This is a genomic window from Flintibacter faecis, assembly GCF_014287875.1.
Classification (GTDB): Bacteria; Bacillota; Clostridia; order Oscillospirales; family Oscillospiraceae; genus Lawsonibacter; species Lawsonibacter faecis_A.
In genome coordinates, this window is sequence record NZ_JACOPN010000004.1 from 57238 (window position 1) to 113706 (window position 56469).

Genomic DNA, 56469 nt, shown 5'->3' on the forward strand with positions numbered 1-56469 from the left:
TCACCGACGAGGAGGTCCAGGCTGAGATCGACCGTCTGGCCAAGCAGTATAACATTGATGTCGAGCAGGTGAAGGCCGCTGTGCCTGTCGAGGACCTGAAGAAGGACCTGCGCCTGAGAAAGGCCAGCGATCTGGTCATCGCCGAGGCCAAGGTGGGCAAGGCCAAGAAGAAGGCCGCCGCCAAGAAGACCGAGAAGGCTGAGGGGACCGAGGGCGAGGAGAAGCCCAAGCGCACCCGCAAGAAGAAGACTGAGGAGACCGAGGAGCCCAAGGCTGAGTAAACGGCCCTGAAAGGTCCGATGTAACATCTCAATCACGTCCCGGGGCGGCCCTGCACCGCCCCGGGCGCGTCCGTATCTTCATATTGACGGGCACAGAGAGGAATCAACTTCTCTCACCGGGGGTATACTTTGGTATCACGACCCAAAAAGGAGTAAAATTTATGAGCTTAGTTCCCTATGTAGTAGAGCAGACCAACCGGGGCGAGCGGTCCTATGACATCTTTTCCCGGCTGCTGAACGACCGGATCGTCATGCTGTCTGAGGAAGTCAACGACACCACCGCCTCTCTCATCGTGGCCCAGCTGCTGTATCTGGAGGCCCAGGACCCGGACAAGGACATCCAGTTCTACATCAACAGTCCCGGCGGCTCCGTCACCGCCGGTATGGCCATCTACGACACCATGCAGTATATCAAGTGCGACGTGTCCACCATCTGCATCGGCATGGCCGCCTCTATGGGCGCGTTCCTGCTGTCCTCCGGGACGAAGGGCAAGCGCCTGGCCCTGCCCAATGCAGAGATCATGATCCACCAGCCCTCCGCCGGGACCCAGGGCCAGATCACGGATATGGCCATCCACCTGAAACGGCTGGAGATCGTCAAGACCCGTCTGACCGGCATCCTGGCCGCCAACACCGGCAAGCCCCTGGACGTGGTGCGGGCCGACTGCGAGCGGGACAACTTTATGACCGCCCAGGAGGCCATGGAGTACGGTCTCATCGACAAGGTGATCGACCACCGCTAAGGGCGGTGTGCCGCAGCGCGCCGGAGCGGAGGAGAGGAGTGCCTTCTCCTGCCCGGTCCGGCGCAGATTTCCATAGGAATTTTAAGAGGTGTATCCATGGCGCGTAACGACGAGAAGAAAAATATCCGCTGCTCCTTTTGCGGCAAGCATCAGGATCAGGTCCGGCGGCTCATCGCCGGGCCGGGTGTTTATATCTGCAACGAGTGTGTGCAGCTGTGCATGGGCATTCTGGACGACAACTATGAGCCGGTGGACGAGCCCGGCAGCAGCGGCATGCCCGATGTGATCCCCACGCCCCAAGAGATCCACACCGTGCTGGATCAATATATCATCGGCCAGGAGCAGGCCAAGATCGCCCTGTCCGTGGCCGTATATAACCACTATAAGCGCATCTACTTCGGGGATGCCGAGGGAGTGGAGCTGCAAAAGAGCAACATCCTGCTCATGGGCCCCACCGGCTGCGGCAAGACCCTGTTTGCCCAGACGCTGGCCCGGGTGCTGAAGGTGCCCTTCGCCATCGCCGATGCCACCACCCTCACCGAGGCGGGCTATGTGGGCGACGATGTGGAGAACATTCTGCTGCGTCTGGTCCAGGCCGCCGACTATGACATCGAGCTGGCCGAGCGGGGCATCATCTACATCGACGAGATGGACAAGATCGCCCGGAAGAGCGAGAATACCTCCATCACCCGGGATGTGTCCGGCGAGGGCGTACAGCAGGCCCTGCTGAAGATCCTGGAGGGCACCGTGGCCAATGTGCCCCCTCAGGGCGGGCGGAAGCACCCCCACCAGGAGTTCATTCAGATCGACACCAAGAACATCCTGTTCATCTGCGGCGGCGCCTTCGACGGCATCGACAAGATCATCGAAAACCGTTTGGACAAGCGGTCCATGGGCTTCGGCGCCGAGATCCAGAGCAAGAAGGAGCGGAATGTGGGTCAGCTGATGAAGGAGATCCAGCCCCAGGACCTGCTGAAATTCGGCATCATCCCCGAGCTGGTGGGCCGTCTGCCTGTCATCACCACCCTGGACTCCCTGGACCGGGACATGATGGTCCAGATCCTCACCGAGCCCAAAAACGCCCTGGTGAAACAGTATCAGAAGCTGATGGAGTATGACCAGGTGGAGCTGGACTTCGACGGCGAGGCTCTAAAGGCCGCGGCGGACCGGGCGGTGGACCGGGGCATCGGAGCCCGCGGCCTGCGGGCGGTGCTGGAGGAGGTCATGACCAGGGTGATGTATAACGTGCCCTCTGACCCCACCATTACCAAGGTGACCGTCCACGCCGACTGCTTTACCGAAGGCGCTGCCCCGGAGCTCACCCACGACCCGGAGCGTACCCAGCGTCCCCGGCTGGGCCGTGCAGCCCTGATGGCTAAGAACGGCGGGACCGGTATCCCCGGCTCCAACGTGGGCTGACAGACGAAAACATGCAGAGAAGACATCCCGCAGCGCCCCCGGTCCGGCGGGCACGGGATGTCTTTTTGCCATACCCCTGAAGGGAAGTGAATCGACTATGAGTCAAGAGTTTGAATTATCCAATGTGTCCACCATGCCGGTCATCGCGCTGCGGGGCATCACTGTGTTCCCCAACGTGATGATCCACTTCGAGGTGGCTCGGGCGATCTCCGTCAAGGCCCTGGAGGATGCTATGTCCGCCGGGCAGCCGGTGTTTCTGGTGGCCCAGAAGGATATCTCGGTGGAGGAGCCCTCCGGCCGGGACCTGTACACCGTGGGCACCATCTCCAACATCCGGCAGATCCTGCGGATGCCCGGGGACAACATGCGGGTGATGGTGGAGGGGCACAGCCGCGGGCGGCTCATCCAGCTCACCGCCTCCGCCCCCTATTTGAAGGCCCAGGTGCAGGAAATTCCCGAGGAGGAGGCCCCGGACCGGCCCACCCCCCGTCAGGAGGCCCTGATGCGGGCCACCTATGACCTGTTCCAGGAGTACAGCGAGCTGGCTCCGAAAGTTTCTCCAGACCTGATCGTCCACCTGCTGGCCAGTCAGGAGCCGGGCTATATCGCCGACTATATCGCCCAGAACATCGCCATGCGCAGCGCCGACAAGCAGAAGATCTTGGAGGAGCTGCACCCGGTCCGTCGGCTGGAAAAGCTGTATAAGCTGCTCCAGCGGGAGGTGGACATCCTCTCTCTGGATGCAGAGATCCAGAGCAAGGCCCGGGAGCAGATGGCCGACCAGCAGCGGGACTATTTCCTGCGGGAGCAGATGAAGGCCATCCAGAACGAGCTGGGTGAGGGGGAGGGCGGCGACGAGATCGCCGAATACCGGGAGAAGATCGCCAAGGCCAAGCTCCCCGACCAGGTGCGGGAGAAGCTGAACAAGGAGCTGGGCCGGCTGGCCAAGCAGCCCTTCGGCAGCTCGGAGTCCAGCGTGCTCCACAGCTATCTGGACGTGTGTCTGGAGCTGCCCTGGGGCAAGACCACCAAGGAGAAGGTCAGCGTGGCCGCCGTGAAAAAGGCCCTGGACCGGGATCACTACGGCCTGGACAAGGTGAAGGAGCGGATTCTGGAGTTCGTAGCCGTCAAGCAGCTGGCCCCGGAGCTGAAGGGCCAGGTGCTGTGTCTGGTGGGCCCCCCCGGCGTGGGCAAGACCTCCATCGCCATGTCCATGGCAAAGGCGATGAACCGCAAGCTGGCCCGCATCTCCCTGGGCGGCGTCAGTGACGAGGCGGAGATCCGGGGCCACCGCAAGACCTATGTGGGGGCCATGCCCGGCCGGATCATCAACGCCGTCAGCCAGGCGGGCAGCTGCAATCCCCTGATCCTGCTGGACGAGATCGACAAGCTGGGCCACGACCACCGGGGCGACCCGGCCTCGGCCCTGCTGGAGGTGCTGGACGGGGAGCAGAACGCCACCTTCCGGGACCACTTCCTGGAGGTGCCCTTCGACCTGTCCGATGTGCTGTTCATCACCACGGCCAACACCCTGGACACCATCCCCCGGCCCCTGCTGGACCGGATGGAGGTCATCGAGCTGCCCAGCTATACCGACGAGGAGAAGCTGCAGATCGCCAAGCACCACCTGCTGCCCAAGGAACTCAAGCGCCACGGGCTGACCCATGCCCAGGTGAAGGTGTCTGACGGGGCGGTGCGGGAGATCGTGGCCGCCTATACCCGGGAATCGGGCGTCCGTGTGCTGGAGCGCAAGCTGGCCGCCATCTGCCGCAAGGCTGCCATGAAGATCGTGGACGGGGAAAAGACCGTAAAAATCACGGAGAAGGACCTGCACGAGTATCTGGGTGCGCCCCGGTATTTCCCGGAGCGCCAGGCTCTGGAGGAGCGGGTAGGCGTGGTCAACGGCCTGGCCTGGACCTCCGTGGGCGGCGAGCTGCTGGAGGTGGAGGTGAACGTGGTCCCCGGCTCCGGCAAGGTGGAGCTGACGGGCAACCTGGGCGACGTGATGAAGGAGTCCGCCCATGCGGCCCTAAGCTTTATCCGCAGCCAGGCCGAGCGGCTGGGCATCGCTCAGAATTTCTATAAGGAGAAGGACATCCATGTCCACTTCCCGGAGGGGGCCGTGCCAAAGGATGGGCCCTCCGCCGGTATCGCCATCACCACCGCCATCGTCTCCGCCCTCACCGGGGTCCCGGTGCGCCGGGGTCTGGCCATGACGGGGGAGGTGACCCTACGGGGCCGTGTGCTGCCCATCGGCGGCCTGAAGGAAAAGACCATGGCCGCCTTCCGAAACGGCATCCGCACGGTCATCATCCCGGCGGACAACGAAAAGGACCTGGAGGAGATCGACCAGACGGTGCGGGGTGCCCTGCAGTTCCATCTGGTGGAGCAGGCCGACCAGGTGCTGGCCATCGCCCTGCCTGCCCTGAACGCAGGGGAGAAGGAGAACACGCCCAAGGCGGAGCCGGAGACCATGCTGCCCCCGGAGCGGGGGAGTGCGGCCTCCCGCCTGCGCCAGTAAGGAGGAGCTATGGCTGTCAATTTACAAAAAACGGAGTTTATCCTCTCCGCCGCCTCCCCCAAGGACTTCCTGCGGGACGGACTGCCCCAGGTCGCCTTTGCCGGGCGGTCCAACGTGGGCAAGTCGTCGGTAATCAACCGGCTGCTGAACCGGAAGAACTTCGCCCGGGTGGGGGCCGCCCCCGGCAAGACCATCCACATCAACTATTTCAAGATCGACGGGACCTTCTACCTGGTGGACCTGCCCGGCTATGGCTATGCCAAGGTGTCCAAAAGCGAACGGGACCGGTGGGGCAAGCTGATGGAGACCTATTTCGCCCACCCGGAGCTGATGACCCTGGGCGTGATGATCGTGGACGCCCGGCACAAGCCCACGGCGGACGACTGCACCATGGCCCAGTGGTTTAAAGACACGGGCCGCCCCATGGTGGTGGTGGCAAACAAGCTGGACAAGCTGAAAAAGAGCGAGGTCCAGCCCAGCCTGGATCGGGTGCGCCTGACCCTGGAGCTGGAGGAGGACGTGCCCGTCATCCCCTTCTCCGCCGAGAAGGGGGACGGGCGGCAGGAGCTGCTCAATGTCATCTTTGCCGCCGTCCAGCCGAACTGAACAGAGGTTTTTTGCCGCCCCGCATCTGGGAACAGGTGTTGGGGCGGCAAATGATTCTTGTGTTTAAGAAGCGATTCTGGTATACTGTTGACAAAACAAGCCGATGTTTTGTGGGAGGTGAGCCGTTGGACGGACCGGTCTACCACCTGGAAGGGGTGGTAAAGGCAAAGGAAGCCGGGATGGAGGACTTTGTGGGTCCCCTGGACCTGATCCTCCACCTGCTGGCCAAGAACAAGATGGAGATACAGGACATTCAGCTCTCCCTGATCCTGGACCAATATCTGGCCTGGATGGACCGGCGGCGGGAGCTGGATCTGGAGGTGGCCAGCGAGTTTGTAGCCATGGCCTCCCACCTGGTGTATATCAAGACCCGGATGCTGCTGTCCATCCACGACGAGGAGGCACTGTCCGAGCTGGAACAGCTCATTGCGACCCTGCAGGCCCACCAGCGGCAGGAGGACTATTTCCGTTTGCGAAAAGTCCTGCCCCAGCTGGAGGAGGACTTTCAGCGGGGCCGGGACTATCTGACCAAGACACCGGAGGTGCTGACACCGGACCGGAACGTGCGCTATGGGCACTCAGGGCAGGACCTGTATCGAATTATGGTAGACATCCTCCGCCGGGGCGGGGATAAGGTGCCACCCATAAACGCCTTTCATGGCATTGTGGGCCGGGAGCCCTATCCCGTGGCCCAAAAGGCGGGGGAGGTGCTCCGTCGGCTGCTGGAGCTGGGCTCGGCTGGCCTGCGGGCCCTGTTTCGCCCCGCCCGCAGCCGTACAGAGGTGGTGGCCACCTTTTTGGCGGTGCTGGAGCTGTGCAAGAACCACCGGCTCCGCCTGTCCGGGGACGGGGAGAACTGTACCGTGACCTATGTAGAAAACCCGCCGCCGAGCGGGCCAGAGAACAACGGCTGACAGAAGAGAGGAGGCCCCTGGATGGAATACGGAAAACTGAAACGGGCCCTGGAGGGCGTCCTCTTTGCCGCCGGAGAGCCGGTGACCGCCCAGCGGCTGTGCCTGGGGCTGGAGACTGACAGGGCCACCCTGGACCGGGCCGCCTGTGATCTGGCGGAGGAGTATGAGAGGGAGAAGCGGGGTATCCGGCTGCTGCGGCTGGAGGGCAGCTATCAGCTCTGCTCCGCCCCGGAGCAGGCCAACCTCATCCGCCGCACCCTGGAGAGCCGAAAGCCCCCTAAGCTGTCTCAGCCTGCCCTGGAGGTGTTGGCGGTGGTGGCCTATTTCCAGCCGGTGACCCGGGCCTATATCGACCAGATCCGGGGCGTGGACAGCGCCTATACCGTGGGCCTGCTGCTGGAACGGGAGCTGATCGAAGAGGCGGGGCGGCTGTCCGTCCCGGGGCGGCCCGTGCTGCTGCGCACCACCAAGACGTTTCTGCGCTCCTTTGGACTGAGCGATCTGGACGGACTGCCGCCGCTGCCCGATCTCTCTGAGGAGGGGGAGCAGACCACCCTGGACCTGAAGGCGGCCATCCACCGCCTGGAGGAGGAACAGGAATTGGAGGCGGGGACGCTCCCTGAACAGATGCCGTGAGGGGCCTGATCATCGCCGCTGCCATCCTGGCGCTGCTGTTTCTGTTGGGGTACATCCCCCTGAGCGGCGGCGGGGAGTATAGCAGAACCGGGGCTTCGCTGTGGCTGCGGCTTGGGCCGGTGCGGATCACACTGCTGCCCCGAAAGCAGAAAACGCAAAAACAAAGAAAAGAAAAATCCCCCCAAAAACCGGAGCGGCCCCAGAAGGCTAAGCCGGAAAGACAAAAGCCAACCCTGGGCGGCAGCCTGGCCTATGCCAAGGTTCTGCTGCCCACGGTGCTGGATTGCGCCCGGCGGGTGTGGGGGGCCATCTATCTGAACACCCTGTATCTGGAGCTTCAGGTGGGGACGGAGGACCCGGGAGAGGCCGCCATGGCCTATGGCCGGGCCAACGCCGTTCTGGGTGCCCTCTGGACACCCCTGGTCCGGGCCTTCCGGGTGAAGGACGGCCGCGCCCGGGTGGATCTGGACTTTGACCGGAAGGAACCCGCCCTGTACGCCAGGGCGGAGCTGTCCATCCGGCTGGGTCAGGCCCTGTGGCTGGGACTGTTCTTCGGCCTGAAAGTTCTGAACCAGATCCTGCAGGTGAAAAATGAGAAAAAACAGCAGCAGAGAAAGGCGGCTTAAACATGGAAAACAACCATCCTCTCAGCGAACTGATGCGCACCACCCTGGACAGTGTCCGGGCCATGGCCGATGCCAACACCATTGTGGGCGCGCCCATCCAGGCGGACGGGGTGACGCTGATCCCCGTGTCTAAGCTGTCCTTCGGCGTGGCCGGGGGCGGCACGGAGTTCACCACCAAAAAGCAGCCCGCCGGAGACAACGCCTTCGGCGGCGGCAGCGGAGCCAGCGCCAAGCTGGAGCCGGTGGCCTTTCTGGTGGTGCGGGAGGGCGGCGTGAAGCTGCTGCCCGTGGCTCCGCCCCCCGCCACCACGGCGGACCGGGTCATCGAAGCGGTGCCCGAGGTGGTGGACAAGGTGACCAACTTCATCAAGGACCAGCAGGACCGCAAGGAGAAAACGGCGGACCTGGCCGACTGAAACTGCCTGCAATAGAAAGACCGCCGCCCCGCCATACTAACCACATCTGAATGGCTCCCGAAAGAGAACCGGGAGCGGAAGAAAAAGGATGTGACCGCATTGAAGCGATATGTGTGGGCTGCGGCGGCTCTTTTGCTGCTGTGGACCGGGGCACCCCGGGCGGGGGCGGTGGACTGCTCCGCCGCCAGCGCCGTGGTGATGGAGGCGGAGACCGGCCGGGTGCTGTATGAAAAGCAGGCCCGCCAGCGGCGGCCCATCGCCAGCATCACCAAACTGATGACCGCCCTGGTGGCCCTGGAGTCGGGGCATGACCTGGAGGAGAACGTGACCATCCGGCCGGAATGGACGGGGATCGAGGGCTCCTCCCTCTACTTGACCCCGGGGGAAAACATACGCCTGGAGACCCTGCTGTACGGCCTGCTGCTCCGCTCGGGCAACGACGGGGCGGAGGCCATCGCCGGGTGGTGCGGCGGCAGCCGGGAAAAGTTTATCGCCCGGATGAATGAGAGGGCCGCCCGGCTGGGCATGACAGACAGCCATTTTTCCGACCCCAGCGGCCTGTCGGACGAGGGGCACTGGTCCAGCGCCTATGACATGGCCCTGCTGGCCAGGGCCTGTTTGGCCCAGCCGGAGCTTGCCAAAATCGTCTCCACCAGGGCCATCACCTTAGAGGGGCGGGCCCTGGTGAACCACAACAAGCTGCTGTGGCGCTGTCCCGGCTGCCTTGGGATGAAGACGGGCTACACCAAAAAGGCCGGGCGCACCCTGGTCTCCGCCGCAGAGCGGGAGGGGATGACCCTCATCTGCGTCACCCTGAACGACCCGGACGACTGGGCCGACCACATCGCTCTGCTGGACTGGGCCTTTGGGCGCTTTGCTATGGAGCAGGTGGTCCGGGCGGGGGAGACTCTGTGCCGTCTGCCCGTGGGCGGCAGCCTGCTGCCCTTCTGCCCCGCCGTGGCGGGGGAGGGGGCCGCCTTGTGTCTGGCACAGGGGGAGCAGCCCCGGCTGCGGCTGGAGCTGGACCGGACCGCCCTGACCGCCCCGGTGGCGGCGGGGGAAATTCTGGGGCGAGCCGTATATGAGTTAGAAGGCGCAGCGCTTGCCGCCGTCCCACTGGAGACGGGAGCGGCTCTGCCCGACCTGGCCCCGCCCAGACGGGGGCCGCTGGCCTGGCTGCAAGAGCGGCTGGGCGGCGCTGCCAAAACGATGACCGGAGGATGAACCATGGAAGAGCGGCTGCAAAAATTGATCTCGGCCAGCGGACTGACCTCCCGCCGGGGGGCGGAGGACTGGATCACGGCGGGCCGGGTCACGGTGAACGGCCGGGTAGCCGCCTTGGGGGACAAGGCCGACTTATCCCGCGACCAGGTGCTGGTGGACGGCCGCCCGCTACCCCAAGAAGAGGACAAACAGCGGACTTATCTCATGCTGAACAAGCCGAGGGGCTATGTGTCCACCCTGTCCGATGAGAAGGGCCGAAAGACAGTGGCCCAGCTGGTGTCCGGCTGCGGCTGCCGGGTATGGCCCGTGGGGCGGCTGGACATGGATTCGGAGGGGCTGCTGCTGCTCACCGACGACGGGGCGCTGACCCACCGGCTCATCCACCCCAGCCACCAGGTGGAGAAGGAATATCTGGTGTGGGTGACGGGGGACGTGGACCGGGCCCTGCCCATCCTGTCCGGGCCCATGGAGCTGGACGGAGAGCCCCTGGCCCCCGCCCAGGTACGCCGGGGCCGGACCAGCGGCGGCGTGAGCCAGCTGTCCATCATCATCCACCAGGGAAAGAACCGCCAGGTGCGGCGAATGTGCGCCCAGGCGGGGCTGACGGTAAAGCGGCTCAAGCGGGTGCGGGAGGGCCAGGTGACCCTGGACCGGGCCCTGGCCCCCGGGGCCTGGCGCAGGCTGACGGAGGCGGAGCTCGCCCTGCTGCGCTGACTGCGGACGAAATTTTACCGGATGCCATGAACAAAACAGCGGCCTATTTTGGCCCAAACCGGTGCTTTTTGCAGAGAAGATGGAATTCCTGCAAAAAGCACTTGCATTTTTTCTGGGAACACGGTAAGATAACAATGAGCACTTTTTTGTTTTGTTTTGGAGAAAGTCTGGAGATGATGAAATATGAATCAAGATATTCTTGCGTTGATTCAGGAAAATATGAATACCTTTTCCAAGGGCCAAAAGCGCATTGCCGCGTTTATTCTGGAGTCCTATGACAAGGCCGCCTTTATGACGGCCAGCCGCCTGGGAAAGAAAGTGGGCGTGAGCGAATCCACCGTGGTGCGCTTCGCCGCTGAGCTGGGCTATGACGGTTACCCGGATATGCAGAAGTCCTTGCAAAAAATGATCCGCAACCGCCTGACCTCCGTCCAGCGCATCGAGGTGACCAACGACCGCATCGGCGACCAGGACCTGGTGTCCATGGTCCTGCAGTCGGACATGGAGAAGATCCGCCTGACCCTGGAGGAGCTGGACCGGGACGCCTTTGACCATGCGGTGAAGGCCATTGTGTCCGCCAAGCGCATCTACATCATCGGCGTGCGCTCCTCCGCCGCCATCGCCTCTTTCCTGGGCTTTTATTTCAACCTGATTTTTGACAACGTGGTCAACGTCACCGCCGGCACTGCCAGCGAAATGTTCGAGCATCTGCTGCGGGTGGGGGAGGACGATGTGGTCATCGGGGTCAGCTTCCCCCGGTACTCCAGCCGCACCGTCCAGGCCATGAGCTTTGCCCGGGACCGGAAGGCCACCACCGTGGCCATCACCGACAGCGAGGCATCCCCCCTGGCACCCATCTGTAAGTATACCCTGAAGGCCCGCAGCGACATGGCCTCCTTCGGCGACTCCCTTGTAGCGCCTCTTTCCCTGGTAAACGCCCTGCTGGTGGCGGTGAGCCGGGCGAAGAACGACGACCTGGCCAACACCTTCCAGACCCTGGAGCGCATCTGGGAGGACTACGGCGTGTATGAGAAGGTGCAGGAGTGACGGGCGGACATGATCTGATCGTGGTGGGCGGCGGGGCCGCCGGAATGATGGCCGCCATCTCCGCCGCCCGCATGGGGGCGGACGCGTGCGTGGTGGAGCGCAACCAAAAGGTTGGGCGTAAGCTGTATATCACCGGAAAGGGCCGCTGCAACGTGACCAACCACTGTACCCCGGAGGAGGCCCTGGCCTCCACCCCCCGGAACAGCCGCTTTCTGTTCAGCGCCATGAGCCGCACCACCCCCGCCGACGTGGAGCGCTTTTTCACCGACCTGGGGGTGAAGCTGAAGGTGGAGCGGGGCAACCGGGTGTTCCCCGCCTCGGACAAGGCCGCTGACATCATCGACGCGCTGTTTTTCGAGCTGCGGCGGCTGAAGGTCCCCGTGATCCAGGCTCGGGCCACCGGCCTGAACATAGAAGAGGGAAAAGTGACCGCCCTTGTCACCGACCAGGGGGAGTTTCCCTGCCGCGCCCTGATTTTGGCCACTGGCGGGGCGTCCTATCCCGCCACCGGCTCCACGGGGGACGGCTATGACCTGGCCCGCCGGGCGGGACACACCATCGTCCAGCCCGCCCCGTCTCTGGTGCCGCTGGAATCTTCCGACCCCTGCTGCGGACAGATGCAGGGCCTGGCCCTGAAAAACGTGGTCTTGACGGTGAAGAACCGGAAAGGTAAAATAGTATACCGTGAGCTGGGCGAGCTGCTGTTCACCCACTTCGGGCTGTCCGGCCCCCTGGTCCTGTCCGCCAGCGCCCACATGCGCAGCTTTGACAAAGACCAGTATACCTGTGTCATCGATTTAAAGCCCGCCCTGGAGGAGTCCGCCCTGGATGCCCGCCTGGTGCGGGAACTGACGGCCAACGCCAACCGGGACATGGCCAACGTCATGGGGACGCTGCTGCCCCGGCTGATGATCCCCGTGGTGCTTCAGCGGGCGGAGATCCCCCCGGACCGCAAGGCCCACGACCTGACGAAGGGGGAGCGCCGCCGCCTGCTGGAGACCCTGAAGGGCTTCCGCATCCCCGTGTCCGGCCCCCGTCCCATTGCCGAGGCCATCATCACCGCCGGCGGCGTGAAGGTGGGAGAGGTGGACCCCAAGACCATGGCATCCAAAAAGACGGATGGGCTGTACTTCGCCGGGGAACTGCTGGACGTGGACGCTTACACCGGCGGCTTTAACCTGCAGATCGCCTGGGCCACCGGCCGGGCGGCGGGGGAGAGCGCCGCAGAGCGGCTGCAGGACGGCCTGTAAACACAATAAAAGTTTTGGAGCGAAAAGGCATGAAGCATATCAGCATCGCCATCGACGGTCCCGCGGGCGCGGGAAAGAGCACCCTGGCCCGCCAGGCGGCCCAGCGGCTGGGATTTTTATATGTAGACACCGGGGCTATCTACCGCACGGTGGCCTTAAAGGCGCTGGAGTCGTCCGCTGATCCCGCAGACCCGGAGCAGGTGGTCCCCCTGCTGGATGGCCTGAACGTGAAGATGGACCACGGCCCCGACGGAGGACAGCGGATGTTCCTGGACGGGAAGGACGTATCTGATGCCATCCGGCAGCACCGGGTGTCCGGCGCTGCCTCCCAGGTGGCGGCCATTCCCCAGGTGCGGGAATTTCTGCTGGACTTTCAGCGCCGCCAGGCCCGGGAGCATGACGTGCTCATGGACGGGCGGGACATCGGGACGGTGGTCCTGCCCGATGCCGACGTGAAGATATTCCTCACCGCCGCGCCGGAGGCCCGCGCCCACCGACGGGCCCGGGAGCTGGAGCTGCGGGGGGAGAAGGCCGACTATGAGACCATTCTCCACGACATCATCCGCCGGGACGAGCAGGACCGGAACCGGCCTGTGGCCCCCCTGCGTCAGGCGGAGGATGCGGTGCTGGTGGATACCACCCGACTGAACCTGGAGGAGAGCCTGGAGGCCCTGCTGGCCGCCATTAAGGAGCGGACGGACCGATGAACGAGATGGAAAAAAATCCTCAGGACAAGGTCACTGACCGCTGGTTCCACTTCCTCTATGCGGTGATCTGGCCCTTCTTCAACCTGTTCCGGCCCCTGAAAGTCATCGGCCGGGAGAATATCCCGGATGGTGCGGCGGTGCTGTGCCCTAACCACACCACCATCGGCGACCCCTTCTATGTGGTGTTCGCCTTTGGCCGCCGGTATCCCATGCGGGCCATGGCCAAGATACAGATCATGCGGGTGCCCTTCATCGGCTGGATCTTGGGCAAGGGCGGCGTGTTCGGCGTAGACCGGGGACACGCGGATATGCACGCGGTAAAGACCGCCCTGAAGCTGCTCAAGGACGGAAACAAGCTGCTCATGTTCCCCGAGGGGACCCGGGTCCGGGAGGGGGAGGATGTGGCGGCCAAAACGGGGGCGGCCATGTTTGCCACCCGCACCGGCGTACCCCTGGTGCCCATCTATATCCAGCGAAAAAAGCGGCTGTTCGCCCGGAACGCAGTGGTCATCGGCCAGCCCTATCACCCCCAGTACGCCGGGCGCAAGCCCACGCCGGAGGAGTTGGATGCCATCACCGGGGACCTGATGGACCGGGTCCGCGCCCTGGGGGAGGGACAGTCGTGAGCGTCGTGTTAGCCAAATCTGCCGGCTTCTGCTACGGTGTACGCCGGGCGGTGGAGCTGGCGGAGCGGACGGCAGAGGAGGGGCGGCCCTGCGTGATGCTGGGTTCCATCATCCACAACAAGGATGTCATCGCCCGTCTGGCCGAAAAGGGCCTGACGGCGGTGGAGCGGCCTGAGGACGTGCCCGAGGGCAGTGCCGTGATCATCCGCTCCCACGGGGAGGGAAGAACGGTCTATGACCAGCTCCGGGCCCGTGGGGTGGAGATACTGGATGCCACCTGCCCCAACGTCACCCGCATCCATCAGATCGTGGCCCAGGCCGAAGAAACGGGCCGTCAGCCGGTGATCGTGGGCACGCCGGACCACCCGGAGGTGACGGCCATCGCCGGATGGTGCAGTCACCCAGTTGTGGTTTCTGGGGCGGAAGAGTTGGAAAAATGGCTGGTTCAGGACGAAAAACGCCGGAATTTGCCCCTTACTTTTGTCTCCCAAACTACGTCCACCCGGAAAATTTGGGATGACTGCGTGAAAAAAGCAAAAAAAGAGTGTACAAACGCAGAATTTTTTGATACAATATGTGGAGCGACATCCAAACGCCAGGAAGAGGCCCATCGGCTGGCCCAACAATGTAGCCTGATGGTGGTCATTGGCGACGGAAAGAGCTCTAACACCAAACGTCTGGCAGAGATCTGCAGAGAGAGCTGCCCGGACGTGCGCCTGATCGAGCGGGCGGCGGATTTAGAGCCATCCGCCTTGTCCCAGGCGAATGTGGTCGGCATCACGGCGGGTGCCTCAACGCCCGCGTGGATAATAAAGGAGGTCTATGACAAAATGAGCGAAGAAAACATGGAGATCGAAAAGTCCTTTGCTGAGATGCTGGAGGAGTCGATCAAAACTTTAAATACGGGGGATAAGGTCAAGGGCAAAGTCGTTGCGATCACTCCCACGGAGATCGAGGTGGAGCTGGGCGTGAAGTACCCCGGCTACATCCCCCTGTCCGAGCTGAGCGACGATCCCAGCGTGAAGCCTGAGGACGTGGTGAAGGTCGGCGACGAGATCGAGACCTACGTCATGCTGGTCAGCGACCGTGACTGCATGGTCAAGCTGTCCAAGAAGCGTCTGGACATGGTCAAGGGCTGGGAAGAGATCGAGGCCGCCAAGGAGAACGAGACCGTGATGGAAGGTTTCGTCACCGAGGACAACAAGGGCGGCGTGGTCGTCTCTGTCAAGGGCGTGCGCGTGTTCGTCCCCGCCTCTCAGACCGGTCTGCCCCGCGAGACTCCTATGAGCGAGCTGGTCAAGCAGAAGGTCCGCCTGATCATCACCGAGGTCAACCGTGCCCGCCGCCGTGTGGTGGGCTCCATCAGCCGTGTCACCCGTGCCGAGCGGGCCGCCGCCGCTGAGAAGGTCTGGGCCGAGATCGAAGAGGGCAAGCACTACACCGGCACCGTGAAGTCCCTGACTTCCTACGGCGCTTTTGTGGACATCGGCGGCGTGGACGGCATGGTCCACATCTCCGAGCTGTCCTGGAGCCGCATCAAGCACCCCTCCGAGGTGGTCAAGGTGGGCGACACCGTGGACGTGTATGTCATCTCTGCCGACAAGGAGAAGAAGAAGATCTCTCTGGGCATGAAGGACCACAGCCAGGACCCCTGGAGCGTGTTCACCTCCACCTACCAGGTGGGCGACGTGGCCAACGTCCGCATCGTCAAGCTGATGACCTTCGGCGCCTTTGCCGAGGTCGTGCCCGGCGTGGACGGCCTGATCCACATCTCCCAGATCGCCGATCACCGCATCGACAAGCCCAGCGACGTGCTGGCCGAGGGCGATAAGGTGGACGTGAAGATCACCGACGTGGATATGGAGAACAAGAAGATCTCCCTGTCCATCCGCGCTCTGCTGGAGGAGCAGGGCCAGGACGAGGAGTGATCCTCTCCCGGTTTTTCCGACAAAACACCAAATATCCCGGCTGTTGTCGCAACGGCCGGGATATTTTTTCGTTTTTCTGCCGAAATTTCGTCCGTTCATGTAAAATTTTTAGTTTTGCTTGCAAAAATCGGTTTAAATTGCTATAATAAAGGAGAAAATTCAGGTAGTTTAGGCTGTTGGACGAAGTGGAGGTGCAAAATGTCGTTCCAAATTGGGGACAAGGTCGCGCATCCGATGTACGGTGCCGGCGTGCTGGAGAGCGTGGTGCAGAAGAAAGTAGGCGGCGTGGTGCAGGAGTACTACATTATGAAGCTGGCGAAGAGCTCCATGATCGTGATGATCCCCACCCAGGGCAGCGAGGAGATTGGCGTGCGTCCGGTAGTAGACCCGGACCAGGCTGACCGGGTACTGGCTGCCATTCCGTCGATCCAGGTGGAGATGACCGCCAACTGGAATCACCGCTATCGGGAGAATATGGAGCGGCTGAAAAGCGGTGACCTGCTGGAGGTGGCCCGGGTAGTCAAGGGCCTCACCCTGCGGGATGCCAAGCGGAGCCTGTCCACGGGGGAGCGGAAGATGCTCCATTCCGCCCGGCAGATTTTGATCTCCGAGCTGGTACTGTCCAAAAGCCTGAGCTATGAGACGGTGGAGGCCCAGCTGGACACCGCCCTGGCATAATGCGGGGCTGTGGTACATACCGTGATACGAAGGAAAGGAGCCGACGGCTCCTTTTCTACTGTTCGCACCGAAATTTGGAGGAAAACGATATGGCAGGACTGAGGTCCATCTTTGCAAAAAAACAGCCAGCCCAGACCTGCGCCGCGGTGATCGTAGCGGCGGGCTCCGCCCGCCGTATGGGCGGCATCGACAAGGTGCTGGCCCCCCTGGGGGAGCTACCTGTGCTGGCGCACACCCTGTATGTCTTTCAAGACAGCCCCGCCGTGGACGAGATCGTGGTGGTCACCCGGCCCGATCTGCTGGTGGAGGTAGGCCGTCTCTGTAAGGAGTACGGCCTGGACAAGGTGAAAAAGGTGGTGGCCGGGGGCAGCGAGCGGACCAACTCCGTGCTGGCCGGCCTGCGGGAGGTGTCGCCCCAGGCGGAGCTCATCGCCATCCATGATGGGGCCCGGCCCCTGCTGCCGCCCCAGATCCTGGAGGAGACAGTGGCCCAGGCCGCCCGGACAGGGGCGGCGGCCCCGGCTCTGCCTGTGACGGACACCATCAAGCGCATAAAGGACGGCGTGTCCACCGGCACAGTGGACCGGGAGGACCTGCGGGCGGTGCAGACCCCCCAGATATTTGAGGCCGGACTCATCCGGGCCGCTTTGGAGAAGGCCATTGCCGACGGGGAGAATCTCACCGACGACTGCGCCGCCGTAGAGCGGCTGGGGATGCCCGTGACCCTGACCCAGGGCAGCCGGGAAAATATCAAGATCACCACCCCCTTTGACCTGCTGCTGGGGCAGGCCATTTTAGAAAACCGAGTGAAAGGAAGCTGAACATGCGCATCGGACACGGCTATGACGTACACAAGCTGACGGAGGGCCGAAAGCTCATCCTGGGCGGGGTGGACATCCCCTTTGAAAAGGGATTGCTGGGCCACTCTGACGCGGACGTGCTCACCCATGCGGTGATGGATGCCCTGCTGGGGGCCGCCGGGCTGGGGGACATCGGCCGCCACTTCCCGGACAGCGACCCAGCCTATGCCGGGGCGGATAGCCTGGCCCTGCTGGACCATGTGATGGCCCTGCTGCACGAAAAGGGCTGGCAGGTGGGCAACGTGGATGCCACAATTTTGGCCCAGCGGCCCAAGCTGGCCCCCCATATCGGTCAGATGCGGGACAACCTGGCCCGGCATATGGATGTGCCGGCGGAGCAGGTGAACGTGAAGGCCACCACGGAGGAGGGCCTGGGCTTCACCGGCCTGGGTCAGGGTATGGCCGCCCACGCAGTGGCTCTGCTGGAGCCAATACAAAAGTAGATCCTTCAGGCTGTCTTTCGGGTTTGTACCCGGGGGACAGCCTGTTTTTTCTCCCCGGCGGCACGGGACGGAACCGGACGGCATAGCATGAGAGCGGAGAGGAAACTCTTCCGCGCAGCCCCTTCCACAAAAGGGCGGCACAGGCCGCCCCGCAGAAAGGAACCAGAGTTATGCTCTATTATCTCATTGTATGCCGCTCCCTGACCTATGCCCAGCGGACCGCAGCCGCTTTGGAGCGGACGGGAATCACGGCCCGGGTCCTGCGTTCGCCAAAGAGCATTGCGGGGGAGGGGTGCAGCCATTCCGTGAAAATTTCCCAGCGCAGTCTGCCGGAGGCCCTCCTGGTGCTCCAGCGGGCGGACCTGACCCCCAAACGCATTTTCATCACCGCCGGAGCGGGCAGCTATCAGGAGGTGGAGCTGTGATCTATCTGGACAGCGCAGCCACCACCCTGCAAAAGCCGCCGGAAGTGGCCGTCGCCGCCGCCCGGGCCATCCGCCGGCTGGCCAGTCCCGGACGGGGCGGACACCGGCCGGCCATGGAGGCAGCCCGCTTAGCCTTTTCCTGCCGGGAGGAGGCCGCCGCTCTGTTTCGCGTGCCCACCCCGGAGCAGGTGGTTTTCACCGCCAGCGCCACCCATGGCCTGAATCTGGCCATCCAGACCCTGGTGCGGCCCGGGGCCAGGGTGGCCCTGTCCGGCTATGAGCACAACGCCGTCACCCGGCCCCTCCATGCCCTGGGGGCGCAGCTGTTGGTGGCCCGGGCTCCGCTGTTTCAGCCGGAGGCCATGGCTGCCGCTTTTCGGGCGCAGCTGGACCAGGGGGCGGAGGCGGCGGTGTGTACCCATGTGTCCAACGTGTTCGGTCATATTCTGCCCATGGAAGAGATCGCCCGCCTGTGCAGGGAGCGTGGGGTGCCCCTGATTATCGACGCGTCCCAGTCGGCGGGAGTGCTGCCCCTGGACTTTCAGACTCTGGGGGCGGACTTTATCGCCATGCCCGGACACAAGGGACTGTATGGGCCCCAGGGGACGGGCCTTCTGCTGTGCGGCCGAATGCCGGAGCCTCTGCTCCAGGGGGGCACGGGCAGCGAGTCTGTCCGCCAGGAGATGCCCGACTTTCTCCCGGACCGGGCCGAGCCGGGTACCCATAACATCCCCGGCATCGCCGGACTGCGGGAGGGCCTGCGCTTTGTTCGCCGCCTGGGGCCGGAGACCATCGCCCGGCGGGAGCATCATCTGCTCCGACAGCTGGGGGAGGGCCTGAGGGAGATGCCGGGGGTGCAGACCTTCTATGCCACCGGCGGGGTAAATCAGACGGGGGTGCTGTCCTTCCGGCTGTCGGGCCGGGACTGCGAGGAGGTGGGAGAGGCCCTGGCAGACCGGGGCTTTGCCCTGCGGGCCGGGCTCCACTGCGCGCCTCTGGCCCACCGGACGGCGGGGACCCTGGACACCGGCACCGTCCGGGCCAGCCTGTCCGCCTTCAGCCGGGAGTGGGAGGTGGAGCGCTTTCTTCAGACAGTGCGGGCCATGACCCGGTGACAGAGAGAGGAGTTAGGAGGGATGAGTGAGGAGTTGCTCGTCCCTCCTTGCTTTTTGCATAGAAACGAAAAGTTTAAGAAATTTTCATCTTCCTGTCCCGGTTTCGTGTTGCCAAGCGGGGCGGAATATCGTATAATACAATTTATGAATAAAATCTCCCCGTATGGCTATTTGGTCCCGGGGAGAGGAGAATGGTCACGAGAGGGGGAGAGGGGCGTGTTGGACAGCGTACAGATGTTTCTGCAATCCAGTCTGCCCGTGATCCGGGTGGGCGTGGCGGATATTCTGGACATCGCCATCTTGTCCCTGGCGATCCACCGCCTGCTGTGGATACTGCGCAAGACCAGCTCCGGGCGGGTGCTGCGGGGCATCCTGATTTTGATGTTTTCCATGTGGGTGTCCTCCGCCATGCATCTGACGGCCACCAGTTTCCTGCTGAATAAGCTGGTGGAATGGGGCTTTTTGGTGCTGGTCATCCTGTTCCAGCCGGAGATCCGGCGCTTTTTGGAGCGGATGGGCAGCAGCAGCCTGGGCCAGGTATTCGCCGCCTCCCGCACCTCTCCCATGGATTTAGAGTCTGCCATCGACCAGACCGTGGAGGCCTATACCGACATGTCCCGGGACAAGGTGGGGGCCCTGATGGTTTTTGAACGGCAGAACCTGCTGGACGATGTGATCAAAACGGGCACCGCCCTGGACTGCGCCGTGTCCAGCGAGCTGCTGAAAAACCTGTTCTGGAACAAAGCGCCTCTCCACGACGGGGCGGTCATCGTCCGCAACGGGCGCATCGTGGGGGCGGGCTGTATGCTGCCCCTGTCCGGCAATGTGAACCTCAGCCGGGACTTAGGGATGCGCCACCGGGCGGGCATCGGCATGAGCGAGCACTCTGACGCAGTGGTGGTCATTGTGTCGGAGGAGACGGGCTCCATCTCCGCCGCCGTGGGCGGGATGCTCAAGCGGCATCTGGCCCCGGAGACGCTGAAACGCCTGCTGCATAACGAGCTGATGTCCGATGCCCAGGAGGAGAAGAAGCCCTCCCAGATCACCCTGTTCAATCAGCTGTTTGGCTGGGGCCGGAAGGAGGGGGACCAGCAATGATGGAGCACATCCGAGAGAGCAAGTGGCTGAACATCCTCATGTCCGTGCTGCTGGCCGTGCTGTTCTGGCTGTATGTCCGGGCGGAACTGGACCCGTCGCAGACCAGCTGGTTCTACCACGTCCCCGTGGAGATCACCGGCAGCACCGTCCTCACCCGCCAGGGACTCACCGTGGCCAACCTGTCCCAGAGCACGGTGGACCTGCGTATAGAGGGTCCGGCCAGCGTGCTGGACAGTCTGTCCCGCAGCCGAAAGGACCTGTCGGTAACGCTGGACGTGTCTAAATGCACCGAGGGGGAAAATAAACTGGTATATACCCCCAACTGGCCGGTAAATATCAATACAGACAGCATCGTCACCATCGACCGGGACCCGGAGACCATTACAGTGACGGTGGAGAAGCTATATACCAGTTCCTTTAACGTAGAATTCCAGCTCAAGGGCACGGTGGCCGACGGCTATCAGGCCGGGACCCCCGCCATCAACCCGGAGACCGTTGTGGTCAGCGGACCTGCCGAGCAGGTCAGCCGGGTGAAAAAGGTAGTGGCCGTGCTGGAGACGGAAGACCTGGACCAGCGTTTTGCCGGGGACCTGCCCCTGATCCTGCTGGATGAAAATGGGGAACAGATCACTGACGCAGAGGTCGCCCTGGACTCTCCCACCGCCTATGTAGTCCTGCCGGTGGTCGTTGTAAAGGATGTCCCCTTGACAGTGAATTTCCAGCCCGGCGGGGGAGCCACTATTGACGACATCACCTATGAGATCAATCCCAAGTCTCTGATGGTCTCCGGCGCAGAGAGCGACATGGAGAGCCTGAGCGAGATATCCCTGGGCAGCGTGGACCTGTCCAAGGTGGTGGGCACCAACACCTTCACCTTCCCCATCGACCTGGATGCCAGTCTGGAGAACGTCACCGGCAGCACCAGCGCCACCGTCACCGTCACGGTAAACGGCCTGGATACCCGCAGCTTTGATGTGGACAACATCCAGATGGTGAATATCCCCGACGGCTACCAGGTGACCCTGGCCACCCAGGTGCGCACCGTGAAGGTGCGGGGGAAGCAGGAGGATCTGAACAATATCGATGCCAGCCAGCTGAGTATTGTGGCCGACCTGTCTGACGTGGATTTTACGGGGCTTTACTCCGTGCCTGCGTCCAAAGTAAAGGTCTATCTCAATGCCGACAGCTCAGTGGGTGTGATCGGCGATTATACCGTAGTCGTCAACGTCAGCCGGTAAGGCGGCGTATCTTAGCGGTAATTCTCATTGGAGGCAAACCATGGTTCAAAATGCGATCGTAAAAAAAATCATCAGCGACGGTGTGGCAGAGGTCTCTCTGCTGCGGCAGATGGAGTGCGGCCTGCACTGCGACGGGGCCTGCGCCGGATGCGGCCAGAAGCCAAAGGAAGAGATCCTGGCCCTGGCCAGTAATTCGGTGGGAGCCAAGCAGGGGGACGTGGTGGAGGTGACCCCCGCCGACGGGCGGAATATCAGCACCTCGATCATCGTGTTCCTGCTGCCCTGTGTGGGCCTGGGCCTGGGCTATGTCCTGGGGCAAAGTCTGCTGAAGCTGGGGGATATGGCCGCCATGCTCACGGCAGCTGTGGGGCTGGTGGTGGGCTTTCTCCCCGCCGTGCTGCTCAATCGGGCTATGACCCGCAGCCAAAAGCCGGAGTTTCAAATCTTGAAGCGGCTTACCCGCAGCTAAGGGCGTGTTTGGCTATGTTCGCCCAGTGCGGCCGGAGCTAAAGTGCAGGGACTTTGATCTCTACCGGGCCACCTACTGTGGCCTGTGCCGCTGCCTGCGGCGGCGCTTCGGCCTGATCGCCCCCATGCTGCTGAATTTTGATTTCACCTTTCTGGCCCTGCTGCTGTGGCAGCCGGAGGAGACGTTTGCCCCCTGCCGGGGCCGGTGTCACGCCAACCTGCTGGTGAAAAAGCCCATGTGCCCGGACAGCCCCGCCCTGGAGCTGGCAGCGGACGAGAGCGTGATCCTGGCCTGGTGGCAGCTGCAGGATGCGGCGAAGGACGGGGACAAGCTGGGCGGACTGCCTGCCCGACTCCTGGGAGGACTTTTGACCCCGGCCTACCGCAAGGCGGCCCGGTCAAGGCCGGAGTTTGACCGGACGGTGAAGACCTGCCTGGAGGAGCTGGACACCCTGGAACGGGAAAACTGCCCCTCTATGGACCGGGCGGCGGACACCTTTGCCAGGCTGCTGCAAAGCGCCGCTCCGGCGGAGGACCCCCGATACCGGGTGCTGGAGCAGCTGCTCTATCACCTGGGCCGCTGGATCTATTTGATCGACGCCCGGGACGACCTGGCGGAGGACCTGGCTGACAGGCGGTACAACCCCGTGGCGGCCCGGTTCGGCCCGAAGGGGAACGACGGACTGTTGAAGCAGACGCTGGATGCCTCGTTGGACCGCATCGGCGCGGCCTTTCAGCTGGGGGACTTCGGCTGCCGGACGGCCCTGCTGGAGAATCTGATCTATCTGGGGCTCCCCCTGGTGCAGCGGGCCGTATTTGATGGCAGCTGGACCGAGATAAAAAAACAAAAGATATGGAGTAGAGGCCAATGAAAGACCCGTACAGCGTCCTGGGCGTGAGCCAGAGCGCCAGCGACGACGAGATCAAAAAGGCATATCGGGAGCTGGCGCGGAAGTATCACCCGGACAACTATCAGAATAACCCCCTGGCCGACCTGGCTGAGGAGAAAATGAAAGAGATCAACGAGGCCTATGATGCCATCACCAAGCAGCGCGCCGGGGGCGGCGGCTATCAGCAGCAGCCCGCCGGCGGCAGCTACGGCGGGGCCTATCAGACCGGCTATTCTGCCGGCGGGGCGGGCAGCAATCCCACCTATGCCCGGGTGCGGAACCTGATCAACGCCGGGGACCTGTCCGGGGCGGAGCGCCTGCTGTATGAGGTGCCCCAGAAGAGCGGCGAGTGGTATTTTCTCAGCGGCAGCATCGCCTATCGCAAGGGTTGGCTGGACGAGGCGGCCCAGAATTTCACCCTGGCCGTGCAGATGGAGCCGGGAAATATGGAGTATCGCCAGGCCCTGGCCATGCTCCAGCAGCGGAGCGGGGGCTATCGGCCCTACGGCACCGGCACCACAGTGGACGGCCTGGACTGCTGCACCACCATGCTGTGTCTGAACTGCCTGTGCGGCGGAGGTTCCTGCTGAATGCGCACGAAAATGTCCCGGGGCAGAAGCGGCCGCACCGCCCTGGGCGGAGTGTTGGCGGCGGTAAGTCTGGCCCTGCTGTGGGTGGCGGGGATGGCCCCCTCGGGCCGGCTGGGTCTGGCCGCACTGGCGGGTCTGGGCCCAGTGGCGGCGGTACTGACGGCGGGGAGAGCGGCGGGCTATCTGTGCTGGGCCGCCTCCGGCACACTGGGACTGCTGCTGACCCCAGACAAGGGGGTCGCCGCCCTGTATCTGGCCTTTTTCGGACTGTATCCCGTGGTAAAGGCCCGGCTGGAGTCCATGGACCGCCGGTGGGCGGAGTGGGCCCTGAAGCTGATTTATTTCAACGGGGTGCTTACGGGGTTCGTGGCGCTGTTCCAGCAGCTGATCTTCCCCGTCCTGCCTAATTGGATGACCGGCCTGCCCGTGCTGTACGGGCTGGGAAATCTGGTCTTCGTTTTATATGACGTGGGCCTGTCCCGGCTGATCGCTTTATTGCTGCGCCGTCTGCCCTGACAGAGGACGCAGCCCTTCATATACACACAAAAGGAGAGTGACCGATGTGGTCAAGAGCATGACCGGCTATGGCCGGGCAGAGGAGACGGTAAACGGCTGCACCATCACGGTGGAGCTGCGTTCGGTGAATAACCGCTATCTGGACTGCAACATCCGCCTGCCCCGCCTCTACCTGTTCGCAGAGGAGGCCATGAAGGCCCGCATTCAAAATGCTATTTCCCGGGGAAAGGTGGACGTGTTCGTCACCCTGGACAACGCCGGGGCGGAGAAGGTCCAGGTGTCGGTGAACAAGCCGGTGGCCGATGGATACTATGCAGCCCTGAAGCAGCTGGCGGCGGACTATGACTTAGAAGGGGACATCTCCGTGTCCCTGCTGTCCCGCTTCCCCGACGTGCTGCTGGCGGAGAAGGCGGAGGAGGACGTGGAGCAGATGGCAAAAGACATCTGTTCGGTATTGGACCGGGCTCTGGCCGACTTTGACCAGATGCGCAGCCGGGAGGGCCAGCGGCTGAAGGACGATGTGCTCAGCCGGGCCAGGACCATCGAGGACAAGGTGGCCCTGGTGGAGAAGCGCTCCCCCCAGACGGTGGCGGAGTACCGCACCAAGCTGGAGGCCCGGATGACCGAGGTGCTGTCCAACACCCAGCTGGACCCCGCCCGCATCCTCACCGAGGCGGCCATTTTCGCCGACAAGGTGGCCGTGGACGAGGAGACCGTCCGTCTCCGCAGCCACATCGGCCAGCTGCGGGAGATGCTGGATAAGGGCGGCGCCACCGGGCGGAAGCTGGACTTTTTGATCCAGGAGTTCAACCGGGAGGCCAACACCATCGGCTCTAAGTGCAGCGACATTGACATTGCCCGCCATGTGGTGGACATCAAGGCCGAGATCGAGAAGATCCGGGAGCAGGTCCAGAACATCGAGTAAGGAGGCGGGCGGATGAAGCTCATCAACATCGGGTTTGGAAACATGGTGGCCGCAGGGCGGCTCATCGCCATCGTCAGCCCGGACTCCGCCCCCATCAAGCGCATGGTGCAGGAGGCCCGGGACCGGGGCGTGCTCATTGACGCCACCTATGGCCGCCGCACCAGGGCGGTGCTCATTATGGACAACGACCATCTGGTGCTGTCCGCCCTCCAGCCGGAGACGGTGTCCAACCGTCTGGCCGGGGAGAAGGACGGCGGAGAAGAGGAGGAAGCGGAATGGGAGTAAAAAAGAAGATCAAAGGACAGCTGATCGTGCTGTCCGGCCCCTCTGGCGTGGGCAAAAGCACGGTGATCGCCGAGCTGATGGGCCAGCGGGACAACATCTATTTCTCCGTGTCCTACACCACCCGGCAGCCCCGGGTGGGGGAGCAGGACGGCGTGAACTATAACTTTGTGGACCGGGCCGAATTTGAGCGGATGATCGCCGACAACGAGCTGTTGGAGTATGCCGAGTATGTAAATAATTACTACGGCACCTCTTTAAAGGCCATCCGGGATCAGCTGGACGCAGGCCACGACGTGCTGCTGGACATCGAGGTCCAGGGTGCGGCCAAGGTGCGGGAGCGCTGCCCCGATGCCCTGTTCATCTTCATCATCCCGCCCTCCTTCGAGGAGCTGTCCCGCCGTCTCCATGGCCGGAACACCGACAGCGAGGACGTGATCGCCGGGCGGCTGGAGAAGGCCAGGATCGAGTTCCGGGAGATCCCCAAGTATGACTATCTGGTCATCAACGACAAGGTCTCCAACGCCGTGGGTGAGATCGAGGCCATCATGACCGCAGCGGAGTGCCGCGTGGACAACAGAAGTCAGATCCTGTCCCAGTTCGCCTGACACAGGATTTTTCAAAGACCGTTTTGGAAAAGAAGAAAGGAAGTTTTGCACTATGATGCTCTATCCCGCAATGAAGGACCTGCTGGAGAAGATCCCCAGCCGCTATGAACTGGTAAACGTGGTGGCCCACCGGGCCCGGGAGATCGCCGCCGAGGCCGAGGCCGCCGGAGAGCCCTTGGACGAAAAGCCCGTCAGCATCGCCATTCAGGAGGTGGCCGACGGCAAGCTGGAGGCCCCCGAGGACCAGGAAAACGAGACGACAGAAGAAGAGACCCACGACTAAGACCTACAAAAGCAAGCGGAGGGGTCCCCCTGCGCTTGCTTTTGTGCTGTTCCTGGACGGGTCCGTCCCCATAAAGACGAGAAGGGAGTGACCGGGATGGGACGCAGCGTTGCCAAAGTGGCGGTGGCCAAGGCCATCTATGCCATCGACAAGCCCTATGACTATCTGGTTCCCCCGGAGCTGGAGGGGACGCTGGAGCCCGGGATGCGGGTGCTGGTGCCCTTCGGCGGTGGAAACCGGGGGTCGGACGGCGTGGTCCTGTCCCTGGAGCAGGCCCCCGAGGGGGGGCAGGCTCTGAAGGCCATCCTGGCCCGGCTGGACGACACCCCGGTACTGGATCACCACGCCATTCAGCTCTCCCTGTGGATGCGGGAGCGGTATTTCTGTACGGTGTACGACTGCGTCAAGGCCATGCTCCCGGCGGGGCTGTACTACGCCCTGCGGGACTGCGTGACGCTGACGCCGGAGCACAGCCGGGAGGATATCCGTGCTGCCGTCCGGGGCCACGCCGGGGCAGAGCGCCTGCTGTCCCTGCTGGAGGACTGGGGGGGCAGCGGGGATATGGAACAGATCCGCCTGGCCTTTGGAGCCAAGGACCCCAACCCCTCCATCCGGCAGCTCATCGATGCCGGGGCGGCCGCCCTGGAGACCAGCACCCAGCGGGGGGTGGGGGACAAGACGGAGAAGCTGGCCCAGCTGGCCATCCCGGCGGAGGATGCCATGGCCATGGTCACCTCCCGGAGAAAGTCCGCCCCCCTGCGCTATTCGGTGACCGAGCTGCTGTGTACCCTGGGCAGCGCCTCGGCCAAGGAGCTGTGCTACTTCACCGGGGCATCCATGCCCACCATCAAGTCTTTGGAAAAGAGCGGCATCCTCACCCTGTCCAGCCGGGAGGTGATGCGCCGGGCCCCCCTGGACGACGTGGCCCCGGCCCAGCCCCCGCAGCTCAACGGCGAGCAGCAGCGGGCGGTGGACGGCCTGGACGCCCTCTCCCGCAGCGGAAAACCGGCGGCGGCCCTGCTGTACGGCGTGACGGGCAGCGGCAAGACCCAGGTGTATATCCAGCTCATCCGACAGGTGCTCGCCCGGGGGAAAAAGGCCCTGGTATTGGTGCCTGAGATCGTGCTCACGCCGCAGCTGTTAAGGATATTCGCTTCACACTTTGGAAAGCGGGTGGCCGTCCTCCACAGCTCCTTGCGGGCGGGGGAGCGGTATGACGAGTGGAAGCGGGCCAGGCGGGGAGATGCCGACGTGGTAGTCGGCACCCGCTCGGCGGTGTTCGCCCCCTTGCCCGACCTGGGGCTCATCATTCTGGACGAGGAGCAGGAGAGCAGCTACAAGTCGGAAAACGTCCCCCGGTACCACGCCCGGGATGTGGCCAAATACCGCTGCGTCCAGCACAACGCCCTGCTGGTGCTGGGCTCGGCCACCCCGTCTCTGGAGACCATGCACCAGGCCAGGTCCGGGCAGATATCCCTGTTTCAGCTGCGGGAGCGCTTCAATCAAAAGCCCCTGCCGGAGGTCATCCTGGTGGACCTGAAACAGGAGCTGCGCCAGGGCAACGCCGGGACCATCAGCGCCAGACTCCGCCGGGAGCTGGAGGACAACCTGATGCGGGGGGAGCAGTCCATTCTGTTTCTCAACCGCCGGGGGGCCAGCCGCATGGTCTCCTGCGGGGAGTGCGGCCAGGTGCCCGAGTGCCCCCGGTGCTCGGTGAAGCTGACCTACCACTCCGCCAACGGGCGGCTGATGTGCCACCACTGCGGCTTTTCCCAGCCCCTGCCCAGGGCCTGTCCCGAATGCGGGGGCCAGCTGAACTTCATCGGCTTTGGTACCCAGCGGGTGCAGGAGGAGCTGGAGGAGCAGTTCCCCGGGGTGGAGGTGCTGCGCATGGATACCGACTGCATCTCCGCCGCCCACCCCCACGAGGAGCTCTTAGAGCGCTTCCGCAAACGGAACGTGCCCATCTTAGTGGGCACCCAGATGGTAGCCAAGGGGCTGGACTTTGAAAACGTCACCCTGGTGGGGGTGGTGGCCCCCGACCTGTCCTTATATGTGGACGACATCCGGGCGGGGGAGCGGACCTTCTCCCTGCTCACCCAGGTGGTGGGCCGGGCCGGACGGGGGGAGAAGCAGGGCCGGGCGGTGATCCAGACCTTCACCCCGGACAACGACGTGATCCGCTTTGCCGCCAAGCAGGACTATGACAATTTTTACGCCACGGAGATCGAGATGCGCCGCCTGCGGGGCCTGCCCCCCTTCCGGGACGTGATCGTACTCACCGCCTCCGGCCTGGATGAGGGGGCGGTGCTCCGGTGCTGTATGCGCCTGCGCCAGGCCATGGATCAGGCCCTGCGGGGGAGCGAGGCCCAGATATTCGGACCGGCCCCGGCGGCGGTGGCCAAGGTGAACAACCGCTATCGCTATCGCCTGACCCTGACGGGAAGGAACGACCGCTCCACCCGGGAGCTCATCGCCCATCTGCTGCGGGCGGCCCACCGGGATAAGGAAAACCGAGGGGTGTCGGTGTATGCCGACCTGGACCCCTACTATAGCTGATTTTTTGATTTCAACTGATTTTAACACACGAAGGAGAGTCATTATGTCGATTCGTACCATTCTCACCGGCGAGGACGAGCCGGTGCTGCACAAAGCCTGTCACCCCGTGACCAACTTTGATCAGAAGCTGGCCGATCTGCTGGACGATATGAGAGAGACCCTGACCAAGGCGGGCGGTGTGGGGCTGGCCGCCCCCCAGGTGGGTATCCTCCGCCGGGCGGTGCTCGTGGTCAACGACCAGGACCAGATGCTGGAGCTGGTAAACCCGGAGATTTTGGACCAAAAGGGGGAGCAGGATGGCCTGGAGGGCTGCCTGTCCCTGCCCGGCAAGTGGGGCTATGTCAAGCGCCCGGAGTGGGTGAAGGTAAAGGCCCAGGACCGCACCGGCACCTGGTTCGAGGTGGAGGGCACCGGCCTCACCGCCCGCTGCTTCTGCCACGAGCTGAGCCATCTGGACGGCCACCTGTACAGCGAGCTGTGCGACCGGCTGTATACCAGCGACGAGCTGGACGAGCTCATGGAAGCTCAGGAGACGGAAGAATGAGAATTGTATTTATGGGCACCCCGGACTTCGCCGTCCCCTCCCTGGAGGCCCTGGTGGCCGCCGGACATGAGGTGTGCGGCGTGTTCAGCCAGCCGGACAAGCCGGTGGGCCGCCACCAGAATAAGACGAAGCCTACGCCGGTAAAAACCAGCGCTCTGGCCCACGGCATCCCCGTGTTCCAGCCCGAGACTCTGCGGGACGGCACCGCCCTGGCGCAGCTGAAGGAGCTGGCCCCGGAGCTGGTGGTGGTGGCCGCCTATGGCCGGGTGCTGCCCGATGAGATGCTTTCGCTGCCCCCCAAGGGCTGCATCAACGTCCACTCGTCCCTGCTGCCCAAGTATCGTGGCTCCGCCCCCATCCACTGGGCGGTGGTGAACGGGGACAAGGAGACGGGCGTGACCATCATGCACATGGCCCACGAGCTGGATGCCGGGGACATCATCGCCCAGGTGCGCACCCCCATCGGCCCGGATGAGACGGTGGGGCAGGTCCACGACCGGCTGGCCCGGTTGGGCGGGGAACTGCTGGTGCAGGTGACGGCGGACATTGCCGCCGGAACGGCCCGGCGCACCCCTCAGGACCCGGAGCAGGTGACCTATGCCCCCATGCTGTCCCGGGCCCTTTCGCCCATCGACTGGAACATGAGCGCCAAGGCCATCCACGATAAAATTCGGGGTCTGGACCCCTGGCCCGCCACCTCCACAGATATTCTGACGGGCCAGCCGGTAAAGGTTTTTGCCTCCCGGCTGACGGGACAGAACACAGCAAGAACTCCCGGTACCGTGCTGGCCGCCGGGAAGGAGGGCATCGACGTGGCCTGCGGCGACGGAGCCGTGCTGCGGATCTTAGAACTGCAGGCCCCGGGCAGCCGACGGATGGCAGCGGCGGACTATCTCCGGGGCCACCCCATTTCCATCGACTGATGTGGATGTGAGAGAAGAGAAACGCGAGGAGGAACCACTATGGATGCACGGGAAGCGGCCATGCTGGCTTTGAACGCCTGTCAGCGGCAGGGGGGATGGTCCGACGGAGCGCTGAAGAAACAGCTCTCGGCGGCGGAGCTCTCCGGCCGGGATGCGGCGCTTGCCACCCAGCTCTGCTTTGGCGTACTGCAAAATCAGATGCTGCTGGACTTTTATCTGGCTAAATTCTCCAATATCCCCTTGAAGCGGATGGAGGGAAAGGTGGTCCAGACCCTGCGCCTGGGGGCCTATCAGATGCTGTTCCTCACCCGTATTCCCCACAGTGCTGCGGTGAACAGCGCCGTGGCGCTGGTAAAGGCCCACTGCAAGAACCCCCGGGCCGCCGGTATGGTCAATGGGATCCTGCGCAGTATGGAGCGCAGTCTGCAGAACATGCCTGTCATCCCTCAGGGGGACCCGGTGGCCTATCTCTCCACGCTATACTCCCACCCAGAGTGGCTTGTAAAGGAGTTTATCCTGTCACTCGGCGAGGAGGAGACCGCCCAGCTCCTGGCCGCCGACAACAGCCAGCCCCCCACCGCCGTGATGGTGAACACCACCCGGACCACGGCAGAAACCCTGAAAGCGATGCTGGAGGCCGACCATGTGGAGGCGGAACTCCACCCCTGGCTGGAGAACTGCCTGCTGCTCTCCCGAACCGGCGATCTGGAGCGGATGGAGGCTTTTCAGCAGGGTCTGTTCTATGTGCAGGACCCGGCCTCCCGCCTGTCTGTGCTGGCTGCCGGAGCCAAGCCGGGGATGCGGGTGCTGGACTGCTGCGCCGCCCCGGGAGGGAAGTCCTTCGCTGCGGCCATCGCCATGGAGAATCAGGGGGAGATCGTCTCCTGCGACCTGCACCCCCACAAAAAGAAGCTCATCCAGGCCGGGGCGGACCGGCTGGGCCTGACCATCATCACGCCCAAGACCGCCGACGGCAAGGTGTTCCGCCCGGAGTGGGAGCGCGCCTTTGACCTGGTGCTGGTGGATGCCCCCTGTTCCGGTCTGGGTGTCATCCGAAAAAAGCCGGACATCCGCTATAAGGACCCGGCCCCCCTGGCCGACCTGCCCGCCGTGCAGCTGGACATCCTGCGCAACGCCGCCCGCTATGTGAGGCCGGGCGGGACGCTGATGTACTCCACCTGTACCCTGCTGTACCGGGAAAACGGAGAGGTAGTTGAGACCTTTTTGGCGGAGAACAAGTCTTACAAGGCAGAAACCTTTACATTGACTGGGCCCGTTGGACCAATCCAAAGTGGAAGCGTGACCCTGTGGCCCCACCGCCACGGGACGGACGGCTTCTTCATCAGCAAAATGAGAAGGGAGGAGGCGTGACGTGATCGACCTGAGATCCATGACACTGGAAGAGCTGACCGCCTGGCTGAAGGAGCAGGGGGAGCCCGCCTTTCGGGCCAAGCAGATCTTCCACTGGCTCTATCGGGGCGTGACCTCCTTCGACGAGATGAGCGACCTTTCCAAGGCCCTGCGGCAAAAGCTGGCCGGGCAGTGCTTTCTCACTGTGCCGAAGGTGGTTCGCAAGCAGGTGTCCAAGCTGGACGGGACCATCAAATATCTGTGGGAGCTCTCTGACGGCAACTGCATCGAGACGGTGCTCATGCGCTATCAGCACGGGAATACCGTGTGCATCTCCTGCCAGGTGGGCTGCCGCATGGGCTGCGCCTTCTGTGCCTCCACCCTGGCGGGCAAGGTCCGGGACCTGACCCCGGCGGAGATGATCGCCCAGGTGCTGTTCACCCAGCTGGACAGCGGGGAGCCCATCTCCAACATCGTCCTGATGGGCATCGGGGAGCCGCTGGACAACTTCGATACGGTGATGAAGTTCCTCACCCTGGTCAACCACCCGGAGGGGCTGAACATTGGCATGCGGCACATCTCCCTGTCCACCTGCGGATTGACAGACAAAATTGACAAACTGGCCCAATATGGGTTACAATTAACATTGTCCGTATCTCTCCACGCCCCGGATGACGAGACCCGGTCCAAAATCATGCCGGTAAACCGCTCTGTAGGGGTGGAGAAGCTGATGGAAACATGCCGCCGGTATTTCCAGACCACCGGACGGCGCATCTCCTATGAATATGCCATGATCGACGGGGTGAACGACAGCGACTGGCAGGCCGACCTGCTGGCCAGCCTCTTAAAGGGGACCCCCGGTCATGTGAATCTGATCCCCCTCAACGACGTGGAGGAGAGCCCGTTAAAGCCCAGCCGCCGGGTGGCCGCCTTTCAGAAGCGGCTGGAGCGCCACGGCGTTACCGTGACAGTGCGGCGGAAGCTGGGCGGGGACATTGACGCATCCTGCGGCCAGCTGCGGCGCAAGGCCATGAAAGAGGACAAGTCTCAGCCCTGACGGGCCGATCAGAAGCCGGGACCCCGGCGGAAAAGAGGAAGAAGTTCCATGAAACTATGGGGAATCACCCACCGAGGTGCGGTGCGCCAGCAGAACCAGGATGCCTATGCCGTCCGGGAGCTGGAGGATGGCCGGGGCCTTGCGGTGGTCTGTGACGGCATGGGCGGGGCCCGGGCCGGAAATGTGGCCAGCTCTATGGCGGTGGAATTGTTCATGCGCAAGCTGGAGGAACAGGGCCAGCCGGGGGACGACCCCCAGAAATGGCTGAAGACCGCCGCCGCCCACGCCAACGACGGGGTGTTTCAAAAGGCGGTGGAGGACCCGGACTGCACCGGCATGGGCACCACCCTGGTGGCCGCCCTGGCGGGGAACGGGAAGGCCGTTCTCCTCAACGAGGGGGACAGCCGGGCCTATCACATCACCCGGGATGGCATCACCCGCATCACCCGGGACCACTCCCTGGTGGAGGACATGGTCCAGCGGGGGGAGCTGACCCGGGAGCAGGCCCGGAACCACCCCCACAAGAATCTCATCACCCGGGCCCTGGGGGCCGAGCCGGTGCTGCTGGCCGACTGCTTCGATCAGAACGTGGCTCCGGGGGACTATCTGCTGCTGTGCAGCGACGGGCTGAGCAACGTGGTCACCGACCAGGAGATCCTCTATGAGGTCATCCACGGCGGCGAGGACGAGGCCTGCTGCCAACGGCTGCTGGACGTGGCGCTGCACCGGGGCGCGCCGGACAACGTGACGGTGGTGCTTATGCGCTGCTGACCGGAACCATGATGCTGATTGAAAAGGAGGAGATTTACCATGGATCAGTACATAGGTAAATTACTCGATAACCGATATGAGATCCTGGAGCTCATCGGCACCGGCGGGATGGCCAAGGTGTATAAGGCCCGGTGCCACCGGCTGAACCGGCTGGTCGCGGTGAAGATCCTGCGGGAGGACCTGGCCCAGGATGCCGAGTTCCGCCGCCGCTTTCACGACGAGTCCCAGGCTGTGGCCATGCTGTCTCACCCCAACATTGTGGCGGTATATGACGTGAGCCGCTCTTCTGACATAGAGTATATCGTCATGGAGCTCATCGACGGGATCACCCTGAAACAGTATATGCAGAAAAAGGGGGGTAAGCTGAACTGGCGGGAGGCCCTGCACTTCATCACCCAGATCGTGAAGGCCCTGGGCCACGCCCACAGCCGGGGCATCATCCACCGGGACATCAAGCCCCACAACGTGATGGTGCTGCGGGACGGCAGCGTGAAGGTGGCCGACTTTGGCATCGCCCGGGTGGCCTCCGGCGGACACAGCACCCTGACCCAGGAGGCCCTGGGCTCCGTCCACTATATCTCCCCGGAGCAGGCCCGGGGCAGCCACATCGATGCCCGCAGCGATCTGTACTCCGCCGGCGTGGTGCTGTATGAGATGATCACCGGGCGGCTGCCCTTTGAGGGGGACACCGCCGTGTCCGTGGCCATCCAGCACATCAATTCCATCCCCCTCTCGCCGCGGGAGATCGACCCCACCATCCCTGAGGCTCTGGAGGAGATCACCATGAAGGCCATGGCCCCCAACCCGGACGACCGCTATGCCGATGCCGGGGAGATGCTGGCCGACCTGGAGGAGTTCCGCAAGAACCCCAACATCAACTTTGACTATAACGTCAACGAGTTCCTCCCCGAGGAGCCCGACGAGGACAAGACCCGCATCCGTCCCGTCACCCCCATCCACGGAGGGACAGGCCGGGGCAGCCGCACCTATAGCGAGCGCCGTCGGGTCCCCGGGCCCGACTCCCTCCCCTATGAGGAGGAAGAGGACGAGCCAGCGCCCCGGGGGCCCCGCTGGGGCATGATCGCCGGAGCGGCGGGGATCATGCTGTTTATCGTCATCGTGGGTGTTGTGCTCTATCGCACCCTGTTCTCCGGGATGCTGTCCCAGCCCCAGGGCTATCAGGTGCCCAATCTGAAGGGCCAGCTGTACGAGGACGTGATCCAGGACTCTGCCCTGCTGAAAGACCACTTTACTGTGGTCCAGGGGGAAGTGGAGGAGGACGACTCCGAGGCTGGCACCATATTGGACCAGTCCCCATCGGCGGGCAGCAGCGTCAGCGCCGACAAGACGGAGATTACCGTCACCGTCAGCGCCGGGCCCCAGGTAAACAGCATGCCCAATCTGGCCGACATGGAATATCGCCAGGCCTATATCGAGCTGGACCGGGTGGGCATTAAGACGGGCGACATCACCGCCACCTATGAAAATGACAAGGAGGTGCCCAAGGACCACGTCATCTCCTTCACCCCTCTGGTGGACACCCCTGTTGCCCCGGGCACCAAGGTCCAGCTGGTCATCAGCCTGGGCCCCAAGACGGAGCAGGTCGCCGTGCCCAGCCTGTCTGAGCGCACCCTGGAGCAGGCCACCAGCGACCTGAACACCATGAACCTGACCGTGGGCAAGACCGATGAGGTCTACAGCGATACGGTGGAGGCCGGAAAAGTGGTGGGCCAGTACCCCGCCGCCTATACCCAGGTGGACGCGGGCACCAAGGTGAACCTGCAGATCAGCAAGGGCCCCGACCCCGCCAGCGCCCCCAAGGAAGTGACCCAGAATGTGGACATCGACCTGCCTGTCAGCAGTCAGAGCGTCAGCGTTCAGGTCATCATGGACGGCCAGGTCATCTTTGACGAGAGCGTGGATGCCGCCATGAACACCTCCGTCTCCGTGCCCGTCACCGGCACAGCGGGGGAGACCAAGACCCTCACCGTCTATTTCGACGGGGTGCGCAGCAGTACCTTCTCCGTCACGCTGGCCGGGTAACGCCATGGAAGGGATCATCATGAAGGCCCTCAGCGGCTTTTACTATGTGGACGACGGCCAGACCGTCACCACCTGCCGGGGCCGGGGCAAGCTCCGCCACCAAAAGGTCACCCCCCTGGTGGGAGACCGGGTGGAGTTTACCCCCCTGGGGGACGGCAGCGGCTCCTTAGACCGCATCCTGCCCCGGAAAAATCAGTTTTACCGCCCGGCGGTGGCCAACATTGACCAGTTGGTCATCATCGCCTCCCAGGCCATCCCGGTCACCGACCCGTTTCTCATTGACCGGGTGGCGGCCATCGCCCAGAGCCGGGACTGTCCCTGCGTCATCTGCGTGAACAAGTGCGATTTAGAACCCGGGGACGACCTGGCGGCTATCTACGCCGCCGCCGGCTTTCCCACCCTGAAGGTCAGTGCCCAGACGGGGGAGGGCATGGACGAGCTGAGAGCCCTCATTGCCGGAAAGGTTTCTGCCTTTACAGGAAACTCCGGCGTAGGGAAATCCAGTATTTTAAACGCCCTGGACGACCAGGTAGACCTGGCCACTGGAGACGTGAGCGAAAAGCTGGGCCGGGGCCGCCACACCACCCGCCATGTGGAGCTGTTCCGCCTGGGCTGCGGGGCGGTGGTGGCGGATACCCCCGGTTTCTCCTCCTTCGATGTGGACCGCATGGAGCTGATGCGCAAGGAGGAGCTGGCCCGGTGCTTCCCGGAGTTTGCCCCCTATGTGGATCAGTGCCAGTTTCAGGACTGCGCCCATGTGAAAGAGAAGGGCTGTGCCGTGCTGGCCGCCCTGAAGCGGGGGGAGATCCAGCCCACCCGCCACGCCAGCTATGTCCGCCTGTATGAGCAGGCCAAGGCCATCCCCGACTGGGAGAGAAAATAAAAGAGCGCCCGCATCTCCGAAAATCCGATGGAGATGCGGGCGTTTTCTATGTTCAGGTACTGCTCTGATTTCGCAGCCAGCTGGGCAGCATTCGCGCTTTTACACTGGAGACGATGCCCATGGCGGCAAACAGGGTAATGACGGAGGAACCACCGTAGCTGATGAAGGGGAGGGTCAGGCCCATGACGGGCAGCACATACAGGCACATGCCCACGTTCAGCAAGATCTGTGCCAGCAGCATCCCCGCCATGCCCATGCATACATAGGCGAAGAAGGGGGAGCTGGCCCGGCGGCTGACCCACACGCATCGCAGGACGATGAGAAACAGCAGGCTCAGCAGGGCCAGACAGCCCACCATGCCCAGCTCCTCGCCGCAGACGGCAAAGATGAAGTCGGTGTCCCGGGCGGGGAGGGCACTGCTGTAGTCGGCCTGGGTCTGAATGCCGTGAAGCAGCCCCTGTCCAAAGAGCTGGCCGGAGCCGATGGCCAGAATAGAACGGCTCTGCTGAAAGCCCTTGTCCTGGGGGTCCAGGCTGTGGTCCAGCACCACCCGGAAGCGCATGATGATATAGTTGCTGTCCCACAGGTCGGTGTCGGGAAGGATGAAGAACCACAGGATCAGCACGGCGGCCACCAGGCCGCCTCCCACCAGGACGAACCAGCGGACCTTCACTCCGGCGCTCCAGGCCATGACCACAAAGATGATCATATACACCACGCAGGTGCCCATATCGCCGCAGATGGCGGCGATGAGGCCCAGCATAAACACGGTAAAGCCGCCGATCTGCATGACGGAGGGGATGGCGCTGATGTCCATGCCCCGGTCCCTGATTCGGCAGATGAGCAGGGAGAGCAGCAGGATAAAGGGCAGCTTGTCGATCTCGTTGGGCTGGAGGTTCATGGGGAACTTGGGGATGAGCTTGGACAGCTGCAGCCAGTTCCGATTACCGTAGATGGACAGCCCCAGGGGGGTGAGCAGCAGCAGCAGCATGACCACGCTGAAAATGAGCAGACCCTTCCAGTTCTTTTCGGTGAACAGCTGAAAGTCCACCGATGTCATGACCATATAGGCGATGACACCCAGGAAAATGGCCACCAGTTGGACGATCACCTCTTTATAATCGTGCTGCCACCGGGTGGCGGAGTAGATGAGTATCACGCCGAAGCCGCTGGCCGCCAGGCACAGGGAGAGCAGAATGCGGTCCCCTTTTTGAAAAAACTCCCGAAAGGGAGAGAGCAGGGCAGACAAGTCCTCGCCTCCTTGGAGAAAAATTAGACAATATATTTTATCACATTTCAGTAGAAAGGCAAACCCAAGGTGTGCTATAATAAAAAATGATTTGAAAATTTTCTGTAAACGGGGAGGCCGCACCCATGACAAAAGAGTATACCACCGCCGGGGAGGAGCAGACCGAGGCCCTGGGCGTTCGCCTGGGGCAGCTGATCCAGCCCGGGGCGGTGATCGCCTATACCGGGGACCTGGGGGCGGGGAAGACCGCCTTTACCCGGGGCCTGGCCCGGGGCTTGGGCATCCCGGACCGGGTGACAAGCCCCACCTTTACCATCGTCAACGAGTATGAGGGGGGGCGGCTGCCCCTGTTCCACTTTGATATGTACCGTCTGGGCAGCTCGGACGAGCTGTTCGACATCGGCTGGGAGGACTACCTGGCCCGGGGGGGCGTGTGTGCCGTGGAGTGGAGCGAAAATGTGGACGACGCCCTGGACGAGGATGCCATCCGGGTGGACATCCGCCGGGGTGCGCAGGACGACCAGCGGGTCATCTCTGTGACCAATGTCCCCGATCTGGCTGCCGACGAATAAGCAGTCAAACTCATGTTTCCCGCCCCCGCAGGGGGCGGGAAACAACAGCGTGTCAATAAACCCGTTTCTGTCATTCCGAGGAGCGAAGCGACGTGGGAATCCGTAACCCAAAAGTCGGAAATGTACTGATACCCGTGAGTTTTAGGAACGGATTGCCACGTCGGCCCGTTGGGCCTCCTCGCAATGACAGGCTTTTTTGACAGTCTCATGAGCGAACTTAGGAATTAGAAACAGAAGAAATGTGGGATAAAATATGATGATCTTAGCCTTGGAATCCTCTGCCACCGCCTGCTCTGCCGCCCTGTGCCGGGACGGGGAGCTGGTGGCCCAGTCCTATCAGAACAGCGGCCTGACCCACAGCCGGACTCTGCTGCCCATGGTGCGGGACATGCTGGAAAACTGCCAGCTCACCCTGGAGCAGGTAGATGTCATCGCTGTGGCGGCAGGCCCCGGGTCCTTTACCGGGCTGCGCATCGGCGTGGCCACCGCCAAGGGGCTGGCCTGGCCGGGGGACAAGGACTGCGCCCCCTGCTCTACTCTGGAGTCCATGGCCTGGCCCCTGGCCCACATGGCGGGCAGCCTTATCGTCTGCGCCATGGATGCCCGGCGCAAGCAGGTGTACAATGCTTTGTTCCTGGCTACCGGCACGGGGCTGGAGCGGCTGACCCCGGACCGGGCCATCTCTCTGGAGAATCTGGGTGCCGAGCTGAAAAATTATGAAAATTCTAAAATAGTCGTTGGAGATGGGGCCAAGCTGTGCTATAATACCTTGACAGAAGAAGGGATACCCATGGCCCTGGCCCCCAAGCACCTGCGTATGCAGAGCGCCTGGGGCGTGGCCCGTGCGGCGGAAGAACTGGCCGCCCGGGGCGGGCTGGTCAAGGGCGGGGCGCTGGTCCCCCAGTATCACCGCCTGTCTCAGGCGGAACGGGAGCGGCTTGCCCGGGAAAAAACTCAACAATAAAAGGAGAGCATCGCCATGTTTAACGAAAAAGTTCATGTTCTGGACCACCCCCTGCTGCAGCATAAGCTGACCATCCTGCGGGACGAGCGCACCGGTGTGAAGGAGTTCCGGGAGATCGTCTCTGAGATCGCCGCCCTGGAGTGCTATGAGGCCACCCGTGACCTGCCCCTGGAGGACATTGAGGTCAAGACCCCCGTGGCCACCGCCACCTTCAAGCAGCTGGCCGGCAAGAAGCTGGCCATCGTGCCCATCCTCCGTGCCGGTCTGGGTATGGTGGACGGCATCCTGAATCTGATCCCCTCTGCCAAGGTGGGCCACATCGGCCTGTACCGCGACCCCGAGACCCACACCCCCGTGGAGTATTATTGCAAGATGCCAAACGACATCGCCGAGCGGGATGTCATTGTGCTGGACCCCATGCTGGCCACCGGCGGCTCCGCCTCCGCCGCTATCACCTTCATCAAGGGCTATGGCTGCAAGCACATCAAGCTGATGAACGTCATCGCCGCCCCTGAGGGTATCGCCTGTATCCAGAAGGAGCACCCCGACGTGGACATCTATGTGGCCGCCGTGGACGAGAAGCTGAACGACCACGCCTACATCGTCCCCGGCCTGGGCGACGCCGGCGACCGCATTTTCGGCACCAAGTAAAAAACCGTCCCTGCTCCGCGCCCCGGGAGAGACATCCCGGGGCGCGTTTTTATGGCAGGTGGGTGGGAGGAAGAACAATGACCGACTATTTTGATCTGCACATGCCCCGGGACCAGCTGCTGAGCCTGTCCAGCCTGGGGCTGGCCCATCTGGGGGACGGGGTGTTCGAGGTGATGGTCCGCTCCTGGCTGTGTCTCCACGGGAAGGCAAAAGCCAAGGACCTGCACCGGGCCACGGTAAAGTATGTGGCGGCCCCCGCTCAGGCGGCGGCCATGGAGCGTATCCGGCCGATGCTCACCCCGGAGGAGGAGGAGGTATTCCGCCGTGGACGGAATACCGCGCCCCACTCCGTGCCCAAAGCGGCCAGCCGAGGGGAGTATCAGACGGCCACCGGCCTGGAAGCCCTGTTCGGCTGGCTCTATCTCCAGGGCCAGACCCGGCGGCTGAACGAGCTGTTCGCCGGGCTGATGGGGGAAGAAGACAACTCTGGACCCGTGCAGAAGAACGACTGACCAGGAAAAACACTTTACAGAAAATGAAGAACGAGGTGAAGGAATATGCCCCTTGATGCCCTGTGTCTGTCCGGCGTTGTGGCAGAGTTAAAGCCAATTTTGACGGGTGCCAAGATCGACAAGGTCCACCAGCCGGGCCGGGACGAGATGATTCTGGCCCTGCGGCTGGGCCGGGGGAACGGGCGGCTGCTGCTGTCCGCCAGTCCCAACCACCCCAGGCTGCAAATGACCGAGCTGTCCCGGGAGAACCCGGACGCGCCCCCCATGTTCTGTATGCTGCTGCGCAAGCACCTGATGGGCGGGCGCATCCTGAGCGTGGAGCAGCCCCATCTGGAGCGCATCGTGGAGCTGCGGCTGGAGGTGCTGGACGAACTGGGGGACCGGAAGGAGCGCCGCCTGATTCTGGAGGCCATGGGCCGCCGGGCCAATCTGGTGCTGGTGGACGACCAGGGCCGCATCGTGGACTGTCTGCGCCGGGTGGACGGGGATATGTCCGCCCAGCGGCAGCTGCTGCCCGGTCTGTTCTACCGTCTGCCCCCCGCCATGGAAAAAGCCGACCCCACCGCCCTGGATGGGGGAGAGTGGCTTCGCCGGGTGGAGCAGGCCCCAGGGGAGAGCCGGGTGGATCACTGGCTGCTGGACACCTTTGGCGGCTGGTCGCCTTTGGTCTGCCGGGAGATCGCCTTTCGGGCCGGGGGCCGTGTAGATGTGACCTTTGACGAGCTGGGTCCCCAGGGCCGGGTCCGGGTGGCCGAGGCGGCGGAAGCGCTGCTGAACTCTGTGAAGGAAAATAACTTTACGCCCACTGTGATCTCTATCGAAAAGCGTTCTAAGGACTTCACCTTCTTCCCGGCGGAGCAGTATGAAGAGGCGGGGGAGTGCACCGTCTATCCCAGCTTCTCCGCCCTGATGGACCGCTTCTATGAGCAGCGGGAGAATCAGGAGCGCATCCGCCAGAAGGGCCAGGATCTGATCCGTTCCGTCACCAACGCCCGGGACCGAACCGCCCGGAAGCTCGCCAATCAGCAGCGGGAGCTGGAGGCCACCCAGGATCGGGAGCGGCTGCGCCAGTTCGGGGACATCATCACCTCCAACCTCCACACCATGGAGCGCGGCATGGCCACGCTGCGGGCGCTGGATTTCTATGACCCGGAGGGGGCCGAAGTGGACATCAAGCTGGACCCCCTGCTCACCCCCCAGCAGAATGCGGCGAAATATTATAAGGAATACAACAAGGCGAAAACGGCGGAGGAGATGCTGACCATCCAGCTGGAGAAGGGCCGCCGGGAGCTGGACTATCTGAACAGTGTGCTGGAGAACATCACCCTGGCCGAGGGGGAACGGGACCTGCAGGAGATCCGCCAGGAGCTGGCGGACACGGGATATCTCCGCCGCCAGATCAAGGGGAGGGACAAGGGCCGCCGGTTGAGCCCAAAGCCCATGGAGTTCCGCTCCACCGCCGGGCTGCGCATCTCGGTGGGGAAGAACAACATGCAGAACGACCTGCTCACCTGCAAGCAGGCCTTTAAGAGCGACATCTGGTTCCACACCCAAAAAATCCACGGTTCCCATGTGATCCTGTGGACCGGCGGGGCCCAGCCCGACCTGCAAAGTTTAAACGAGGCCGCCTGTCTGGCCGCATGGTTCTCCCAGGGCCGGGAGTCGGGCAAGGTCCCCGTGGACTACACCCAGGTGAAATATGTGAAAAAGCCCGCCGGGGCCCGCCCGGGCATGGTGGTCTACACCACCTATGAGACCGCCTGGGTCACCCCGGATGAGAGCTTGGTCAAGCGGCTGCGGGTGAAGTAACACCGGTTTGCATAAAAACGAATGGCGCTGTCTTCCATCCCGGAAGCAGCGCCATTTTGATATCCTTCCGGCTGTTTTGTCTGGGCCAAAAAGAATAAAAATTCCCAATATCCGGGATAAAAACCCGGATTTTTTAAAAGATTCAGACAATTTCCACAAGTTTGACGGGGGAAGTATGGGCAGTTTTGCCCTTGCGCCCATGGGGATGATTGGTTACAATATGGTAACAAAAGTAACAACCGTTGCTTTTGGTTGTCATAATTATGACAAAATTTGTTTCCGTAGGAGTGTAGACAATGATACGCAAGCTAGTATCCTCACTGCTGTGCGCCTTTGCCTTACTCCTCCTGATGGGCGCGGGCACCGCTTCCGAGCAGACCACGTCCATCTTGGCAGAGGAGGAGAGCGGAGCCCCTTCCGGTTCCGCACTGACGACTGAGACGCAGGCAGACCTGGTGGAGCAGAGTGCTAAGGCGGTACCCGCCGCGGCCAGCGAAAGCCCCATTGAGGTAGCCGAGAGCGTGGAGCACGGGATGCGCATCGACGGGGAGTATGCCCCCACCGATGTGGCCATGACCCGCAGCGGCGGGACCACCTATGTGGCCCTGGCCGGAATGGCAAAGGCCCTGGACCCCGCCGCCACGGCGGCATGGGACGGCGGCTCCGGCACGGTGACCGTGACCACCCCCAAGATGACGGTGACGGCCAAAAGCGGCCAGAGCTATCTGGTGGCCAATGGCCGGTATCTCTACCTGCCCGGCAAGGTGCAGATGAACCAAGGCCGGGTGATCGTCCCCCTGTGGGCGGTGGCCCAGGCCTTTGATGCCAAGGTCAGCTGGGATGCCACGGCAAACCAGGTGATCGTCACCCGGGGCAGCGGGGCCATCCAGTCCGGGGCATCCTATTATAATTCCGACACCCTGTTCTGGCTCTCCCGCATCATTTATGCCGAAAGCGGCAACCAGTCCCTGAAGGGGCAGATGGCCGTGGGCAATGTGGTGATGAACCGGGTAGCCAGCCCCGTCTATCCCAACACCGTGAAAGGGGTACTGGCCCAGAAGAACCAGTTCACCACCTATCGGGGCGGGGCCCTGGCCAACCGGACCCCCAACGCCTCCAGCGTCATCGCCGCCAAGCTGGTGATGGACGGCGGCGTGGTGGAGGAGGTCCGCAACGCCCTGTACTTCGATTCCTGCGCCGGGAGCTGGGCCTCCCGCCACAAACAGTGCATCGCCGTGATCGGCGGGCACAAATTCTATCAATGAGCAGCTGCCGGGCGGCCATCCTGTTTGGGGTGGCCGCCGCTCTTTTTCTCCTTTTGGAGAAATTGGGGCTTTCTTTTTTGTATATTCATGTATATAATAGAATCACCTGTGAAATCACCATTTTAGACCGACGCCCCGGAAAAGCGCCCCATTGTTTTGGGCGGCAGTGGGGCCGGTGCCCCGCCGAAAGCGGTGGGGAATGAGTTTGGAGGATATAGCCATGACAAGAAGCAATGCCCGTGAGATCGCGGTCCAGCTGATCTTCTCCCTTGGGTTCAGCAACCACAGCGCCCAGGAGGTGCTGGACAGCCAGCTGACCCCGGAGCGCTTTGCGGAGCTGGCGGAGGAAAACGCCCTGTATGCCCAGTTCCCCAACGAGAAGCAGCAGCAGTACATCCGAGACCTGGTCCAGGGAGTATTCTCCCACGGCCCCGAGCTGGATGACTACATCAGTCGCTATGCAGTGGGCTGGTCCTTTGCCCGCATCCCCCGCATGGCCGCCGCCATTATGCGCACCGCCATGTACGAGGTGCTGTATGTGCCAGATGTGCCCAACGCCGCCGCCATCAACGAGGCGGTGGAGATCGCCAAGCGGTATGAGACCCAGGAAGTGGTCTCCTTCGTCAACGGCATTCTGGGCAGCTTTGTTCGGGCGGAGTTTTCCGAAACCCCGCCCAAGCCGGACAAGGCCGGCGAGGCTCAGCCCAAGGCGGAGGATTGACCATGGCGGTCCTGGGGCTGGATACCAGCAACTACACCACCTCCGCCGCCGTGTTCGACGGGGCGGGGGGCTGCAACGCCGGGCGGCTGCTCTCCGTCCGTCCCGGGGAACTGGGACTGCGGCAGAGCGACGCCCTGTTTCAGCATGTGAAGCAGCTGCCCGAGCAGTTTGAGAAACTGGAGCAGGGCGGCTGGCTCCACGACATTCGGGCAGTGGGAGCCAGCACCTGTCCCCGGGCGGTGGAGGGCTCTTACATGCCCTGCTTTCTGGCGGGGGCATCCCAGGGGCAGAGCTTGGCCCGGACCTTGGGGGTGCCCTTTTTTGCCCACTCCCACCAGCAGGGACACCTGGCCGCGGCGGCCTGGTCCGCCGGACATCTGGAGCTGCTGGACCGGCCTTTCCTGGCCTGGCACCTGTCCGGCGGCACCACCGAGCTGCTGCTGGTCCGGCCGGACGGCATCACCGTCCAGGCCGAGATCATCGGCGGGACAGAGGATATCTCCGCCGGGCAGCTCATTGACCGCACCGGTGTGCGTCTGGGGCTGGATTTCCCCGCCGGAAAGGCCGTGGACCAGCTCTCCCGCCAGGCCCACAAAGACCTGCGCTTTCCCGTGAAGCTGCGGGAGTTCTCCTTCTCCCTGTCCGGAATGGAAAACAAGATGGAACAGCTTGTCCAAGGGGGAGCGGACCCCGCCGATGTGGCCCGGTTCACCCTGAACGTGGTGTGCGACACCGTGGCGAAGGTGACCCAGCGGGCCATGGAGCGCCACCCCGGCCTGCCTGTGCTGTGCTCCGGGGGCGTGGCCTCCAATGTCCAGCTGCGGGAAGTGTTGACGCGCCGATGCAGCGCCCTGTTCGCCCAGCCCCAATATTCTACCGACAACGCCATGGGTACCGCCATCCTCACCTGGCGGGCCCTGGAGCGGCAGGAGGGACGGCTGTGAGAGGGGAGCGGGCCGTCCTCACCCCGGGACAGGTGGGACTCTATTTGAAAAACCTGATGGACCGGGACCGGGTGCTGTCCGGTCTGCTGGTGCGGGGAGAGATATCCAACTATAAGCTGTACCCCTCCGGCCACCACTATTTCACCCTGAAGGATGGGGAGGGGGCCCTGCGGTGCGTCATGTTCCGGGGGGATGCCGTCTCCCTGCGCTTCCGCCCCCAAAACGGGATGCAGGTCATCGCCGCCGGGCGGGTGTCCGTCTTTCCCCGGGATGGACAGTATCAGCTCTACTGCAGCCGCCTGACCCCGGAGGGGGCGGGGGACCTGCACGTGGCCTTTGAACAGCTGAAGGAGAAGTTGGCAGGTGAGGGCCTGTTTGCCCCGGAGCACAAAAAGCCCCTGCCGCCCAGTCCCGGGACCATCGCCCTGATCACCTCTCCCGTGGGTGCAGCGGTGCGGGATATGCTGCGGATCTTAAAGGCCCGGTGGCCCATGGCCCGGGTGCGGGTGCTGCCCGTGCGGGTCCAGGGGGAGGGTGCGGCGGAGGAGATATCCGCCGCCATCGCCTGGTGCGACCGGGAGCAGGCCGCCGACCTGATCATCACGGGCCGGGGCGGCGGGTCCATGGAGGACCTGTGGGCCTTTAACGAGGAGATCGTGGCCCGGGCCATCTACCGCTGCCGCATCCCGGTGATCTCCGCCGTGGGCCACGAGCCCGACGTGACCATCGCCGACTATGTGGCCGATCTGCGGGCCGCCACGCCCTCCAACGCCGCCGAGCTGGCCGTGCCAGACCGAAACGAGGTCTATGGCCGTCTGCTCAGCCTGGAAAAGCGGCTGGAGGGGGAGATGGGCCATCGGCTGGCCCAATCTCGCCGCCGGCTGGACCGCCTGTCCAAAAGCCGGGCCATGACCCGGCCGGAGGCCTATTTCCAGGCCAAGCGGCTGCTGCTGGACTATCAGAGCCGCCGATTGAACCAGGCGCTGGAGCGCACCGTGGCCCAGAACCGGGAGCGGCTGGCCGGTCTGGCCGCCGCCCTGGATGCCATGAGTCCCATGAAGGTGCTGGGCCGGGGCTATGCCATCGCCCGAAACGGGGAGGGCCGGGTGCTCTCCTCTGTGAAACAGACCGGGGCAGGGGAGACGCTGTCCCTCCGCCTTGCTGACGGCAGCCTGCGCTGCCATGTAGATGAGGTCCGGGGACCGGAACAGGAGGATTGACTGTGGCTGCAAGAAAGAAACTGGATTTTGAAGCGTCCATGACCCGGCTGGAGGAGATCGTCTCCCAGCTGGAGCAGGGGGATGCCCCCCTGGAACAGGCCATGACTCTGTTCGAGGAGGGGGCCAAGCTGCTGCGGGAGTGTACCCGTCAGCTGGACCAGGCGGAGCAGAAGGTGACGCTGCTCACGGCGGACGAGGACGGCCGGCCCGTGGAGCAGCCCTTCACCGGGGAGGAACCGTAATGGAACAAAGTTTTGAAACCATTCTGGCCCGGGACCGGGCCCTGATCGAGGACCGTCTGGCGGAGCTGTTCCGCCAGGACACCCGCTATGCCTGTGTGCAGGAGGCCATGGAGTATTCCCTACTGGCCGGAGGCAAGCGGGTCCGGCCTGTGCTGACCCTGGAGGCCTGCCGCATGTGCGGCGGCAGGGTGGAGGATGCCCTGCCCTTCGCCTGCGGCGTGGAGATGATCCACACCTATTCCCTCATTCACGACGATCTGCCCGCCATGGACGACGACGAGCTCCGCCGGGGCCGCCCCACCAACCATGTGGTATACGGCGAGGCCACGGCCATTCTGGCGGGTGACGGCCTGCTCACGGCGGCCTTTGGCCAGCTGACCAAGGCAGAGCTGCCCCCGGAGCGCATCGTCTCCGCCGTAGCCACCCTGTCCGCTGCCGCCGGTCCCTCGGGAATGGTGGGCGGTCAGGCTTTGGACATGGCCGGGGAGGGCCACGCCCTCAGCCGGGGGGAGCTGGAGCTGCTGCAAAGCCTGAAGACGGGGGCCCTCATCTCGGCGGCCGCCCAGCTGGGCGGCATCGCCGCCGGGGCCACCCGGGAGCAGCTGAAGCAGCTGGACCGGTATGCCCAGGCGTTGGGTCTGGCCTTCCAGGTACGGGATGACATGCTGGATGTCATCAGCTCTGACCAGGAGCTGGGTAAGCCCGTTGGCTCTGACCGGGCCAACGAGAAGAGTACCTTTGTCAACGCCCTGGGGCTGGAGAATTGTGCCCAACTGGTGGAGAAGCTGAGCCAGCAGGCGGCGGATGCCCTGGCGGAGTTTGAACAGCCGGAGTTTTTGGCTTGGCTGGCCCACGCGCTGGCAGACCGAAAGCAGTAACGGGGAACCTTATGAAAGAAATCCCCATAGGGGGAGGAAGATAGCTTGAAAGAGACAGAAGAGTATCAGCCCTTGCTGGCCGGGATCACCGACCGGGAGGGGACAGAGCTTTGCGCCCAGCTGCGGCAGGAGCTGGTGGACGATGTGTCCAAAACGGGGGGGCATCTGGCCTCCAATTTAGGGGCAGTGGAGCTGACGGTGGCCATCCATCGGGTGTTCGACACCCGGCAGGACCGCCTGGTCTTTGACGTGGGCCACCAGTGCTACTGCCACAAGATCCTCACCGGGCGGCGGGAGGCCATGGCCACCCTGCGGCAGTATGGCGGCATCGCCGGTTTTCCCAAGCCGGTGGAGAGCGTCCACGATGCCTTCATCGCCGGCCACGCCTCCAACTCCGTGGCGGTGGCCCTGGGTATGGTCCGGGCCCGGCAGGCGCTGGGGGAGCACTATAAAGTCATGGCCCTCATCGGCGACGGGGCCCTCACCGGTGGTCTGGCCTATGAGGGGCTGTCCAACGCCGGGGCCTGCGGCCAGCAGCTGCTGGTCATTCTCAACGACAACGGTATGTCCATCACCCCCAACGTGGGGGCGGTGGCCGATCACCTGGCCAAACAGCGCCTTAAGCCCCAGTATCTCACCTTTAAGCGGTACTATCGCCGGGTGATGAATTCCAATCAAGTAGGCCGCAAGGTATACCGCTTTACACACAAGGTAAAACAGGCGTTAAAGCAGAGCCTGCTGCCCTGCAGCATGTTCGAGAATATGGGCTTTAACTATGTGGGGCCGGTGAACGGCCACGACCTGGCCGGGCTGACCCGGGCCATGCGCTATGCCAGGGAGCTGAACGAGCCCGTGCTGCTCCATGTGAAGACGGTAAAGGGCAAGGGTTATGCCCCGGCGGAGGAGAACCCGGACGCATTTCATGGTGTATCCCCCTTCGACCCGGCCACGGGCAAGGCCAAAAAGAAATCGGGGGAGAATTTCTCCGCCGCCTTTGGCCGCACCCTCACCCGGTTGGCCCAGCAGGACCGGCGGGTGTGCGCCATCACCGCCGCTATGATGAGCGGCACGGGGCTGGAGCAGTTCCAGGCCGCCTGCCCGGAGCGCTTCTTTGATGTGGGTATCGCCGAGGGCTGCGCCGTCTCCATGGCCGCCGGAATGGCCAAGCAGGGGGCGATCCCCGTGTTTGCCGTCTATTCCAGCTTTCTCCAGCGGGCCTATGACATGCTCATCCATGACGTGGCCATTGACAAGCTCCACGTGGTGCTGGGTGTGGACCGGGCCGGACTGGTGGGGGAGGACGGCGAGACCCACCACGGCGTGTTCGACGTGGCCTTTTTAGACAGCGTCCCCGGCATGACGGTGTTGGCTCCGTCCAGCTATGCCGAACTGGAGGGGATGCTGGAGCAGGCTGTCCTCCATGTGAACGGCCCGGTGGCCATCCGCTATCCCAGAGGGGGCGAGGGGGCATATCGGGGCGATGCCGGACCCGGCCACGCCGCCGTGCTGCGTCGAGGCGATGATATCACCCTGGTGAGCTATGGCATCCTGATCAACGACGTGCTGGAGGCCGCGGAGCTTCTGGCTGGGGAGGGCATCCAGGCGGAGGTCGTCAAACTGAACGTCATTACCCCCCTGGACCCGGAACTGGTATTGGAGTCGGTAAAGAAAACAAAAGTTTTGTTGACCGCAGAGGACAGCGCCGCCCACGGCAGTGTGGGGGAGCGGCTGGCCGCCGCCGTGGCGGAGGCCGGACTGACCGCCAAGGTCCTCTGCCGCACCAGCGGCGACAAATTCGTGACCCACGGAGCGCTCAGCTGCCTGAAACAGGAGCTGGGACTGGACAGCGCCGGGATATTCCGCGCGGCGCTGGAGGAGGTGCGCAAGGATGGCTAAAAAACGCTTGGATGTGGCCATGGTGGAACAGGGCCTGGCAGAGAGCCGCCAGAAGGCCCAGGCGATTATCATGGCAGGGCAGGTCTATGTCAACGGCCAGAAAGTAGATAAGGCCGGGGCCCCTGTGACGGAGGATGCCGCCATTGAGGTGCGGGGAAAAACCCTGCGCTATGTCAGCCGAGGCGGTCTGAAGCTGGAGAAGGCCATGCAGCTGTGGCCCATCACCCTGAACGGCTTTGTCTGTGCCGATATCGGGGCCTCCACCGGGGGCTTTACCGACTGCATGCTGCAGAACGGAGCGGAGAAGGTCTATGCCGTGGACGTGGGCTATAATCAGTTGGACTGGCGACTGCGCACCCACCCCCAGGTGGTGTGCATGGAGCGGACCAACGCCCGCTATCTCACCGCCGAGCAGATCCCCCAGCCCCTGGACTTCTTCTCGGTAGACGTGTCCTTTATTTCCTTAAATCTCATCCTGCCCGCCGTGCGGCCCCTGATGGCCGACGGGGGCGAGGGGGTCTGCCTGGTCAAGCCCCAGTTCGAGGCGGGGAAAGACAAGGTGGGCAAAAAGGGCGTAGTCCGGGACCCCCAGGTCCATCTGGAGGTGCTGGAACAGTTCCTGGTCCACGCCGCCAACGCCGGTTTTGGTGTAAAGGATATTACCTTTTCACCCATTAAAGGTCCTGAGGGGAACATCGAATACTTGGGCTATCTCTCCACTCGGGAGGTGCCGCCCTACACCGGCGACCTGGCCGCTTTGGTGGAACAGTCCCACAGCGCCTGGAAGGAGGCCGAGGGATGAAGATCATCCTCAGCTCCAACCCCTATCGGGACCGGGGCCTGAAAGCAGCTTTAGAGGCCCAGCGCATCTTAGAACGGGCCGGGGCTAAGACCGTATTGTGCCTGCCCTTCGTCCCCAAGAAAGGGGAGCGAGTGGAGGTGCCCCGCCACGCCAACCTGAGCGTGCTGGCCCGGGAGCTGCCCACCGCCGACCTGCTCATCTGCTTCGGCGGAGATGGGACCCTGCTTCACGCGGCCCGGGATGCCACCCTTCACGGGGTCCCCATTCTGGGGGTGAACATGGGCAGTGTGGGCTTTATGGCCGAGCTGGAGCGCACGGAGCTGAACCAGCTGGTCGGTCTGGCTCAGGGCCGCTACACCACCGAGCAGCGGATGATGCTGGACGTGCGGGTGTTTCGGGGGGAGAAACTGGTGAGCGAGGACCTGGCCCTGAACGATGCGGTGATCTCCAAGGGTTCCATCGCCCGGGTGGTGGAGCTGGACGTGCTGGCGGACCGCACCCTTGTCACCTCGGTGACGGGGGACGGGATCATCATCTCCACGCCCACCGGGTCTACCGCCTATTCCATGGCGGCGGGAGGCCCCATTGTAGAGCCCACATCTCAGGCAATCATCGTTACTCCGGTGTGCGCCCATAGGCTCACCGCCCGGGCCATGGTGCTGTCCATGGACCGTACTGTGACCATCGCCCTGCCCAAGACAGCCCGCAAGTGTTTATACTTGTCAGTCGACGGTGGAAAAGCCATCCGTCTCTGCGGCGGAGACCGGGTGGAGGTGAAACGCTCCCGCCACGCTACCAAGTTGGTGCAGCTGACGCACCGGAATTTCTATCAGCTTGTGAATCAGAAGTTAGGAGGCGCAGCCCAATGAAAAATGCCCGTCAGGCGGAGATTTTGAACATCGTCCAGACCACAGAAGTGGAGACCCAGGAACAGCTGCTCTCAGCACTAAAGGCAAAAGGCTTTACAGCAACTCAGGCTACAGTATCTCGGGACATCAAGGAACTGCGCCTGGTAAAAGAACTCACCGGTCAGGGAAAATACCGCTATGCAGCCACTGACCGGAAGAACTCTGCCGGGACGGACACCCGGCTGCGGAATATCTTTAAGGAGGGTGTCACGTCGGTGGACGTGGCCCAGAACATCGTGGTGGTGCGCACCATGCCCGGTCTGGCCTCCGCCGCCTGCTCCGCCCTGGATGGGATGGACATCCCCGGCATGGTGGGCAGCCTTGCGGGGGATGACACGGGCATCCTCATCATGCGGGACAACGGCGCCGCCCAGAAATTCAGCAGCGAAGTCCACAAGCTGCTCACCTGACCCCCGGTTCCATGAAGGAGGGACGTAACACCCCATGCTTTCCCTGTTGCACATTGAAAATATCGCCATCATCGAATCGGCGGATATCCGCTTTGACAGCGGACTGAATGTCCTCACCGGCGAGACGGGGGCGGGCAAGTCCATTGTTATCGATGCCATCAGCGCCGTGCTGGGCCAGCGGACCAGCCGGGAGCTCATCCGCACCGGGGCCAAGTCCGCCCTGGTCACGGCGGTGTTCACCGGTCTGCCGCCCCTGCGCTGGCTGGCGGACAACGGCGTGGACCAGGGGGAGGAACTGCTGCTCCAGCGGGAGATCCAGGGGGACGGACGCAACGCCTGCCGTCTGAATGGACGGCCCATCACCGTGGCTCAACTGCGGGAGCTGGGCCGCTGTCTGCTGGACATCCACGGCCAGCACGACGGCCAGCAGCTGCTGGACCCCGCCTGCCATCTGGCCTATCTGGACCGCTTTGGCCGCACCCTGCCTCTGCTGGAGGATTATCAGGCCGCCTTTGCCCAGGTCAGCCGCATCCGAAAGGAGATCTCCGGGCTGAAAATGGACGATGCGGAGCGCTCCCGCCGGGTGGACACGCTGCAGTTTCAGATCCGGGAGCTGGAACGGGCCGAGCTGGTCCCCGGGGAGGACGGGGAACTCTCCGCCCGCCGCCGTCTGCTCCAGAGTTCCGGCAAACTGATGGACGGTTTGCAGGAGGGCCTGATGGCCCTGTCCGGCGGGGAGGACAGCTCCGGGGCCTGCGACCTCATCGCCCAGGCGGAGGGGGCCCTGCGGAGCATCGTCCGCTATGACCCCAGCCTGGAAGAGCTGGTCGAGCAGCTGTCCGGTCTGCGCTCTGCCGCCGACGACGCGGCGGAGCTGCTGCGGGATCAGACCCGGGAGATGGAGTTCTCTCCCGACGAGCTGGACCAGCTGGAGAGCCGCCTGGATGTGATCTACCGCCTGAAGAAAAAATATGGCTCCACCGTGGCCGAGATGCTGGACTATCTGGAGCGCTGCCGCCAGGAGCTGGACCAGATCGAGTTTGCCGACGATGCCATCGCCCGTCTGGAGAAGGAGCTGGCAAAGGCGAAGAAGGCCGCTCTGGAACGGGGCAAAAAGCTGAGCCAGGCCCGGGAAAAGGCGGCCCAGGCCCTGCAGGCCAGGGTCCAGGACGAGCTGCGCCAGCTGGATATGCCAAAGGTGCAGTTCGAGACCGAGTTCAGCCCCAGTCAGGGGGAGGACGGCATGGAGGCTGGCGGCCTGGAGCAGGCCCAGTTCCTCATGTCCGCCAACCTGGGCGAGGCGTTGAAGCCCATCCACAAGATCGCCTCCGGCGGCGAGCTGGCCCGCATTATGCTGGCCCTGAAAAACGTGCTGGCGGAGGACGACGGCATCGGCAGCCTGGTTTTTGACGAGGTGGACACCGGCGTGTCAGGCCGGGCCGCCCAGAAGATCGCCGAGAAAATGGCCCAGGTGGCCCGGCGCAAGCAGGTGCTGTGCGTCACCCATCTGCCCCAGATCGCCGCCATGGCCGACACCCATTTCTCCGTGGAGAAGGGGGAGCGCGGCGGGCGGACCTATACCCATGTGGCCCGTCTGGACCGCCCGGGCCGGGAGCAGGAGCTGTCCCGGCTGATGGCGGGCAGCGCCCTCACCGATGCCCTGCGCCAGAGCGCCGCCGAGCTGCTGAGCCGGGCGGAGGAATATCGGGCCGGTTTAAAATAAATAAGCAGCAAAATGCCGTGTACCGGAAAACCTCCGATACACGGCATTGTTTGTCTTGCTTTAGGCCACGGTCACGGTGAAGAACTGGGCCAGTTGGCCATACAGGATGAAGGCCATGCCAATGGGGGCGATGACCCGGATGGCGAAGATATAGAACCGGTAGAGCCGGGGGGAGAAGGGATTGTCCCGCTCCATCACCTCGTCCCGGATGGTGCCGGGGCCGATCTTCCAACCCACCAGCAGGGTCATGATCAAAGCGCCCAGGGGCATGGCCACGCCCTCGGAAATGAAGTCCATAAAGTCCAGCCAGGAGGCGGCCAGGTTCCGTCCCGTCTGGTGGAAGGGGACCCACAGTCCGTTGGACCCCAGGCCGTCCACCGCGACCAGGGTGCTCACGGCCATGACGGCCAGGCAGACCAGGCCCACAATGCGGCTGCGGTTGGGCTTATGGCCCTTCAGGGCGGCGTGGTCCAGGAAGAAGGTGACCATGACCTCGGTGAGGGCGATGGCGGAGGTGATGGCCGCCAGAGAGACCAGCAGATAGAACAGCACCCCGAACAGGGGACCGGCAGTGCCCATGGCGTTGAACACGTCCTGAAGGGTGATGAACAGCAGTTTGGGTCCGGCCAGCTCCGCCCCGGAACCGCCCAGAGCGAAGGCGGCGGGCAGCACCGCCATACCGGCCAGAATGGCCACCAAGGTGTCAGAGATGATGATGAGGGCGGAGTTTTTCACCAGGTTCTCCTGCTTGCTGAGATAGGAGCCATAGGTGACGGTGATGCCCATGGCCAGGGACAGAGAGAAGAACATCTGCCCGCCCGCAGCGGAGAGCACCCCGAGAAAATTCTCCTTGAACATCGTGAAGTTGGGGGCAAACATAAATTTCAGTCCGTCGATTGCCCCGGGCAGGGTCAGCGCCCGGATGATGACGATGACCAGCATAACAAACAGGGCGGGCATACCCACTTTATTGAAGCGCTCGATGCCGTCTTTGATGCCGCCGCGGATGATCAAAAAGCAGATGGCGATGAACAGGAACGTGAACAGCAGAGCCATGGGCTGGTCGGTGAGCATGCTGTGAAAGGACTCCGCACCGGACAGGTGGGACAGCTGGGACAGCCCCAGCAGCTCCCCTAAGTTCAGTGCCACATATTCCATGCAGTAGCCGCCCAGCACCGTGTAAAAGCTGAGGATCAGGAAGGGGGAGAGCATGGCCAGCCAGCCAATAAAGGTCCCCACGCCGCCCCCCAGGCGCTGATAGCTGACGATAACGCTGCGGCCCACCTTGCGGCCAATGGCCAGCTCTGAGAGCATGATGGGAAAGCCGATGAGGGCGGCCAGGATCACATAGACCAGCAGAAAGGGAAACCCGCCGCTGGCCCCCATTTTATACGGAAAAGCCCAGATATTGCCCAGCCCCACGGCGGCTCCCACCGTGGCCATCAGAAAGCCGAAATTGCTCCCCCATTGGCCGCGATGGTGTTGATGTTGATGTTCCATTTTTTCCTCCTAATTTCTTCTCCGGCATACAGCCATCTTTTTCAATACATGTTATGTTACCAGAATGACTGTAATTTCGTCAAGGAAAAATAGGCGTTTTTTATCGTTTCTGTACATTCTCTCCGGTCGGAGGGAAGATTTTTCTTGCCAGAGGGGAGCGCATGTTGTAAAATTAGGTATCCAGAAAAATTGGAGGGATAGCCCATGAAACGAAAATTGCTCCTGGCGATCCTGGCCGTTCTGGGGGTGGTGTGCATCTGCGCCGGTCTGTTCTTTTCCTTCCAAGAGGAGGACTGTTTCGCCCAGACCTCCGCAAAACCGGTGATCTACCTCTACCCCAGGGAGGAGACCAACGTGGACGTGACGCTGGACTATGACGGGCGTCTGACCTGCACCTATCCCAAGTACACGGGCGGCTGGTCCGTGACGGCCCGGCCTGATGGGACCCTCACCGATGGAGCCGGACAGAGCTACAACTATCTCTATTGGGAGGGGGAGGACCGGAACGAGTACGACTTCTCCCGTGGCTTCTGCGTGGCCGGGGCGGATTCCGCCGCCTTTTTAGAGGATGCCCTGGCCCGGCTGGGCCTCACCCGGCGGGAGGCCAACGAATTTATCGTCTTCTGGCTGCCCCAACTGGAGGAGAACCCCTATAACCTGATCGCCTTCCAGACCGATGCCTACACCGACCACGCCCGGCTCACCGTCACCCCGGAGCCGGACACGGTGCTGCGGGTATTCATGGCCTGGAAGCCACTGGACGCTCCCGTAGAGATCGAGGCGCAGCCCCTCACTGCCCCAACTCGGGAGGGCTTCACCCTGGTGGAGTGGGGCGGCAGCCGGGTGGATTGAGCTTGTATTGACGGGACAAAAATCCCGCGAACTGTGTATTGACAACGCATCCAAACTGTGCTATAAATCTAAATACTGCAACGAAAAGGAACAGTAGCTGCGGGCAGCCTGCGCAGAGAGCCTTCGGTCTGGTGCAACGGAGGAGAGGTGCCCGCGGTGAATACCCCTTGGAGCAGCCGCCCGAACCGCTTATGGATGCGCAGTAGGGGACAGGCCGGGCCGCGCCCGTTACCGCGCCGGAGTCAAGCACTCCAAAAGGCTCTGCCCTGCGAGGGGCCAGGCGACCAGAGGTGGTACCGCGTTTTCACGCCCTCTGTCCGGTTTTGCCGGACAGAGGGCGTTTTTCGTTTGAAAAGGAGGCGTGTCCCATGCAGCGGTGTACGGGAACCATATGTATTTTCCTGGCGGCGGTGCTCTACAGCATCGGCGGACTGTGCATGAAGGTGATCCCCTGGAGCGGCCTGTCCATCAACGGGGCCCGCACCGGCATCGCTTTGATCGTACTGGTCATCTATCTGGCAGTCATCCGTCATCCCCTGCGGATGAACCGGTGGGTGGCCCTTGGCACCATGTTCATCTTCCTGACCAATGTGCTCTTTGCCATGGCCAACAAGATGACCACAGCGGCCAACGCCATCGTGCTGCAGTTTACTGCCCCCATCTTCGTCATCCTGTTCAGCATCGTCATTTTCCGCAAAAAACCGGGGGCGCTGGATCTGGCTGCCTGCGCCCTGGTCTTTGGGGGCGTGATCTTCTTTTTCCTGGACAGCCTGACCATGGGCGGAGGACTGGGCAACGTTGTCGCCCTCATCTCCGGTGCGACTTACGCCGGGGTGTTCCTGATGAACGAGCTGCCCGACAGCGACCCCATCTCCTCGGTGTTCTGGGGAGATGTGCTGTCCGCTCTCACCGGGCTGCCCTTCCTATGGAAAGAGACGGAGTTTCCCACCACGGCCCTGGTCAGCGTCGTGATCCTGGGCGTGTTCCAGGTGGCCTTTGCCTATATCCTGCTGACCATCGGCCTGAAAACCACCCCGCCGGTGACAGCCAGCCTGGTCTCCGGCATCGAGCCGGTACTCAACCCCATTCTGGTGGCCCTGTTCTATGGGGAGACAATGGGGCGCTTTGCCCTGATCGGCGCCGC

General features: G+C 63.2%; 59 protein-coding genes (2 of these 59 cut by a window edge). 57 read left to right on the top strand and 2 right to left on the bottom strand.

All coding sequences use genetic code 11. The annotated features are described in order from the left end of the window. The 39 genes from tig to rsgA form a co-directional block, all read left to right on the top strand. Positions 1 to 281 carry the 3' portion of a trigger factor gene (gene tig / locus H8S55_RS06935; RefSeq protein WP_186878367.1) on the top strand. The gene continues 1111 nt to the left of window position 1, outside the view, so only the last 281 of its 1392 coding nucleotides appear in the window; its start codon lies off the left edge, out of view; its stop codon occupies positions 279 to 281. A gap of 161 nt (positions 282 to 442) precedes the next feature. Next, positions 443 to 1024 carry an ATP-dependent Clp endopeptidase proteolytic subunit ClpP gene (clpP, locus tag H8S55_RS06940; RefSeq protein ID WP_147562387.1) on the top strand — a complete coding sequence of 194 codons (582 nt, stop codon included), beginning with the start codon at positions 443 to 445 and terminating at the stop codon, positions 1022 to 1024. A gap of 96 nt (positions 1025 to 1120) precedes the next feature. Then, on the top strand, positions 1121 to 2443 hold the full coding sequence (gene clpX, locus H8S55_RS06945) for an ATP-dependent Clp protease ATP-binding subunit ClpX (protein ID WP_147562386.1): 1323 nt from the start codon (positions 1121 to 1123) through the stop codon (positions 2441 to 2443). A gap of 97 nt (positions 2444 to 2540) precedes the next feature. Continuing rightward, on the top strand, positions 2541 to 4964 hold the full coding sequence (gene lon / locus H8S55_RS06950; protein WP_186878368.1) for an endopeptidase La: 2424 nt from the start codon (positions 2541 to 2543) through the stop codon (positions 4962 to 4964). Between the two features lie 9 nt (positions 4965 to 4973). After that, positions 4974 to 5570: a ribosome biogenesis GTP-binding protein YihA/YsxC gene (yihA, locus tag H8S55_RS06955; protein ID WP_186878369.1), complete on the top strand. Its 597-nt coding sequence runs from the start codon at positions 4974 to 4976 to the stop codon at positions 5568 to 5570. 125 nt (positions 5571 to 5695) lie between these two features. Then, positions 5696 to 6484 carry a segregation and condensation protein A gene (locus H8S55_RS06960; RefSeq protein ID WP_243200509.1) on the top strand — a complete coding sequence of 263 codons (789 nt, stop codon included), beginning with the start codon at positions 5696 to 5698 and terminating at the stop codon, positions 6482 to 6484. 21 nt (positions 6485 to 6505) lie between these two features. After that, positions 6506 to 7120 (top strand): SMC-Scp complex subunit ScpB, encoded by a 615-nt coding sequence (gene scpB / locus H8S55_RS06965; protein ID WP_186878370.1) that lies wholly within the window; start codon positions 6506 to 6508, stop codon positions 7118 to 7120. Beyond that, positions 7117 to 7746, top strand: a complete 630-nt coding sequence (locus H8S55_RS06970) for a DUF2953 domain-containing protein (RefSeq protein ID WP_186878371.1) — start codon at positions 7117 to 7119, stop codon at positions 7744 to 7746. Before scpB ends, H8S55_RS06970 begins: the two co-directional genes overlap by 4 nt. A 2-nt stretch (positions 7747 to 7748) precedes the next feature. Further along, on the top strand, positions 7749 to 8162 hold the full coding sequence (ytfJ, locus tag H8S55_RS06975) for a GerW family sporulation protein (RefSeq protein WP_147562382.1): 414 nt from the start codon (positions 7749 to 7751) through the stop codon (positions 8160 to 8162). A gap of 90 nt (positions 8163 to 8252) precedes the next feature. Then, positions 8253 to 9386, top strand: coding sequence for a D-alanyl-D-alanine carboxypeptidase family protein (locus H8S55_RS06980; protein WP_186878372.1), 1134 nt, complete (start codon positions 8253 to 8255; stop codon positions 9384 to 9386). A gap of 3 nt (positions 9387 to 9389) precedes the next feature. Beyond that, positions 9390 to 10100: a pseudouridine synthase gene (locus tag H8S55_RS06985; RefSeq protein ID WP_186878373.1), complete on the top strand. Its 711-nt coding sequence runs from the start codon at positions 9390 to 9392 to the stop codon at positions 10098 to 10100. Between the two features lie 183 nt (positions 10101 to 10283). After that, positions 10284 to 11147, top strand: a complete 864-nt coding sequence (locus tag H8S55_RS06990) for a MurR/RpiR family transcriptional regulator (RefSeq protein ID WP_147562380.1) — start codon at positions 10284 to 10286, stop codon at positions 11145 to 11147. Then, entirely contained in the window at positions 11144 to 12397 is a 1254-nt protein-coding gene (locus H8S55_RS06995) for a BaiN/RdsA family NAD(P)/FAD-dependent oxidoreductase (protein ID WP_186878374.1), read from the top strand. Before H8S55_RS06990 ends, H8S55_RS06995 begins: the two co-directional genes overlap by 4 nt. A gap of 29 nt (positions 12398 to 12426) precedes the next feature. Then, on the top strand, positions 12427 to 13104 hold the full coding sequence (gene cmk / locus H8S55_RS07000; protein WP_186878375.1) for a (d)CMP kinase: 678 nt from the start codon (positions 12427 to 12429) through the stop codon (positions 13102 to 13104). Then, positions 13101 to 13730 (top strand): lysophospholipid acyltransferase family protein, encoded by a 630-nt coding sequence (locus H8S55_RS07005; RefSeq protein ID WP_243200510.1) that lies wholly within the window; start codon positions 13101 to 13103, stop codon positions 13728 to 13730. Before cmk ends, H8S55_RS07005 begins: the two co-directional genes overlap by 4 nt. After that, positions 13727 to 15658: a bifunctional 4-hydroxy-3-methylbut-2-enyl diphosphate reductase/30S ribosomal protein S1 gene (locus tag H8S55_RS07010; RefSeq protein WP_186878376.1), complete on the top strand. Its 1932-nt coding sequence runs from the start codon at positions 13727 to 13729 to the stop codon at positions 15656 to 15658. The genes H8S55_RS07005 and H8S55_RS07010 overlap by 4 nt, the downstream gene beginning before the upstream one ends. A gap of 198 nt (positions 15659 to 15856) precedes the next feature. Next, entirely contained in the window at positions 15857 to 16336 is a 480-nt protein-coding gene (locus tag H8S55_RS07015) for a CarD family transcriptional regulator (protein ID WP_147562376.1), read from the top strand. 89 nt (positions 16337 to 16425) lie between these two features. Then, positions 16426 to 17157: a 2-C-methyl-D-erythritol 4-phosphate cytidylyltransferase gene (gene ispD, locus H8S55_RS07020; protein WP_186878377.1), complete on the top strand. Its 732-nt coding sequence runs from the start codon at positions 16426 to 16428 to the stop codon at positions 17155 to 17157. A 2-nt stretch (positions 17158 to 17159) separates the two neighbouring features. Further along, the gene (gene ispF / locus H8S55_RS07025) at positions 17160 to 17639 is read left to right on the top strand and encodes a 2-C-methyl-D-erythritol 2,4-cyclodiphosphate synthase (RefSeq protein ID WP_147562374.1); all 480 of its coding nucleotides are present in this window, start codon (positions 17160 to 17162) and stop codon (positions 17637 to 17639) included. 170 nt (positions 17640 to 17809) lie between these two features. Further along, positions 17810 to 18064, top strand: a complete 255-nt coding sequence (locus H8S55_RS07030) for a putative Se/S carrier protein (RefSeq protein ID WP_186878378.1) — start codon at positions 17810 to 17812, stop codon at positions 18062 to 18064. Beyond that, positions 18061 to 19179, top strand: a complete 1119-nt coding sequence (locus H8S55_RS07035; RefSeq protein ID WP_186878379.1) for an aminotransferase class V-fold PLP-dependent enzyme — start codon at positions 18061 to 18063, stop codon at positions 19177 to 19179. Before H8S55_RS07030 ends, H8S55_RS07035 begins: the two co-directional genes overlap by 4 nt. Positions 19180 to 19395: 216 nt before the next feature. After that, positions 19396 to 20277 (top strand): diadenylate cyclase CdaA, encoded by an 882-nt coding sequence (gene cdaA, locus H8S55_RS07040; RefSeq protein ID WP_366467547.1) that lies wholly within the window; start codon positions 19396 to 19398, stop codon positions 20275 to 20277. Then, positions 20274 to 21515, top strand: coding sequence for a CdaR family protein (locus tag H8S55_RS07045; RefSeq protein ID WP_186878380.1), 1242 nt, complete (start codon positions 20274 to 20276; stop codon positions 21513 to 21515). The genes cdaA and H8S55_RS07045 overlap by 4 nt, the downstream gene beginning before the upstream one ends. Positions 21516 to 21555: 40 nt before the next feature. Next, a complete protein-coding gene (locus H8S55_RS07050; RefSeq protein WP_186878381.1) occupies positions 21556 to 21984 on the top strand; it encodes a SoxR reducing system RseC family protein in 429 nt (142 codons plus the stop codon). A 4-nt stretch (positions 21985 to 21988) separates the two neighbouring features. Then, positions 21989 to 22855, top strand: a complete 867-nt coding sequence (locus H8S55_RS07055; protein WP_186878382.1) for a DUF5685 family protein — start codon at positions 21989 to 21991, stop codon at positions 22853 to 22855. After that, on the top strand, positions 22852 to 23463 hold the full coding sequence (locus H8S55_RS07060) for a J domain-containing protein (RefSeq protein ID WP_186878383.1): 612 nt from the start codon (positions 22852 to 22854) through the stop codon (positions 23461 to 23463). The genes H8S55_RS07055 and H8S55_RS07060 overlap by 4 nt, the downstream gene beginning before the upstream one ends. Further along, the gene (locus H8S55_RS07065; RefSeq protein ID WP_186878384.1) at positions 23464 to 23979 is read left to right on the top strand and encodes a hypothetical protein; all 516 of its coding nucleotides are present in this window, start codon (positions 23464 to 23466) and stop codon (positions 23977 to 23979) included. A 58-nt stretch (positions 23980 to 24037) separates the two neighbouring features. Beyond that, positions 24038 to 24904, top strand: coding sequence for a YicC/YloC family endoribonuclease (locus tag H8S55_RS07070; RefSeq protein ID WP_186878530.1), 867 nt, complete (start codon positions 24038 to 24040; stop codon positions 24902 to 24904). Between the two features lie 12 nt (positions 24905 to 24916). Next, positions 24917 to 25189 carry an extracellular matrix/biofilm regulator RemA gene (remA, locus tag H8S55_RS07075; RefSeq protein WP_147562365.1) on the top strand — a complete coding sequence of 91 codons (273 nt, stop codon included), beginning with the start codon at positions 24917 to 24919 and terminating at the stop codon, positions 25187 to 25189. Further along, positions 25180 to 25794, top strand: coding sequence for a guanylate kinase (gene gmk / locus H8S55_RS07080; RefSeq protein ID WP_186878385.1), 615 nt, complete (start codon positions 25180 to 25182; stop codon positions 25792 to 25794). Before remA ends, gmk begins: the two co-directional genes overlap by 10 nt. Positions 25795 to 25846: 52 nt before the next feature. Beyond that, positions 25847 to 26077, top strand: a complete 231-nt coding sequence (rpoZ, locus tag H8S55_RS07085) for a DNA-directed RNA polymerase subunit omega (protein WP_186878386.1) — start codon at positions 25847 to 25849, stop codon at positions 26075 to 26077. Between the two features lie 96 nt (positions 26078 to 26173). Beyond that, positions 26174 to 28636 (top strand): replication restart helicase PriA, encoded by a 2463-nt coding sequence (gene priA, locus H8S55_RS07090; protein WP_186878387.1) that lies wholly within the window; start codon positions 26174 to 26176, stop codon positions 28634 to 28636. A gap of 43 nt (positions 28637 to 28679) precedes the next feature. Further along, positions 28680 to 29180 carry a peptide deformylase gene (gene def, locus H8S55_RS07095; protein ID WP_186878388.1) on the top strand — a complete coding sequence of 167 codons (501 nt, stop codon included), beginning with the start codon at positions 28680 to 28682 and terminating at the stop codon, positions 29178 to 29180. Continuing rightward, complete coding sequence (gene fmt, locus H8S55_RS07100; protein WP_186878389.1) at positions 29177 to 30103, top strand: methionyl-tRNA formyltransferase; 927 nt, start codon at positions 29177 to 29179, stop codon at positions 30101 to 30103. Before def ends, fmt begins: the two co-directional genes overlap by 4 nt. Before the next feature lie 39 nt (positions 30104 to 30142). Continuing rightward, positions 30143 to 31474: a 16S rRNA (cytosine(967)-C(5))-methyltransferase RsmB gene (gene rsmB, locus H8S55_RS07105; RefSeq protein WP_186878390.1), complete on the top strand. Its 1332-nt coding sequence runs from the start codon at positions 30143 to 30145 to the stop codon at positions 31472 to 31474. A 1-nt stretch (position 31475) separates the two neighbouring features. Then, positions 31476 to 32510 (top strand): dual-specificity RNA methyltransferase RlmN, encoded by a 1035-nt coding sequence (gene rlmN / locus H8S55_RS07110; RefSeq protein WP_366467553.1) that lies wholly within the window; start codon positions 31476 to 31478, stop codon positions 32508 to 32510. A gap of 48 nt (positions 32511 to 32558) precedes the next feature. Beyond that, positions 32559 to 33281: a Stp1/IreP family PP2C-type Ser/Thr phosphatase gene (locus H8S55_RS07115; RefSeq protein WP_147562357.1), complete on the top strand. Its 723-nt coding sequence runs from the start codon at positions 32559 to 32561 to the stop codon at positions 33279 to 33281. A gap of 39 nt (positions 33282 to 33320) precedes the next feature. Beyond that, positions 33321 to 35324, top strand: a complete 2004-nt coding sequence (pknB, locus tag H8S55_RS07120; RefSeq protein WP_186878391.1) for a Stk1 family PASTA domain-containing Ser/Thr kinase — start codon at positions 33321 to 33323, stop codon at positions 35322 to 35324. A 4-nt stretch (positions 35325 to 35328) separates the two neighbouring features. Beyond that, positions 35329 to 36207: a ribosome small subunit-dependent GTPase A gene (gene rsgA / locus H8S55_RS07125; protein WP_186878392.1), complete on the top strand. Its 879-nt coding sequence runs from the start codon at positions 35329 to 35331 to the stop codon at positions 36205 to 36207. A 52-nt stretch (positions 36208 to 36259) separates the two neighbouring features. Here the strand turns inward: rsgA and H8S55_RS07130 are convergent, their stop codons facing one another. Next, complete coding sequence (locus tag H8S55_RS07130; protein WP_147562354.1) at positions 36260 to 37456, bottom strand: FtsW/RodA/SpoVE family cell cycle protein; 1197 nt, start codon at positions 37454 to 37456, stop codon at positions 36260 to 36262. Positions 37457 to 37581: 125 nt separating this feature from the next. Here H8S55_RS07130 and tsaE point away from each other — a divergent pair, with 125 nt between their 5' ends. From tsaE to recN, 16 genes are all read left to right on the top strand, one after another. Then, a complete protein-coding gene (gene tsaE, locus H8S55_RS07135) occupies positions 37582 to 38028 on the top strand; it encodes a tRNA (adenosine(37)-N6)-threonylcarbamoyltransferase complex ATPase subunit type 1 TsaE (protein WP_186878393.1) in 447 nt (148 codons plus the stop codon). A gap of 253 nt (positions 38029 to 38281) precedes the next feature. Beyond that, the gene (gene tsaB / locus H8S55_RS07140; protein WP_186878394.1) at positions 38282 to 38992 is read left to right on the top strand and encodes a tRNA (adenosine(37)-N6)-threonylcarbamoyltransferase complex dimerization subunit type 1 TsaB; all 711 of its coding nucleotides are present in this window, start codon (positions 38282 to 38284) and stop codon (positions 38990 to 38992) included. A 15-nt stretch (positions 38993 to 39007) separates the two neighbouring features. Beyond that, positions 39008 to 39643 carry a uracil phosphoribosyltransferase gene (gene upp / locus H8S55_RS07145; protein WP_186878395.1) on the top strand — a complete coding sequence of 212 codons (636 nt, stop codon included), beginning with the start codon at positions 39008 to 39010 and terminating at the stop codon, positions 39641 to 39643. Positions 39644 to 39720: 77 nt separating this feature from the next. Beyond that, positions 39721 to 40155 carry a Mini-ribonuclease 3 gene (locus H8S55_RS07150; RefSeq protein WP_186878396.1) on the top strand — a complete coding sequence of 145 codons (435 nt, stop codon included), beginning with the start codon at positions 39721 to 39723 and terminating at the stop codon, positions 40153 to 40155. 45 nt (positions 40156 to 40200) lie between these two features. After that, a complete protein-coding gene (locus H8S55_RS07155; protein ID WP_186878397.1) occupies positions 40201 to 41964 on the top strand; it encodes an Rqc2 family fibronectin-binding protein in 1764 nt (587 codons plus the stop codon). Between the two features lie 296 nt (positions 41965 to 42260). Continuing rightward, positions 42261 to 43229: a cell wall hydrolase gene (locus H8S55_RS07160; protein WP_186878398.1), complete on the top strand. Its 969-nt coding sequence runs from the start codon at positions 42261 to 42263 to the stop codon at positions 43227 to 43229. A gap of 220 nt (positions 43230 to 43449) precedes the next feature. Further along, entirely contained in the window at positions 43450 to 43950 is a 501-nt protein-coding gene (gene nusB / locus H8S55_RS07165; protein ID WP_186878399.1) for a transcription antitermination factor NusB, read from the top strand. Positions 43951 to 43952: 2 nt separating this feature from the next. Then, positions 43953 to 44894 carry a tRNA (adenosine(37)-N6)-threonylcarbamoyltransferase complex transferase subunit TsaD gene (locus tag H8S55_RS07170; protein ID WP_186878532.1) on the top strand — a complete coding sequence of 314 codons (942 nt, stop codon included), beginning with the start codon at positions 43953 to 43955 and terminating at the stop codon, positions 44892 to 44894. Next, positions 44891 to 46114 carry an exodeoxyribonuclease VII large subunit gene (gene xseA, locus H8S55_RS07175; RefSeq protein ID WP_366467560.1) on the top strand — a complete coding sequence of 408 codons (1224 nt, stop codon included), beginning with the start codon at positions 44891 to 44893 and terminating at the stop codon, positions 46112 to 46114. The genes H8S55_RS07170 and xseA overlap by 4 nt, the downstream gene beginning before the upstream one ends. 2 nt (positions 46115 to 46116) lie before the next feature. Beyond that, positions 46117 to 46356: an exodeoxyribonuclease VII small subunit gene (locus tag H8S55_RS07180; RefSeq protein WP_186878401.1), complete on the top strand. Its 240-nt coding sequence runs from the start codon at positions 46117 to 46119 to the stop codon at positions 46354 to 46356. Further along, positions 46356 to 47234: a polyprenyl synthetase family protein gene (locus H8S55_RS07185; protein ID WP_186878402.1), complete on the top strand. Its 879-nt coding sequence runs from the start codon at positions 46356 to 46358 to the stop codon at positions 47232 to 47234. Before H8S55_RS07180 ends, H8S55_RS07185 begins: the two co-directional genes overlap by 1 nt. A 45-nt stretch (positions 47235 to 47279) precedes the next feature. Then, positions 47280 to 49130: a 1-deoxy-D-xylulose-5-phosphate synthase gene (gene dxs, locus H8S55_RS07190; RefSeq protein WP_186878403.1), complete on the top strand. Its 1851-nt coding sequence runs from the start codon at positions 47280 to 47282 to the stop codon at positions 49128 to 49130. Beyond that, positions 49123 to 49932, top strand: coding sequence for a TlyA family RNA methyltransferase (locus tag H8S55_RS07195; RefSeq protein ID WP_186878404.1), 810 nt, complete (start codon positions 49123 to 49125; stop codon positions 49930 to 49932). The genes dxs and H8S55_RS07195 overlap by 8 nt, the downstream gene beginning before the upstream one ends. After that, positions 49929 to 50801, top strand: a complete 873-nt coding sequence (locus tag H8S55_RS07200) for an NAD(+)/NADH kinase (protein WP_186878405.1) — start codon at positions 49929 to 49931, stop codon at positions 50799 to 50801. Before H8S55_RS07195 ends, H8S55_RS07200 begins: the two co-directional genes overlap by 4 nt. After that, complete coding sequence (locus tag H8S55_RS07205; protein ID WP_186878406.1) at positions 50798 to 51250, top strand: arginine repressor; 453 nt, start codon at positions 50798 to 50800, stop codon at positions 51248 to 51250. Before H8S55_RS07200 ends, H8S55_RS07205 begins: the two co-directional genes overlap by 4 nt. Before the next feature lie 34 nt (positions 51251 to 51284). Further along, positions 51285 to 52973 (top strand): DNA repair protein RecN, encoded by a 1689-nt coding sequence (gene recN / locus H8S55_RS07210; RefSeq protein WP_186878407.1) that lies wholly within the window; start codon positions 51285 to 51287, stop codon positions 52971 to 52973. Positions 52974 to 53033: 60 nt separating this feature from the next. On the opposite strand, the gene H8S55_RS07215 is transcribed toward recN, so the two are convergent. Further along, on the bottom strand, positions 53034 to 54473 hold the full coding sequence (locus H8S55_RS07215; RefSeq protein ID WP_186878408.1) for a sodium-dependent transporter: 1440 nt from the start codon (positions 54471 to 54473) through the stop codon (positions 53034 to 53036). Positions 54474 to 54677: 204 nt separating this feature from the next. On the opposite strand from H8S55_RS07215, the gene H8S55_RS14110 reads away from it, so the two are divergent. Further along, entirely contained in the window at positions 54678 to 55325 is a 648-nt protein-coding gene (locus tag H8S55_RS14110) for a hypothetical protein (protein ID WP_186878409.1), read from the top strand. A 368-nt stretch (positions 55326 to 55693) separates the two neighbouring features. Continuing rightward, positions 55694 to 56469, top strand: partial view of a DMT family transporter gene (locus H8S55_RS07225; protein ID WP_186878410.1) — the 5' portion only. It continues 70 nt past the right edge of the window; the window shows 776 of its 846 coding nt (coding positions 1-776); the start codon lies at positions 55694 to 55696; the stop codon falls past the right edge of the window.

Excerpts from the sequence above, each read along its gene's own strand:
- H8S55_RS07070 (WP_186878530.1), top strand. The coding sequence starts at position 24,038 with ATGACCGGCTATGGCCGGGCAGAGGAGACGGTAAACGGCTGCACCATC.
- clpX (WP_147562386.1), top strand. The coding sequence starts at position 1,121 with ATGGCGCGTAACGACGAGAAGAAAAATATCCGCTGCTCCTTTTGCGGC.
- H8S55_RS07185 (WP_186878402.1), top strand. The coding sequence starts at position 46,356 with ATGGAACAAAGTTTTGAAACCATTCTGGCCCGGGACCGGGCCCTGATC.
- cmk (WP_186878375.1), top strand. The coding sequence starts at position 12,427 with ATGAAGCATATCAGCATCGCCATCGACGGTCCCGCGGGCGCGGGAAAG.
- rpoZ (WP_186878386.1), top strand. The coding sequence starts at position 25,847 with ATGATGCTCTATCCCGCAATGAAGGACCTGCTGGAGAAGATCCCCAGC.
- H8S55_RS07160 (WP_186878398.1), top strand. The coding sequence starts at position 42,261 with ATGATACGCAAGCTAGTATCCTCACTGCTGTGCGCCTTTGCCTTACTC.
- lon (WP_186878368.1), top strand. The coding sequence starts at position 2,541 with ATGAGTCAAGAGTTTGAATTATCCAATGTGTCCACCATGCCGGTCATC.
- upp (WP_186878395.1), top strand. The coding sequence starts at position 39,008 with ATGTTTAACGAAAAAGTTCATGTTCTGGACCACCCCCTGCTGCAGCAT.
- nusB (WP_186878399.1), top strand. The coding sequence starts at position 43,450 with ATGACAAGAAGCAATGCCCGTGAGATCGCGGTCCAGCTGATCTTCTCC.
- ytfJ (WP_147562382.1), top strand. The coding sequence starts at position 7,749 with ATGGAAAACAACCATCCTCTCAGCGAACTGATGCGCACCACCCTGGAC.
- recN (WP_186878407.1), top strand. The coding sequence starts at position 51,285 with ATGCTTTCCCTGTTGCACATTGAAAATATCGCCATCATCGAATCGGCG.
- H8S55_RS07170 (WP_186878532.1), top strand. The coding sequence starts at position 43,953 with ATGGCGGTCCTGGGGCTGGATACCAGCAACTACACCACCTCCGCCGCC.
- fmt (WP_186878389.1), top strand. The coding sequence starts at position 29,177 with ATGAGAATTGTATTTATGGGCACCCCGGACTTCGCCGTCCCCTCCCTG.
- rsmB (WP_186878390.1), top strand. The coding sequence starts at position 30,143 with ATGGATGCACGGGAAGCGGCCATGCTGGCTTTGAACGCCTGTCAGCGG.
- H8S55_RS07155 (WP_186878397.1), top strand. The coding sequence starts at position 40,201 with ATGCCCCTTGATGCCCTGTGTCTGTCCGGCGTTGTGGCAGAGTTAAAG.
- H8S55_RS07005 (WP_243200510.1), top strand. The coding sequence starts at position 13,101 with ATGAACGAGATGGAAAAAAATCCTCAGGACAAGGTCACTGACCGCTGG.
- yihA (WP_186878369.1), top strand. The coding sequence starts at position 4,974 with ATGGCTGTCAATTTACAAAAAACGGAGTTTATCCTCTCCGCCGCCTCC.
- scpB (WP_186878370.1), top strand. The coding sequence starts at position 6,506 with ATGGAATACGGAAAACTGAAACGGGCCCTGGAGGGCGTCCTCTTTGCC.
- tsaE (WP_186878393.1), top strand. The coding sequence starts at position 37,582 with ATGACAAAAGAGTATACCACCGCCGGGGAGGAGCAGACCGAGGCCCTG.
- H8S55_RS07015 (WP_147562376.1), top strand. The coding sequence starts at position 15,857 with ATGTCGTTCCAAATTGGGGACAAGGTCGCGCATCCGATGTACGGTGCC.
- H8S55_RS07200 (WP_186878405.1), top strand. The coding sequence starts at position 49,929 with ATGAAGATCATCCTCAGCTCCAACCCCTATCGGGACCGGGGCCTGAAA.
- H8S55_RS07030 (WP_186878378.1), top strand. The coding sequence starts at position 17,810 with ATGCTCTATTATCTCATTGTATGCCGCTCCCTGACCTATGCCCAGCGG.
- clpP (WP_147562387.1), top strand. The coding sequence starts at position 443 with ATGAGCTTAGTTCCCTATGTAGTAGAGCAGACCAACCGGGGCGAGCGG.
- H8S55_RS07045 (WP_186878380.1), top strand. The coding sequence starts at position 20,274 with ATGATGGAGCACATCCGAGAGAGCAAGTGGCTGAACATCCTCATGTCC.
- H8S55_RS07150 (WP_186878396.1), top strand. The coding sequence starts at position 39,721 with ATGACCGACTATTTTGATCTGCACATGCCCCGGGACCAGCTGCTGAGC.
- rsgA (WP_186878392.1), top strand. The coding sequence starts at position 35,329 with ATGGAAGGGATCATCATGAAGGCCCTCAGCGGCTTTTACTATGTGGAC.
- priA (WP_186878387.1), top strand. The coding sequence starts at position 26,174 with ATGGGACGCAGCGTTGCCAAAGTGGCGGTGGCCAAGGCCATCTATGCC.
- H8S55_RS07050 (WP_186878381.1), top strand. The coding sequence starts at position 21,556 with ATGGTTCAAAATGCGATCGTAAAAAAAATCATCAGCGACGGTGTGGCA.
- H8S55_RS14110 (WP_186878409.1), top strand. The coding sequence starts at position 54,678 with ATGAAACGAAAATTGCTCCTGGCGATCCTGGCCGTTCTGGGGGTGGTG.
- ispF (WP_147562374.1), top strand. The coding sequence starts at position 17,160 with ATGCGCATCGGACACGGCTATGACGTACACAAGCTGACGGAGGGCCGA.
- pknB (WP_186878391.1), top strand. The coding sequence starts at position 33,321 with ATGGATCAGTACATAGGTAAATTACTCGATAACCGATATGAGATCCTG.
- def (WP_186878388.1), top strand. The coding sequence starts at position 28,680 with ATGTCGATTCGTACCATTCTCACCGGCGAGGACGAGCCGGTGCTGCAC.
- H8S55_RS06985 (WP_186878373.1), top strand. The coding sequence starts at position 9,390 with ATGGAAGAGCGGCTGCAAAAATTGATCTCGGCCAGCGGACTGACCTCC.
- H8S55_RS06990 (WP_147562380.1), top strand. The coding sequence starts at position 10,284 with ATGAATCAAGATATTCTTGCGTTGATTCAGGAAAATATGAATACCTTT.
- H8S55_RS07215 (WP_186878408.1), bottom strand. The coding sequence starts at position 54,473 with ATGGAACATCAACATCAACACCATCGCGGCCAATGGGGGAGCAATTTC.
- remA (WP_147562365.1), top strand. The coding sequence starts at position 24,917 with ATGAAGCTCATCAACATCGGGTTTGGAAACATGGTGGCCGCAGGGCGG.
- tsaB (WP_186878394.1), top strand. The coding sequence starts at position 38,282 with ATGATGATCTTAGCCTTGGAATCCTCTGCCACCGCCTGCTCTGCCGCC.
- H8S55_RS07060 (WP_186878383.1), top strand. The coding sequence starts at position 22,852 with ATGAAAGACCCGTACAGCGTCCTGGGCGTGAGCCAGAGCGCCAGCGAC.
- gmk (WP_186878385.1), top strand. The coding sequence starts at position 25,180 with ATGGGAGTAAAAAAGAAGATCAAAGGACAGCTGATCGTGCTGTCCGGC.
- H8S55_RS07115 (WP_147562357.1), top strand. The coding sequence starts at position 32,559 with ATGAAACTATGGGGAATCACCCACCGAGGTGCGGTGCGCCAGCAGAAC.
- ispD (WP_186878377.1), top strand. The coding sequence starts at position 16,426 with ATGGCAGGACTGAGGTCCATCTTTGCAAAAAAACAGCCAGCCCAGACC.
- H8S55_RS07205 (WP_186878406.1), top strand. The coding sequence starts at position 50,798 with ATGAAAAATGCCCGTCAGGCGGAGATTTTGAACATCGTCCAGACCACA.
- H8S55_RS07195 (WP_186878404.1), top strand. The coding sequence starts at position 49,123 with ATGGCTAAAAAACGCTTGGATGTGGCCATGGTGGAACAGGGCCTGGCA.
- H8S55_RS07065 (WP_186878384.1), top strand. The coding sequence starts at position 23,464 with ATGCGCACGAAAATGTCCCGGGGCAGAAGCGGCCGCACCGCCCTGGGC.